Origin of the sequence: Vibrio sp. T20 (genome assembly GCF_007858795.1) — a bacterium.
GTDB classification, from domain to species: domain Bacteria; phylum Pseudomonadota; class Gammaproteobacteria; order Enterobacterales; family Vibrionaceae; genus Vibrio; species Vibrio satsumensis.
The window spans coordinates 1-57,671 of sequence record NZ_VFEB01000250.1 but is presented as its reverse complement, the minus strand read 5'-3'; the positions used below and the strand labels follow the sequence as shown (position 1 = coordinate 57,671).

At 41.2% G+C, this 57,671-nt stretch carries 52 protein-coding genes, 1 tRNA gene and 1 pseudogene; 24 read left to right on the top strand and 30 right to left on the bottom strand.

Annotated features, from left to right (window positions below; genetic code table 11):
- Nucleotides 1–120: 120 nt before the first annotated feature.
- The 8 genes from FTW16_RS22715 to FTW16_RS22685 form a co-directional block, all read right to left on the bottom strand.
- Nucleotides 121–1,137 carry a helix-turn-helix domain-containing protein gene (locus FTW16_RS22715; RefSeq protein ID WP_146492536.1) on the bottom strand — a complete coding sequence of 339 codons (1,017 nt, stop codon included), beginning with the start codon at nt 1,135–1,137 and terminating at the stop codon, nt 121–123.
- Between the two features lie 426 nt (nt 1,138–1,563).
- Nucleotides 1,564–2,163, bottom strand: a complete 600-nt coding sequence (locus FTW16_RS22710) for a helix-turn-helix domain-containing protein (protein ID WP_186728105.1) — start codon at nt 2,161–2,163, stop codon at nt 1,564–1,566.
- A 2,189-nt stretch (nt 2,164–4,352) separates the two neighbouring features.
- Nucleotides 4,353–5,834, bottom strand: coding sequence for a hypothetical protein (locus FTW16_RS22705; RefSeq protein WP_146492534.1), 1,482 nt, complete (start codon nt 5,832–5,834; stop codon nt 4,353–4,355).
- A gap of 96 nt (nt 5,835–5,930) precedes the next feature.
- Complete coding sequence (locus FTW16_RS22700; RefSeq protein ID WP_146492533.1) at nt 5,931–6,725, bottom strand: hypothetical protein; 795 nt, start codon at nt 6,723–6,725, stop codon at nt 5,931–5,933.
- Nucleotides 6,726–6,807: 82 nt separating this feature from the next.
- Entirely contained in the window at nt 6,808–7,254 is a 447-nt protein-coding gene (locus FTW16_RS22695; RefSeq protein WP_146492532.1) for a DUF2787 family protein, read from the bottom strand.
- Between the two features lie 123 nt (nt 7,255–7,377).
- Complete coding sequence (locus tag FTW16_RS25005) at nt 7,378–7,587, bottom strand: DUF2787 family protein (RefSeq protein WP_409994459.1); 210 nt, start codon at nt 7,585–7,587, stop codon at nt 7,378–7,380.
- A 3-nt stretch (nt 7,588–7,590) separates the two neighbouring features.
- Nucleotides 7,591–7,788 (bottom strand): hypothetical protein, encoded by a 198-nt coding sequence (locus FTW16_RS25000; protein WP_409994458.1) that lies wholly within the window; start codon nt 7,786–7,788, stop codon nt 7,591–7,593.
- 85 nt (nt 7,789–7,873) lie between these two features.
- Entirely contained in the window at nt 7,874–8,083 is a 210-nt protein-coding gene (locus tag FTW16_RS22685; RefSeq protein ID WP_261383514.1) for a hypothetical protein, read from the bottom strand.
- A gap of 773 nt (nt 8,084–8,856) precedes the next feature.
- Here FTW16_RS22685 and FTW16_RS22680 point away from each other — a divergent pair.
- Nucleotides 8,857–11,907, top strand: coding sequence for a dermonecrotic toxin domain-containing protein (locus tag FTW16_RS22680; protein ID WP_146492531.1), 3,051 nt, complete (start codon nt 8,857–8,859; stop codon nt 11,905–11,907).
- A 216-nt stretch (nt 11,908–12,123) separates the two neighbouring features.
- A pseudogene (locus FTW16_RS22675) lies at nt 12,124–12,627 on the top strand (tyrosine-type recombinase/integrase); the annotation flags it as partial.
- A gap of 73 nt (nt 12,628–12,700) precedes the next feature.
- Here FTW16_RS22675 and FTW16_RS22670 read toward each other — a convergent pair.
- Nucleotides 12,701–13,336: a hypothetical protein gene (locus FTW16_RS22670; RefSeq protein ID WP_146492529.1), complete on the bottom strand. Its 636-nt coding sequence runs from the start codon at nt 13,334–13,336 to the stop codon at nt 12,701–12,703.
- Between the two features lie 157 nt (nt 13,337–13,493).
- Here FTW16_RS22670 and FTW16_RS22665 point away from each other — a divergent pair, with 157 nt between their 5' ends.
- Nucleotides 13,494–14,846 carry a hypothetical protein gene (locus FTW16_RS22665; protein WP_186728104.1) on the top strand — a complete coding sequence of 451 codons (1,353 nt, stop codon included), beginning with the start codon at nt 13,494–13,496 and terminating at the stop codon, nt 14,844–14,846.
- A 1,289-nt stretch (nt 14,847–16,135) separates the two neighbouring features.
- Here FTW16_RS22665 and FTW16_RS22660 read toward each other — a convergent pair.
- The 3 genes from FTW16_RS22660 to FTW16_RS22650 all read right to left on the bottom strand — a co-directional run bounded on the left by FTW16_RS22660 (nt 16,136) and on the right by FTW16_RS22650 (nt 19,806).
- Nucleotides 16,136–16,894, bottom strand: coding sequence for a hypothetical protein (locus FTW16_RS22660; protein WP_146492527.1), 759 nt, complete (start codon nt 16,892–16,894; stop codon nt 16,136–16,138).
- A gap of 295 nt (nt 16,895–17,189) precedes the next feature.
- Nucleotides 17,190–17,912 carry a helix-turn-helix transcriptional regulator gene (locus FTW16_RS22655; RefSeq protein ID WP_146492526.1) on the bottom strand — a complete coding sequence of 241 codons (723 nt, stop codon included), beginning with the start codon at nt 17,910–17,912 and terminating at the stop codon, nt 17,190–17,192.
- 427 nt (nt 17,913–18,339) lie between these two features.
- Nucleotides 18,340–19,806, bottom strand: a complete 1,467-nt coding sequence (locus tag FTW16_RS22650; protein ID WP_146492525.1) for an ATP-dependent RecD-like DNA helicase — start codon at nt 19,804–19,806, stop codon at nt 18,340–18,342.
- 128 nt (nt 19,807–19,934) lie between these two features.
- On the opposite strand from FTW16_RS22650, the gene FTW16_RS22645 reads away from it, so the two are divergent.
- Entirely contained in the window at nt 19,935–20,144 is a 210-nt protein-coding gene (locus FTW16_RS22645; protein ID WP_108193389.1) for an AlpA family phage regulatory protein, read from the top strand.
- 8 nt (nt 20,145–20,152) lie between these two features.
- On the top strand, nt 20,153–20,350 hold the full coding sequence (locus tag FTW16_RS22640; RefSeq protein WP_146492524.1) for a helix-turn-helix transcriptional regulator: 198 nt from the start codon (nt 20,153–20,155) through the stop codon (nt 20,348–20,350).
- A 40-nt stretch (nt 20,351–20,390) separates the two neighbouring features.
- Here FTW16_RS22640 and FTW16_RS22635 read toward each other — a convergent pair whose 3' ends face one another.
- The 3 genes from FTW16_RS22635 to radC are packed head-to-tail and all read right to left on the bottom strand — an operon-like array spanning nt 20,391 to nt 21,804.
- On the bottom strand, nt 20,391–20,837 hold the full coding sequence (locus FTW16_RS22635) for a DUF2787 family protein (RefSeq protein WP_146492523.1): 447 nt from the start codon (nt 20,835–20,837) through the stop codon (nt 20,391–20,393).
- 50 nt (nt 20,838–20,887) lie between these two features.
- On the bottom strand, nt 20,888–21,334 hold the full coding sequence (locus tag FTW16_RS22630) for a DUF2787 family protein (RefSeq protein WP_146492522.1): 447 nt from the start codon (nt 21,332–21,334) through the stop codon (nt 20,888–20,890).
- On the bottom strand, nt 21,331–21,804 hold the full coding sequence (gene radC / locus FTW16_RS22625) for a RadC family protein (RefSeq protein ID WP_146492521.1): 474 nt from the start codon (nt 21,802–21,804) through the stop codon (nt 21,331–21,333). The genes FTW16_RS22630 and radC overlap by 4 nt, the downstream gene beginning before the upstream one ends.
- A gap of 161 nt (nt 21,805–21,965) precedes the next feature.
- On the opposite strand from radC, the gene FTW16_RS22620 reads away from it, so the two are divergent.
- From FTW16_RS22620 to FTW16_RS22610, 3 genes are read left to right on the top strand one after another with little or no spacing between them, the layout of a single operon-like run.
- The gene (locus FTW16_RS22620) at nt 21,966–22,160 is read left to right on the top strand and encodes a helix-turn-helix transcriptional regulator (protein ID WP_108193384.1); all 195 of its coding nucleotides are present in this window, start codon (nt 21,966–21,968) and stop codon (nt 22,158–22,160) included.
- On the top strand, nt 22,153–22,419 hold the full coding sequence (locus FTW16_RS22615; protein WP_146492520.1) for a hypothetical protein: 267 nt from the start codon (nt 22,153–22,155) through the stop codon (nt 22,417–22,419). Before FTW16_RS22620 ends, FTW16_RS22615 begins: the two co-directional genes overlap by 8 nt.
- Nucleotides 22,412–23,401, top strand: coding sequence for a phage N-6-adenine-methyltransferase (locus FTW16_RS22610; RefSeq protein ID WP_261383512.1), 990 nt, complete (start codon nt 22,412–22,414; stop codon nt 23,399–23,401). Before FTW16_RS22615 ends, FTW16_RS22610 begins: the two co-directional genes overlap by 8 nt.
- A gap of 146 nt (nt 23,402–23,547) precedes the next feature.
- Here the strand turns inward: FTW16_RS22610 and tnpB are convergent, their stop codons facing one another.
- On the bottom strand, nt 23,548–23,697 hold the full coding sequence (gene tnpB / locus FTW16_RS24995) for an IS66 family insertion sequence element accessory protein TnpB (RefSeq protein ID WP_146492519.1): 150 nt from the start codon (nt 23,695–23,697) through the stop codon (nt 23,548–23,550).
- A 558-nt stretch (nt 23,698–24,255) separates the two neighbouring features.
- Here tnpB and FTW16_RS22590 point away from each other — a divergent pair.
- The 9 genes from FTW16_RS22590 to FTW16_RS22550 all read left to right on the top strand — a co-directional run bounded on the left by FTW16_RS22590 (nt 24,256) and on the right by FTW16_RS22550 (nt 35,284).
- A complete protein-coding gene (locus FTW16_RS22590; RefSeq protein ID WP_146492517.1) occupies nt 24,256–24,435 on the top strand; it encodes a helix-turn-helix domain-containing protein in 180 nt (59 codons plus the stop codon).
- Entirely contained in the window at nt 24,436–25,341 is a 906-nt protein-coding gene (locus FTW16_RS22585; RefSeq protein WP_146492516.1) for a restriction endonuclease, read from the top strand.
- Nucleotides 25,342–25,440: 99 nt separating this feature from the next.
- Nucleotides 25,441–28,980 (top strand): type I restriction-modification system endonuclease, encoded by a 3,540-nt coding sequence (gene hsdR, locus FTW16_RS22580; RefSeq protein ID WP_146492515.1) that lies wholly within the window; start codon nt 25,441–25,443, stop codon nt 28,978–28,980.
- A gap of 468 nt (nt 28,981–29,448) precedes the next feature.
- A complete protein-coding gene (locus FTW16_RS22575; RefSeq protein WP_146492514.1) occupies nt 29,449–31,029 on the top strand; it encodes an N-6 DNA methylase in 1,581 nt (526 codons plus the stop codon).
- Nucleotides 31,026–32,459 carry a restriction endonuclease subunit S gene (locus FTW16_RS22570; RefSeq protein WP_146492513.1) on the top strand — a complete coding sequence of 478 codons (1,434 nt, stop codon included), beginning with the start codon at nt 31,026–31,028 and terminating at the stop codon, nt 32,457–32,459. The genes FTW16_RS22575 and FTW16_RS22570 overlap by 4 nt, the downstream gene beginning before the upstream one ends.
- Nucleotides 32,449–33,747 (top strand): AAA family ATPase, encoded by a 1,299-nt coding sequence (locus tag FTW16_RS22565; protein WP_146492512.1) that lies wholly within the window; start codon nt 32,449–32,451, stop codon nt 33,745–33,747. The genes FTW16_RS22570 and FTW16_RS22565 overlap by 11 nt, the downstream gene beginning before the upstream one ends.
- A gap of 1 nt (nt 33,748) precedes the next feature.
- Nucleotides 33,749–34,519, top strand: a complete 771-nt coding sequence (locus FTW16_RS22560) for a retron system putative HNH endonuclease (RefSeq protein ID WP_146492511.1) — start codon at nt 33,749–33,751, stop codon at nt 34,517–34,519.
- Nucleotides 34,520–34,528: 9 nt separating this feature from the next.
- Nucleotides 34,529–34,900 (top strand): hypothetical protein, encoded by a 372-nt coding sequence (locus tag FTW16_RS22555; RefSeq protein WP_146492510.1) that lies wholly within the window; start codon nt 34,529–34,531, stop codon nt 34,898–34,900.
- Between the two features lie 15 nt (nt 34,901–34,915).
- Nucleotides 34,916–35,284: an HNH endonuclease gene (locus tag FTW16_RS22550; protein WP_146492541.1), complete on the top strand. Its 369-nt coding sequence runs from the start codon at nt 34,916–34,918 to the stop codon at nt 35,282–35,284.
- A gap of 439 nt (nt 35,285–35,723) precedes the next feature.
- On the opposite strand, the gene FTW16_RS22545 is transcribed toward FTW16_RS22550, so the two are convergent.
- From FTW16_RS22545 to FTW16_RS22530, 4 genes are all read right to left on the bottom strand, one after another.
- Nucleotides 35,724–36,221 carry a GIY-YIG nuclease family protein gene (locus tag FTW16_RS22545; RefSeq protein ID WP_146492509.1) on the bottom strand — a complete coding sequence of 166 codons (498 nt, stop codon included), beginning with the start codon at nt 36,219–36,221 and terminating at the stop codon, nt 35,724–35,726.
- Between the two features lie 140 nt (nt 36,222–36,361).
- A complete protein-coding gene (locus FTW16_RS22540) occupies nt 36,362–37,636 on the bottom strand; it encodes a tyrosine-type recombinase/integrase (RefSeq protein ID WP_146492508.1) in 1,275 nt (424 codons plus the stop codon).
- Between the two features lie 435 nt (nt 37,637–38,071).
- Complete coding sequence (locus FTW16_RS22535; protein WP_146492507.1) at nt 38,072–39,067, bottom strand: DUF2955 domain-containing protein; 996 nt, start codon at nt 39,065–39,067, stop codon at nt 38,072–38,074.
- Nucleotides 39,057–40,163, bottom strand: coding sequence for an HlyD family secretion protein (locus tag FTW16_RS22530; protein WP_146492506.1), 1,107 nt, complete (start codon nt 40,161–40,163; stop codon nt 39,057–39,059). The genes FTW16_RS22535 and FTW16_RS22530 overlap by 11 nt, the downstream gene beginning before the upstream one ends.
- Nucleotides 40,164–40,520: 357 nt before the next feature.
- Between FTW16_RS22530 and FTW16_RS22525 the strand changes: the two genes are divergently transcribed.
- The 4 genes from FTW16_RS22525 to FTW16_RS22510 all read left to right on the top strand — a co-directional run bounded on the left by FTW16_RS22525 (nt 40,521) and on the right by FTW16_RS22510 (nt 44,275).
- Nucleotides 40,521–40,841 (top strand): hypothetical protein, encoded by a 321-nt coding sequence (locus FTW16_RS22525; RefSeq protein ID WP_261383511.1) that lies wholly within the window; start codon nt 40,521–40,523, stop codon nt 40,839–40,841.
- A 111-nt stretch (nt 40,842–40,952) separates the two neighbouring features.
- Entirely contained in the window at nt 40,953–41,957 is a 1,005-nt protein-coding gene (locus FTW16_RS22520; RefSeq protein ID WP_146492505.1) for a helix-turn-helix domain-containing protein, read from the top strand.
- A gap of 188 nt (nt 41,958–42,145) precedes the next feature.
- Nucleotides 42,146–43,591, top strand: coding sequence for a pyridoxal phosphate-dependent decarboxylase family protein (locus FTW16_RS22515; protein WP_146492504.1), 1,446 nt, complete (start codon nt 42,146–42,148; stop codon nt 43,589–43,591).
- A gap of 120 nt (nt 43,592–43,711) precedes the next feature.
- Nucleotides 43,712–44,275: a hypothetical protein gene (locus FTW16_RS22510; RefSeq protein WP_146492503.1), complete on the top strand. Its 564-nt coding sequence runs from the start codon at nt 43,712–43,714 to the stop codon at nt 44,273–44,275.
- 33 nt (nt 44,276–44,308) lie between these two features.
- Here the strand turns inward: FTW16_RS22510 and FTW16_RS22505 are convergent, their stop codons facing one another.
- The 10 genes from FTW16_RS22505 to FTW16_RS22460 form a co-directional block, all read right to left on the bottom strand.
- Nucleotides 44,309–44,629 carry a c-type cytochrome gene (locus FTW16_RS22505; protein ID WP_146492502.1) on the bottom strand — a complete coding sequence of 107 codons (321 nt, stop codon included), beginning with the start codon at nt 44,627–44,629 and terminating at the stop codon, nt 44,309–44,311.
- Nucleotides 44,630–44,902: 273 nt separating this feature from the next.
- Nucleotides 44,903–45,592, bottom strand: coding sequence for a helix-turn-helix domain-containing protein (locus FTW16_RS22500; RefSeq protein WP_146492501.1), 690 nt, complete (start codon nt 45,590–45,592; stop codon nt 44,903–44,905).
- 95 nt (nt 45,593–45,687) lie between these two features.
- Entirely contained in the window at nt 45,688–46,569 is an 882-nt protein-coding gene (locus tag FTW16_RS22495; protein ID WP_146492500.1) for a hypothetical protein, read from the bottom strand.
- The gene (locus tag FTW16_RS22490; protein WP_146492499.1) at nt 46,559–48,943 is read right to left on the bottom strand and encodes a fimbria/pilus outer membrane usher protein; all 2,385 of its coding nucleotides are present in this window, start codon (nt 48,941–48,943) and stop codon (nt 46,559–46,561) included. Before FTW16_RS22490 ends, FTW16_RS22495 begins: the two co-directional genes overlap by 11 nt.
- A 91-nt stretch (nt 48,944–49,034) precedes the next feature.
- Nucleotides 49,035–49,721, bottom strand: a complete 687-nt coding sequence (locus FTW16_RS22485; protein WP_146492498.1) for a fimbria/pilus periplasmic chaperone — start codon at nt 49,719–49,721, stop codon at nt 49,035–49,037.
- Nucleotides 49,722–49,723: 2 nt separating this feature from the next.
- A complete protein-coding gene (locus FTW16_RS22480) occupies nt 49,724–50,449 on the bottom strand; it encodes a molecular chaperone (RefSeq protein ID WP_146492497.1) in 726 nt (241 codons plus the stop codon).
- A gap of 89 nt (nt 50,450–50,538) precedes the next feature.
- A complete protein-coding gene (locus FTW16_RS22475) occupies nt 50,539–51,036 on the bottom strand; it encodes a hypothetical protein (protein WP_146492496.1) in 498 nt (165 codons plus the stop codon).
- A gap of 77 nt (nt 51,037–51,113) precedes the next feature.
- Nucleotides 51,114–51,638, bottom strand: a complete 525-nt coding sequence (locus tag FTW16_RS22470; protein ID WP_261383508.1) for a hypothetical protein — start codon at nt 51,636–51,638, stop codon at nt 51,114–51,116.
- A 770-nt stretch (nt 51,639–52,408) separates the two neighbouring features.
- Entirely contained in the window at nt 52,409–53,413 is a 1,005-nt protein-coding gene (gene ltaE, locus FTW16_RS22465) for a low-specificity L-threonine aldolase (protein WP_146492495.1), read from the bottom strand.
- 17 nt (nt 53,414–53,430) lie between these two features.
- Nucleotides 53,431–53,946, bottom strand: a complete 516-nt coding sequence (locus FTW16_RS22460) for an NUDIX hydrolase (protein ID WP_146492494.1) — start codon at nt 53,944–53,946, stop codon at nt 53,431–53,433.
- 287 nt (nt 53,947–54,233) lie between these two features.
- Between FTW16_RS22460 and FTW16_RS22455 the strand changes: the two genes are divergently transcribed.
- From FTW16_RS22455 to FTW16_RS22445, 3 genes are all read left to right on the top strand, one after another.
- A complete protein-coding gene (locus FTW16_RS22455; protein ID WP_146492493.1) occupies nt 54,234–55,889 on the top strand; it encodes an ATPase RavA domain-containing protein in 1,656 nt (551 codons plus the stop codon).
- 11 nt (nt 55,890–55,900) lie between these two features.
- Entirely contained in the window at nt 55,901–57,346 is a 1,446-nt protein-coding gene (gene viaA, locus FTW16_RS22450; protein WP_146492492.1) for an ATPase RavA stimulator ViaA, read from the top strand.
- Nucleotides 57,347–57,545: 199 nt separating this feature from the next.
- Nucleotides 57,546–57,619, top strand: a tRNA-Cys gene (locus FTW16_RS22445).
- Nucleotides 57,620–57,671: the final 52 nt, after the last annotated feature.

Here is a 57,671-nt window from a genome sequence, read left to right as displayed (position 1 = left end):
TCTATTTTTATGAGGTGTTTAAGTAGAAACTATCTTTCTGATATTTTAGTTTTAATTTCTATTAGTAGATTATAGCTCTCAACAGACCAAAACTAGGTATGGATATTAAAAATTAATAACCTATTGATTTTCTGTTGGATTTACCTTTGGTAAAGTAGATTGGTAAGTTTTTGGGCTGACACCACTGACTCTTTTAAATGCACGCGAAAAATGAGAGATGTTCGTGTAACCTAATTGGCTAGAAATATAAGTTATACTATGGCCATCTTCAATTAACTCACATGCAATAGACATTATTAATTTTTCTTTTATACGTCGGTAGGTCATATTTTCTTTGTGTAATTTCCTTTGAAAAGACCGGATGGATAAGTTGAATAACTTGGCTGCTTCTTCGAGTGACAGATCCTGTTCCTTAATATATGGCTTAATTAACTCGCAAACGTTGTCGCTGAAGTTAGTAGACCAACTTAAGGAGCTAGGTTTAGGGGGTATATCTTTAAATGAAAGGCGAATTGGTAGCTGCAATATATCATTGGGGATCAATACGGCGGTTGATTCTTGGTCGACAAAAATCTGGCATTGTTCTGGAACGATGGATTGAATTAAGTTGCTATCTTGTCCTTGTAAACGAACTTTGGTTGGCTCCCACGATGACTGTGACAAGATTCTGATTAGTTCAATAATATAAGTTATCACAAATATTTCTTCATATTGGAGGTTGATGCTTTTACTCGCGGAGGTGCCTCTTGATAACCAGCTCATCCCGTATTCCCGGGTGAAGTTAACATTGCTACCAGGAGAGTCTTGTGAAAAAATAGAATTAACATGTTTTAGAGAGTCTCCAATGGTCTTAAACTCCAAAAAATTATGTAAAATATTAGGGATTATCTTGTCTTTAAAAGCCAAACTTAGTGCTTCACTAAATTGATGAACGGTCAGCTGTGATGATGCTTTAAAGATTAAACGTTTAATAGTTTCTTGCGGGATATAATTGCTTTTAGATTCAATTAAGTTTGGAGGAAGGAAAGAATCTTCAATTAATCGGTGCGTGTCGAGACCATAGTCACTAAAAATTTGTATAAGTATTTTCGCATATTTAGTTTTTATTACAGATGTTGCATAGGTAACTTTGGTCATATAGTAACCCTTGTTAAACGTGAATTATTTATGTTCATGCTTTAATAAGGTGTCCATTTTAATATCGGTGTACATTATTGGAATAAGCAGCTTCTCCGTATATTATTAACCTTATTAGTTGGGTTTGTTTATCATTTTACGACATGTGTTACAAAAAGTTGATTATGGAATTTTTGAGTATAAATAATTAATTATGTGGGTATGCTGATTGGGAAGAGAGTAAGATAGATATATTGTATGATTGGATTAATAAGCGGTTATATCTATCTTGGCATGAGTGTTTGCTAGTTATCTCTACATGTATCAAGGCTCCATATGTGTGTGTTTACATATTCGCTATACTTTATTAATACTATAAATAGGTAATCGTAGATTTTGGTAAACGAGTAACAAACCCAAGAAGAACAATGTAATATCTAACCGCTTTTAATCACTCGAATGACCTGTTACGCGTTTGAAAGCTCGACTGAAATGTGACAAGTCGGAGTAGTCTAAAAGTGAAGCGATCTCAGTTGCTGAGTGAACCCCTTCGGATAAAAGATGATTAGCAAATTTTATGTGAAGATAATCTCTAATCTCTCTAAAATTTGTACCTTCTTGGGTTAACCGTCTTTGGAGTGTGCGTGGTGCGATGCCTATAATTTCTGATATGTAGTTTATTTCAAGCTTTATTGTACCAACATATGCTTCTAAACCTAGGATTAAAGATGTGGAAAAGGGGCTTGCGGGATCTATACTTTGACGTCTTACGCTACTTAACCTGTTGGAGGAGAGGGAGCAAAAGTTAATATTACTTTTTGCATCAATATCTAGAATTTTTATCGAAGTGTTGTTATTGCTATAAACAGTATTGCTGCCAATGTAACTTGTTACAATCTCTGAATATATACATTCAGGAAAGCTAAACGTTGTAGCTTGAGGCTTCCAGGGTTTACCTATCACGTATTCTACGAACGAAATGAAAGAAAAAACAGTTATCAGTTCAAAGCTTATATCTAAATAATCATTTAGACTTCTGCGAGCCATTGTTCTCCATAACATAATCAAGTCGGTTAGAGTTATTTTTTATATAAAAGTTCGTTAAGTGAGGGTGATTTAGTAGTCCTAGCTTTAAAGATCGTAAAGCGTGCTCAAGTGTTATGTCTGTATCCGCTACGTATTGTAAGCAATATCGACTGATTTCTTGTCCACAATTTTTAAGATATGATATGTAGTCACTTTTGTTAACTTCAAGAGATATTGATTTGAACAAGCTTAGAGTTGCGTTTTCGGGTATAAATTCTGCTTGGTACACTAGTTTTTTTCTTCATAGGAAGGTGCTTACTACCGTATTTTATCCAACTTGAACCATTGTTCAATTGAGTTGAGGCAATAGATAAGAGCGTATCGATAGTTTCAATTCGTATTAAAGGGATTACTTTGTCGGAGGTTAATAAGGTAGTTTGAGCCATATTATTTCACTTTTTATCGTTTGGTGACTGTTGCAACCGAATGTATATTAGTTTTCTTGGTATTCGCCCTGTTCGGGCCGACCAAAGCTAGGTATGAAATAGTCATACGCTAAATCGCAGTTCAGTTGTTATTTTAGTGTGATAATTTAGACGTGTTTCAATTGATTTTTTAAGTATAATTATTCAAAGAATTTGAATTTCTTAAGGATAACTTACTTAGAGTTCACTCTATGGTGTATAAACTGAGCCACTTGTGACGTCTATACTTGAGTATCAAGACAGATTAGAACTTTGGATACTAGGCTCTTACGTGTAGGAATTAGCAGAAATAAACTGTTGTCTATACTCTAACAAGCAGATGGTAAAAGAGAGTTACTATCGCTGGTATTAAAGAGCAATGAACCTTCTAATTTGATTCGTGAACGCCGCTCATAAAGAATAGTTCTTAATTTTATTTGAATAATTAAAGCTCCAGACGCTTTGTGGCTTCCAGTAAAGCTTGGATTTGTGTTTTAGCTGTTCAACTTCTGCCTTCAACCTTTTGTTCTCTGAACGATCTTTTCTTGATGAGATTGAGAGTTGTCAAAATGAGAAACTAACCAATCAAGCTCGCTTTTAGTCAACCGTTCAAGCCAGATTACGTCCTATTCTCCAAGTGTTGCCATAGGAATTCTCCTTCTTTTTTTCTTAGTATATCGAAATGCGAGAGCACATCTAGGTGCGATTTGTCGGCGTTATTTGTTATGTCACTAAGTTAAAAATACCTGTAGGTTTAGCTTTGATTGAGTTCCACTTTATCCGCACTTGGGTAAGTGATTTAACTGCGAGAGATAAACTTTTCATGTTGAATTTATTGCTTCATGAAGGGGTAGGAACTGAATACAGTTTGTCGGTTAAAGAGTCCTCGCTATGGTTTGCTTTTCCAAAAAGTATGGTATAGACAAGCCTTACCTCACTCGTTAAACAAGGCGTGTTGCAGAAACATCGAATTGATTTGAGCAACTATTACTATCGCTTTTCTATGTACACAGCATTGATGATGTACATGGTGCGGAAAAAGTTGGATCGATATCATTGACAGCTCTAGTTACTTCGGGCGTTTGGTGTTGTTCTGGCTGATATCCAAATCATCAACCGGTATCGTTGCTCCTGGAATTAACGGGTTAGTTAAATTTTTCGGCGTGGGTGTTGATGGTGTTATTAATAATTACTATGAACTTCTTTTCTCAGGGAAGGAGGGTGGGCTTGCACATAACTCTAATCTGCTATTGGAGCGTCATCAATCAAATAATGCTTATGAATAGGTGGTAATTCAATAATTATGCAAAAACAAGAGAGCATTGGCTGATATACATTCTGATTTTTTCAAACCAGCCATTGCAAACCACTTGTTGTCCAACTTATCTATACACTGTGTCCAGCACTCAGATGTTAATCTTCATTTAGAAACACTTTGCCCTTTCTCTAAGCTTACCTGTAAACTCTTGCTGAAGAAGTTGCTTGTAGCGAACAGCGAATTAGTCAGGAGCTATCTGAAGTCATTGTTCAGGTAGTGAAAAAGCTTAAGTTAGATTTTGATGCATCGTTTACGTTTTCAAGTTACTGATAAAGCATTAACAACTGGGATTAAGATACGAAAAAGGGACAAAACGAAGCTGGGTAGGATTTATAATAGATAGTGGTGCATGTAATGCGACATCATTATAAAGAAAGCAAAAAAAAGGAGCATTGCGCTCCCTTTTGTTTAATGTGATGCAGCCTGTTTTAGTTGGTACAGTCCACTAAATCGTCACCACCACTTGACCAAGTGCCGCACTGCTTGTTGTGTGTGCCATTTGGGTAATAGGTAGAAATGGTGTAAGTGTCATCTGAATCGTGACTGGAGACAATTTGCTCTCCACCGTTAAGCGTATCGCTAGTGTACTCGTTCATTACGCGAGACCAAGAGGAAGCGCCGTACCCCTCACTGTTATCAAAAGCTGTCGCTATATAGTTAAGAGCATCCAGCTCGGACCCATCAAGCTTTTCGATATCATCACTAAGTCCAATTAGATGCTCCATACCAGATGAAGCCCCATTGTTATAGCTGTGAGTGGATTGTGTATATGGTGCGTCGGTGCCAGAATGGTAGACTTTGGTTAGAAGTGACTGAGCAATATTATTATTGACCCTATCTAGTTGCTTGCAACTATCCCAATCCGAGCTAAGCATGACACTCGCTGTATTGGATACACCATAAACTACTGATCCGCGTTGGAGGTATGTCTCGCTAATACCGCAACTGTGCTCCGGACTGTCAGTCGACCAATTGTTTGTCGCGTGAAAGCTAACCATCTCTTCGTATTCGATATCATCAGTAAAGCGTGTGGCTTGAGATTGTTTGCTGTAAAGAGCCTGCTTTAAGCTAAGGTCACTAGACATGGCTTCGATGGTTTCCAGCCAGTTACCAATCTCTGCTTGTACGAACTCACGGCGATACCAATTGTCATCGTATTCGTCATTTCCCTCTCGTTTCATCCCTAAAAAGTATTCAACAAAAACATAGTTAGCATCGGGGTAAGCCTCTTGAAGCTCTAAGGTTTCAGCGTAAGACGCTTGCAGTCCCGGCACTAAATCCTGTGCAAGTTGGTGTAAGTCTGTATCCCCACTTTCTACGTAGTCACTGTAGAGTTCATCAATGGTCACGTTATAGCGTTGAGCAACTCGAATTTCTTGTTGCTCTAATCGTGTGGTGATGTCGTTACGTAAATGCTCTTGCGCAACAATGGTGTCGCATGATAAAGCAGTTCCGGTGCTTGCTAGTTCCTTTTCAACAGAGTCCCAAACGATGGAGGTGAGTGGTGTTAAGTTAAGTAAATCTTCATCGGTGCTCATTGCAAAACTAGGAGGGGACACCATGGTGTACGCTTCTGTAATCGGCGTGTCAGGGAAATCTGAATCAATAGCACCAACAGGAACATGAGTGACTGTTGGTACGTACTGTGAGCACTCAGAAAGGGTATTGCTTACCTCTAGGTTGAAATCCCCATTCTCACCAGTGATTGCATTTGGCTCTCCTTCGTCAAGTTTGCCATTAAAGTTTAAATCTAGAAAAACGGTAGCGCCTGAGATGTAACCGTCGATGACTTTACCAGACATGGTTTTAGGGGCGCTTCCACCGTCAGGGCTAGAGCCTCCACCTCCGCCGCATGCGGCAAGGGAGGTGGCGATTACTGAAGCTAAAAGTGTTCTAACATGTTGATTCATTTGCTTTTCCTTATTTATAAACAAAGTTATTATTGCAAATGCGCACCAGTGCAAACGTGACTTGAACGTGTTTTATAGGATGGTATGCATTTGTTTTTACTTAGCTGATGCCTCACTATTTGAGTGATTTAGTATGGCGTGATGAGGTCGTGATTCCTTGGCTATAGTGAAAATATGCCCGCGAGCCAAGGTGTGGTTGAATAGGTTGAAGTCTTCTGGATAGTCGAAATGAAAGGTGAGAACTTTCAGTTCCACGATTTCACTCAAAGGTAGGTCAAGGTAGTTATTAAGTTGGTTTTTATAAGTTAAATAGAACTCGCCAGACATCATGTAGAGGCCGATTGGAGAGGCTTGTTTTACGAAATCACCGGAGGTCAGGGTGAGTGTTATTTGCCTTTGCTGGACAAGGGCCACTGCAATAGGCTCAAAGTACCTTTCGATGGGCTTAGGGTGATTCAAAGTATTGGTGATTGATAGTATTTTGCACGCTCCCCCTCTTGGGGGCTTTGTTCCAGTATAAGAGCGTGGCTGAATGTCTAAAATGCTAAAAGCAGAGTCAATGGCGTGCTGAAGTGATTGAGGTAAATGTTGATTGAGTATTGATTTTGCTAATTGCAGCAAAAGCAACTCTCTTGCTCCTAATGGAGGGGAAAAAGGGGCTCTACGGCGATAACCGTAAGGCTTACTTCGAGTATCTTTTTCTACATCGAGGTACTCTACGATAACGTCCAGATTACGTTGGACGCTTCTTATGCCGCGATATATTCCTGCATTAGCTAGTTCTGTTTTCAGCTCATTTGCTGTCGCCTTTCGCCCTTGCGGGATGCGCTGATACAGTTCAAACGCTAGAGATAACTGCTCGGTTACGTTGGCTTTATCGTTTGTTGTCATGATTGTATCGATGCTGGTGGTTTGTTAGTGGGTTACAAACCATGCTAATGATGGATGCGTCATTATCTGACCGATTGAAGCTTTAGTTGCTCGTTATTTTAATCTCGTCATAAGCTTCCATTTGTAAGTAAGCGACTAAGTTACCTTCCCAGAGAGAGTAAAACTCCACAATGGATTTATCGTGGCAGCTTTGCCATCCCATAGGTGCAACGAACGTTTGTCTGTTAGCAATATCAAAATCCACATTACGCTCTAGCTCTGGGTAAACGTTGCACATGTAAGCAAAGTCAGTAAGGTATTGGATTTGATACAGGCTCTCTTCTTCTTTCAAAAGCACGATTTCTACCGGGTAATAGCTACCAGCATCAACATTGTAAGTGGTATCTCGAAAGTTAATGGTGAGGCTTTCACATTCCCTCTTGGTTGGGCTTTGTTTGCAGAGGGGCTCTATCTTTCTTTTCAACAAGCTTTTGAGTTTTTGAAATACGGGGGAGTATGGTGCTGTGATGGTCAGTGTTTGTTGTTTCATGGTCTTTTCCTTTCAATAGCTATCTATTCGGTTGGATGATATGTATCTGAGATTGGTTTCAATCGAATGTGGTTGGGATGGTTGAAGTAAGGAAAAAGCACTACTTGAATCGACTGACGATAGTTAGTGTCTGGTATCGAACTGTGATGCCTTTAGGTGATTGGTGAATACAAAGAGCCTGCTAATGAATAGCGACTGCACTTCAGTCATGTTGAGCTCGCTTCGTTGGATGCCTGGTTGATAGAACCATTGGTGTTTGGAGTTAAAATATAGAGATACTTCAACGCTCTCAGCTTCTGGTGTTGGGTAATCAAAAGAAGCGATGAATCGCACCTCTCAGGGTTCATTAGGATTAGCTCGTTCAAGCTGTACCTCTATGGGTTGTATCCCGCTTCGGTTGTTGTAGAAGTTTGCGACTTTAAGGTTAAGCGCAACTCGTCTAGTTTCTGTGGGAATGTCATATTGCTCAATCAATAGCTCGATAAGCTGGTGGAATAGGTCTAGTTTGAAATGTCGCTTGATAACACTATTCATAGCCAACCTCTCTCAACAAAAGATCCACAGTCACTGCCCACCACAATGTGTCAAGCACCCGCTTCACCACTTTTCGTGGATACACTTAAGCGCTGTCAATCGTGCCCAAGAACTGCTCATTAAATTCGATCTGTTGAGTAACATCACCCCAAAGACTTCTCTCGTATGTTCCAAGCTTGAAGCGTGTAAAGGCTTTCGTGTCATTCGGACGAGTAAAAGAATCTCCACTCACTAAGTGGCTCTCTAGTATCTGGTGCTCTGTGATGGAAGCGCTGAAGGTATATAGCGTTTCCATATCTTCTCCTTGTATCAATAAAAGGAATACTCAGGGGTGATATGGATATGAAAAACTATTCAATCGAATGTGAATGACACCACCTGAAATAAGTTGAGATAAAAAATGCGCCATAACGTCTTTGTTTGAGTGAAATCAACAAAAGCAATCATCATGAATTCAAACCATTCGAAAACTGGACATCCCAATCACTTGATGAGGTTAAAAGAAGTAATAGAAAGGTTTCAGTGGGTAAATCGAACATCTGCATCGGTGGAGCATGAACTGGATGAGTGGATTGATAATCGAATGTAGTAATTGAGGAGGAGGCCAGTAGCGAAGGCTACTGGCGTTGTACCGCTTTTAGCAACTTAGAGGTAATCTAGAGAGAGGTATAGTGCTTTAATAGTTGTTTATATCTTTGTGAGTATGCTGTTTTGCCAGCCTCTAAGTTGACGAAGCATACTATGTTTTTTTGCTTTCCATTTACCTAATACAAACACCTTCATGCTGTCGTACTAATAGTTAAGTCGTATTCCCTTAAACTCTCATTTCAGTCTTAAATGAAACCACAAATAGGTAATCAATCAAATATGCACTTGTGTTTACTGCAATTATTAATATATGATGCGAAAATGTTTGGGTTTGAATGTATTCCGGTTAATTATGCCTATTGGTTTAAGATTAACTGGTAAAGGAGGGGGATATACGTACGTTATGTAATCAATAATCAATAATCAATAATCAATAATCAATAATCAATAATCAATAATCAATAATCAATAATCAATTTTATGCTAAAGAAAACATTTTTTGCTGTCACAATTATTAGTACAATGGTGAACCCTATATATGTGCATTCACATATATACGGTGATGTATTAACACCTAGCTATGGTGTTGGAAATACTCTTGTCGTTGAAAATAAACAGCCTGAGAATCCTTATACTGACGCATGGAGGTCGAGCTTTCTAGCCGATCTAGCTCATATACTGGCATCAATTCCAGATCCTAACTCTATCTCAGAAGCAGCGATTAGAGAGGGGTTAATAAGAAAGTCCTTACCATTAGTCGATCCTAACAAAACTTACTTTAATACATTTAGAGGTGGAGCATCAAACTCGAGTTCATATAATGGTTGGGAGCATCCTCGCTCTCTGTTAACCTCATCAGTTACGATGACTCAGGCAGCATTATTAAATACATTTAGTCAATGGTGGGATGCTTTACCTGGTGAATTAGATGCCGATACTGGTTTGTATACTCAAGGAATAGAAGCCGAAAAGTACGATGAGTATAACGATGTAAATATTCTATCAAGTGATTTTAGCGATATAGTTTGGCATTCGAATATTCAACGAGATTATGATAATGCCCTTGACTCTTTTTGGGAACAGAATTCGAGTAGGTACACCCAAATAATAAAAGATGCCTATAGTTATTCTGCCTTCGATATGCACAATAAGGGGCAATTAACTGATACACAGTTTAAGTTAGCGATGAATGTTGTAAAAGACAATAAGCAGACCCATGTGTATTGGCTTGATATTTATGGGTATTATTCTAATGATGTGTTAGTTATCAAATCCTCTCGTGAGGATGGGGATATATTATTATATATCCCCGGTTCTAAAGATCCGTTTAAACCTTTTTATAATATAGATGAACTTAGAGGCTATATATCAAACCTGATTTCGGAAAATACAGAAAGAAGTAATTTAGCTCGTCATTTTAAGTTGTACGATAGACAAGATGGGAATACATATTCTGGTGTTGAATCGGCCCTTAAAGGAATTGGAGATAAATCTTGGAGTGATTCTTATATCATGTATAAGGATAAACGTGTTTATGGTGATGTTTTCGAAAGCGTTGTTAGTGCGACTAAGGCTCGCTTGTCTAGTGATGGAGAGATGAAAATCCACTCAAACAGCGAAGCTCAAAAGGATTATGCTCTAAAAGTACTCAATGAGTTGATGAAACTTATGCCTCTTCTGGATCTCATTGCCCCGGAAGTTTCTTTACCTGTTGGAATTGTAATAGCAACAAGCTCAATGGGAATCTCAGTTGATAAATCTATAAATGGCGATTCAACAGAGGAACGATATGATGGGCTTATTGGGGCCTCCGTTGGCGGTGCATTCTTAGCTGCTACAACCTTAATCCCCCTAGGTATAAGTTATGCATCGACGTTAAGAAATGCCGCAGCCGAAATACATCCAACTGGTTATATTTCAACAGATCTCGATAAAGCAAGACTCCCAAATGAGTTTGAGCATATTCAGCATGGTGATACTAAAGTGACTTATCACCCTGTTACAGGTGATGAAGTATCTATTGTTCGTCTTACAGATGAGGATAGAGTCGTCGCAGTAAAAGGGACGACTGGCTCTAAATATAAAGAAATAGAGTGGGACACAGGCCGTGAAATATCCAATAAGAATATTGTCAAAACGGTTAACCCGGAAAATGACGAAGTTCAATGGCTTGGTTCTGGAGGCTTATATGGTGGTGCACCTACAACCTCATCAGAGATTCGAACTGCTTCATATACTCTGGATAGCAGAAAAATAACATTGACGTCAAATGGTAGCGAATATTTTTGGGGAGGGAACTCAGCTAGTTTACAAGCGTTTTCTCAAGCAGTACGACAAGAACATGATGGACTGATACCTCTGAGTGATTATAATGATGGGCTCCCTAATTACTCAGCATCGACGCATCCTCCTCGTAATAATCTTGTGGTTGATAGATTAGAAAATTCCGGGGCTCAATATGATGCTGCAGTAAACATGTACACGGTGAAAAGGTTAGAGCTAACCCATTCAAGAAATGAGATAGTGCAAGCTGAAAGAGTTCTCCGATCTAATGGAGTTAGCGAACAAGATATTAATGGGTTGAAAATTGGATTATCAAAGGAAGAATTGGGGCTTGAAACCACTCCAACTTTAGATAGAACAATTCAAAAGATGGTAACAAATCATGCCATAATAAATCGTTGGGAACATTTGTTTTCAGAAGAGATATCAAAAGACTTTCCGGTTATGTACGGGTTATTTATTAATGATACTAAGGGTATACAACAATTGTCTTATGATGTGGTAACTGAGCAGTCGACTCTAACAGGACCCCTCAATGAAGACTGGATACAAGTGATCTATACAAATCAGGAAAATAAACAGTTTGTCAGTGAGTATCTAAGAGAGCGTGGAGTTTATAATATTCAGGTTCGATCTTTTGATGATATTTATCTAACTGAGGTCAACTATCAAAAAATCAGATCTATGCAAAGTAAAATAGGGAGAATGAAAGAAAGTTGTATACGATGCGCATTAAGAACAGCGCAGTATTTATCAACGAAAGATGAACGTTTCCTTGAATTTAGTGTACCAAGTCGTTTTAAAATTTTTTATGATAATTTGAAAAAAATCCCTCGTGGTCTTTCTATGCAAGAGTATGAGATTAAGCTTCGAGAACTAATTGGAACACAATTTGTCAAAAGTCCATATCAAATTGAACAAAGCCTTCTACCTAACTCTATAGACCGTGGTACCTGGAATCTTACGAGAGATGAAATAGATCAAGTATTACTCAATTTAGGTGAAGACAGTTACGCACTTTTAGCTGGTGAATTAGAATTTCAGCAACAGTCTAGTGGACACGTCTTCATTGCATATAACGATAGAGGTACAATCACTTATCTTGATTCAACTAACCCAGCTTGGTTCGACTCAGGTCGTGAAAACCCAGACGTATACTTTAATCATGTTATAAAAAAAGGAAACTTATGGGCTTGGAAATCAGACAAATTTACAGCGTTCTTTGTTTCTAAATCTTTTAGTAACTAAGTTCTAACCTTAAAATAAGCAAGCATAACCCAGTAACAGAGTTGTTACTGGGTTAATGGATACGATAGTTTATATAAATGGGTATTGGTACTCTTAATTAAATGAACATGACTCATAGATTGTCGACTCTGGAAAGTACATGGGGTGCTATTTACTGGAAGTTCCCTTCTATTCTCCTTTGGATAAATTAGTTAGAATAGCAGTTGTATACCATGACCCAGCTCTGCTCTGACCAGTAATGCGCGCTGGGATGAATTAGATTTAGAAAATGGGTTGCGGATTATCCCTGCTGAACGCATGAAGAAGAGAAAGGAACAGCGTGTACCTTTAACTCCCCAAATGTTCGATATATTTGAAGCTATTAAGCCTATTAGTGGACATCGTGAGTTTATTTTTCCTTCCGACAAAGATCCGAAAAAGCCATGTCATAACCAAACAGCTAATACTGCGTTAAAACATATGGGTTTTGCTGGACGCCTTGTTTCTCACGGTCTACGCTCCATAGCGAGCACCATGCTTAACGAGCAAGGGTTTGATTATGACGTTATTGAGGCGTGCCTTTCTCATGTTGACAAAAACCAAACACGTAGCTCATACAACCGAACAGACTACCTAGAGCGTAGGCGTAAAGTAATGGGCTGGTGGAGCGAACACATTGAACAAAGTAGCCAAGGAAGTTATATCGTCACGGGAACTGCCAATGTGTCTTTAGTCAGGTAACCAAATATATTTTCAGTTGTTCACGCTTGATGCGTTAAGTCTAACGCATCTTTTTACTCATGTTTTTCATTACTTATCGTGCTTTCGCAAAAGCCTTTGCAACCGTCATTTTCTGCTCATCCGTTAAAGATTCATTATTAGGTTTTACTTGCATAGACAGTGCATTATAATTCATCTTAGTAGTACTTTTATGTTCTGATTTAAGCGTTTCCAGCTCTTTGTTTTTCAGACATAGCTCTTCTTCTAAATCTTTGATTTTAGATTCAAACATACTTAAATTTCGTCGTTCATCGTCTCGACTAGTTGCCGTTCTTATAACTTTATCTTGCTTAAAAAAATCGGTGTAATGCGTAAGTAACTCTTCAAGCAGTTGAGCTTGTGTGTGGTTTTCCAATCTTGGAAATTTCTTTAAATTTAAAAATTGTTGCTTTATTTCAGGTGGTAGGCTAATCGTGAGGTTGCCATTTTTTGATTTCTTGCGGCTGCCTTTCTTATCCCAATTGTTTCTCATTCTATCGATTTTAACTTTTCTCTCGTACTTATCCCCCCAAAAGTCATTCACCCGTTTTTTGAAATTTTCACAATAATCTTTCATGTCCAAAGCTAGTCGAGAAAGCTCGATATCAATATCTGGGTATCTCTTAGCAAGGTATGGCTTTAACCATTCAGCTTGTTCTTTTGTCGGTTTTAACCACTTTAATGAAGACACTTTACCACCTAAATTTCAATTTATAGTTAACGGAAAGTTTCGTACTTATCTATCTAATTTACCTGACTTGGATTATATGACAAGTTAAATATGACATGTGCAATCTGACATGGTAAGCTAATTTTAAATACAGGGTGTTCTTGGGGGTGGATATAGCTTGAGTTACGCGATATTAATGACGAGAGTGCCTTTCGTTGGGCTTAGTCCTGAAGCAAAGTTTGCTATTATAAAGTTGTTACATAAAGCAGGTGTTAGCGATGGTGACGTGATAGCTATATCAGTTAGAGAGCTGTCGGGTGACATAAAGGTTTCGGTGAGTGCTATCCTCGAAGGTATTCGATACCTTGAAAGGAATAACTTTGTAACTAGAGAGGGCGATTGGACAAATAGTGGTGAAAGCAATAAGAAGAAAAGAGACATCAAGTGTTTTTTTCTGGGCGGTTTTTACGAGCATTTAGATAGTAGGAATAGTGATCTTCCAAAGTTATCTGAGGTCGTTTACCAAAGAGCCAGAGGCCTACTTGATTCAGCAGCATTCAATCAGTTTTCAAATCGCGCAGCAATTAAATTGTTTCTACTAACACTCGTTGTGTTGTCTGATGATTATTGTATTGTTAGAGATAAATCCATTAAGGACTTTCGTGCGCTGTTAGGGCGATTCACTAAGGATAGTCATCGTTCTCAACTTTCTCAGCTAAAGAGGGCTAATTGGATTGTCGAATATGACTCAGGTTTTTCGGGAAAGGTTTTAATCGGAAGATGTAAAAGTGAATACTTATTGAATGCACACCACCCAGCTTTAGCTACTGCAAAGCATGAGAAAATCACTCAGACAATAATAAAGTTAGATAGTACTCATCAACAAACTCTAGTTAGACAACTGAATAAGCTGGCACAAGGCATTCATACCCATGAGGGTGAATCGTCAAATGAAAGGGTTATTCAGGCTAAGTCGAATAGTGATAGTTCTGAGTTAGACTTTTCACTATCTTCTTCATTCAGTGATAAAACAGATCAAGAGCAAGCTTCGTTATGCCTTGTTGGTGAGCTATTTTCTGATGAGGTTACTCAATTTCACATCCAAAGGCTATCGTTGAAAGCCGCATTCAACCTCATACGCTCTAACCTCATTGATGATACTATTTGGCACCAGAAGCTTGAGGCGTCACTTACGGTAGGTTCTCTGTTCTCTCAAAAATACAAAAATGAAATTGAAGAGCTTATAGAGTCAAAAAAGGATTTGGGACTTGAACGCTTCCTCCTTTCCCAAGTTATTAATTTGTTGGAGGGTGAAGGTTACGGGAGACGCTCTAAGTCTCAACGTTATCTGAGCCAGCTAAAAGCTATCCACTTCCTTTTGTCGCTGATGATTAAAGAAAGCAGTGAAGCTCTCGAGGTGGTATTGAAAGGCAAAGGTCTTGGTTTTCGTAGTGATAGTCGGTTGGAGGTGTATCGCTCAGGCAATGAGACAACCTTGTATCTATTTAATATGGAATATACTCCTCGCTAGTTCGATGAATATTTGAGTTGTTTTCCATATTGATGCAAAAGGCTGTATCACTTTCTGAAAATAAAAAATACACATTTGTCCCTATTGTATAGAGAGCTTCTGTTTCGACAAGGGGTTTTACCTAACGGGCATGACTGAAGCGATTCGGTTGTGTCTGTTAGATTAAGAGAGCAGGGAAGACTGGGTAGGATTTATAATGGATAGTGGAGCATGTAATGCGACATCATTATAAATCTTTTTCTTTCCCAACTTTTCCTCAGATTTCATTTCAATAGAAATTTAATTCAGAAAAAAACACATCATCTACTCATCTATTGAAGGAAGACATCCATTTAAATTTTAAGAGGAAAGACAACATGATTTTTCCAACTGAGTTCAACGATAATGAACCAACACACAACAGTGCAACAGAATGCAAAGGATTACCAATTGACACAGCGTCAGTGCCACATTTTTCTCGTTCGCTCTCATTGATTCATAACCTCTACTCCAAATGGTTTGTCAATGATGTGCCGTTTTCAACAGTTAGCTTTTACTTAATGGTAAGCCTCAGTTTGCTAAACAAGCATTAGAATGCCTATTTATAAAGGTACAAGATGTGTATGCACAACATTGCCATCAGAAAGACAAAGCAATAGCGATGATATGCAGTAGTGATGATGAGCATAAGGGGTACTTTTTGGTTAAAAGTGATGTCTTTGAGTATCATAAAACCCTGAGAGCGGTGATATGTTTACTCGTGGAACGTTGGTCGAGTTACTGGATGAATGTATGACTCAAGTAACAAGGTGATTCCAAGGCTACATTGGGGGGATGTTTGGTGACTTGGCTCGAGATGAATATGACATTGAATATAATGAAACACTGTCAGAAAAGTTCCATGATGATAGAGCAATGCTATTTCAAAACCTAAGCTACCTTGCACCTGTTAGAGATGTTGAGTTTCCTGAGACTTACTTATTTCATGTGCGTTATGGGTATAATCCAGTATCAAGTGGTAAATGACCGAACCCGGCTCATAAGTGCGTTGTCAGCGACCAAGAACAAATATACGGCGCCGTTATTTCGAGTTCGTTACAGATTTACGCTAATAGTTCGCAGGAAGGCGTTTGATTAACGACGCTCACTGGTCGGTAAAGAGATGGGCCCAAAATTAAGAATTACAGTACCCTTCGTATTGCAAGGCCTAGTCTGGATATCCAGACTAGGCTCTATTTATGCAATTTAAGGGTTTTTCTTAATAATATATCTTTCAAAGCGCGAGGAAACGAATTTCTCCATACTTGCTGTTATAGCTCTGACCACCATAGATGCTCTTGTGGATCAAAGACATCAGGCCAACCTACAACCGAGGTGATGTTTTGGTCTGAGTCAATCTCAACTTCAAATATCATGTGTGGCTCTATTCCCGTAACCGAGGATTGAAGTATGAAATCACAAATGAATGCATTCGGTTTGCCGCTTTGTGAATCTGCGATGATTGGCTGTTGACTCATCTGAGCGATAGCACCTGCCTTAGGTATGTGGGTATCAAATTGATTCTTGGTAAATTCCGCATTCGTTTCGAATACGGTCTCGCAAATCTGGTTCTTGGCTAAGTCGCGAAGCTTGGAAATGCGTTGTGAGTCAATGCTGGTGGTTTTCTTTGGTTGGGATTGCAGGCCATTAATCATGTTTTCTGTTCCAATAATATCACCCTCAGGATTAAGCTTTACAATGGTCAATACATTGATGCCTTTTGTATCAAAGTTGGCGTCGAGTTTGTATGGGCAGGCGATAGCAGCGCCGTTGTAGCCGCGCTCTGCTGTGACTCCTTCTTCATTGATGCCATCGACTTGAATCTTTCCTGGTTTACCTGATTCGAACAACCTTAGCTGTAACTGGTTGTTGATATCATCTTCAGCCTCATCCAGAACATCCTCACAGATGCCGACAAATTGATTCTTAAGCATTGCTTCTTCGGACGTATTTCCCGTAACAAGAGCCCATCCACCGATAACGACAGAAAGAGCCAGCCAGCCTAATATTAACTTTTTGATTAAACTCATGTGATTTCCTTACTTACTAGTTTGATTTTTTGCCGCCAAATAAAATGAAGGCTACGATGACAAGCCAAAATGGGAGGCTTTTTGAACCGAGTAAAACAGACAGTCCGATGCCGATTGCGATGAGTGCTTTCATGGTGTTGCCTTTGAAGTCGGACAATTCAGTGAGCCACTGTTTAGTTGGCTGGAAGGCGTGATAATGCTAGTCAGTAACGGTTCGGTTAATGCCATTTAGATATCCTTTTCTTGTTTTTAGTTTGAAACCCTACAGCGTTGTAGGGCGGTTGTTATGTTCAATTCAGCTCTGTGGCTCAGTTGGTACCTGTTTGATGTAAGCCTTTATTGAAAATTCCTTAGGTCTTTTGAAATCGAACGTTGATAGGTGAGCGCTCGTGATGTTTGATACATCGGCATGTTTGACTTGATGATTTTTGGGCTCGTAATAGATAACAGACAGTCCTTGCTCAATTATCACCAAGCCAAGAGGTCCGATGGTGTGCTGGCCATCAGGAAGTTCAATCTTGAGTTGATTAGTGTCAACCATCGCCTTGCATATCAATTCAAAGACTGAGTTGAAGATTGGGGTGTAGCTGATGCTTGGAATCAAAGACTCGTTTACGTAGACCAGATCTTGTAATGAAACGGTATTATGCTTTTGGGATTTCTGCTGTAGGACGTCACTGAAGAGAGAGTGAATGATTGCCCGATATTCGACTGGAAAAGTGTTAGTTAACCACTGCTCCGCAAATGCAAGAAGGATGGTTTCTCTAGCGCCGAAACTATTTAGTATTGAAGCTTCACGGCGATACCCATAAGGGCGGTCGCGAGTGTCTTTGGCTACGTTGAGGTGTTGTACAAGAATGTCGAGATTTCTTTGGATAGTTCTAATGTCTCGTTCTACGCCGATAGAGGAAAGCTGTTGTTGTAACTCCTGTGCGGTTATTGAGTGAGTTTGTGGTATGCGGTTGTATAGCTCAAAAAGAAGCGATACGTGGTCTCTTAAGTTGGGTTTAGTCGCCATAACTAACTGCTGTAGGTTAAGGCAAAGCAATGCTATTCAGGTGGAGTGATTGAACTAACTTGCCGTGCTCTCAGAAAATAATTTCTGATGCTACGGATTGAGCGGGCATTACTTGCCGGATGGGTTTTATGGCTTGCTTTATTTGCTATCAGTCACAGTTGGCGTAATTGAAAGGTAAGGTTCAAAGTGCAAGATACTGAGCTGGTTGGTAGTAAATGATTTCAGCCTATTCACCTTGGTAATGTATGTTTGTCTTTTTTTTGGATTGACTTAATTGGCGATTTAAAGACCTAACCTACACACTAGAGGACAACGGCGAACAAATATGTTCGATTCATCCTTATGTTATGAGTAAGAGCATTGAGTTCTGATTATTGGACAGGCAAACAAAAATAGCCCTAAGCGAGCAATGCTTAGGGCTTGTTCTTTACTGCTTGATGTAGAGGGTTTGTTTGGCGCGAGTCACTGCGGTATACATCCACCTTAAGGTCTGTTCGCTTTGGACATTGGCTCGGTTGTTATCGACAAACACATGGGGCCACTCACTTCCTTGTGCTTTGTGACAAGTTATCGCATAACCGTATTTGAGTTTAAGGCAGTTGTAATATTCATCTGTGGCCTTTGCTTCTAGAAATTCAAGCTCCTTAGGTTCAGGGGTTGCTTTGTATCGCTGTTTGAAATCGAGAAGCAGAGCCTTACGCTCTTTCGTTGTGAGCGTGCCGCTAGGGCTTTCCAGTAAGTTTTTTAGCACTTTCTTTTTAACGTCAAACGGCTCGTTATTGTCTTTCAGGAATCTAACGGTGACTTCAATGAATTCCAAAGTGACAACTCCGGGTTCAAAGTCATCACACTCGCGCGGTGGAATGTCGATGATGTGCTTTTCAATCTCCGAATCAATCTGGGTAACCCAGCCTATTTCGCCATTGGAGATGAAGTGGTCATCGCTATCGAGATTCTCTACGCACATAACTTGCTCGCCAATGTGTAGCGCTCGGTGTGATTTAAACATCCTCTCTCGTATCTTACGGTTGTAGTCTCTGACTTGTCGGTTGGTGTAGGTAATGATGACACTGTCTTTACAGCCTTCAAGTTTATGGTCACAAGAGACGAAATACTGTTCGAGGAAGGCTTCTTTTTTAAGTTTATGGACATCTTTTTCATTGGCCGACAATTGAACTGGGGGGAGTTTGTCTCTTTCCAGTGCTTTGCGTATCTCCATCGCATTGTTCACAATGCCGCTGTCGGCTTTCTGCCTGACAATATCGGTGAGTTCGATTTCTGTGCAGCTTAAGTCGTAGAAACTTTCTAGACCGTCTAAGTTTAGGGCGGGGGAGCCGACGCATCGCACCGGAGGTAACTGAGCGTTATCCCCGATGAAAATGATTTTACGTTGTGGCCAGTCGTCTAAATTGATGTATTTCAGTAAATCCTGGAGAAGATACCCCGAACCAAACTTCCCAATTTCAGATTGACTGAATTGGTCTGACAGCATGGAAGCTTCGTCAATTATATAGACCGCATTATGAGCATCTGGGTTGTCTGAAAGGCATGACTTAAGCGTTGCGATATCAATAGGGTCTGAATCTGACTTTAACTCTTTATCGATATCGAAGTATTTGTAGACCACTCGATGAACGGTCATGGCTTCTATTTGGGTTTTGTTCGAAATGACTTTGGCAGCTTTGCCTGTCGGGGCCATTAAAGTAAATTTGCGCTCATTCGCTGTAAGGTATTGCGTTAAACCTTGCGTAATGAAGGTTTTCCCTGTCCCAGCAAAGCCTTTGAGTAAAAATGTCGAATGGCAATCATCGTTTAAAAATAAGTCGAGTTCTAAAACGAGCTCTTCTTGGCTTGGTGTCAGCGTTGTGTTTTCAAAATAAGGTAAAAGACTCATGGTTCGTTTCCTGAAAGGTTCGTATCAGAAAATGAGATGGGTGTGTAAAAAAATCTCTTGGGCACTGCTGGTACATTTACCGCTATGGCTTGACGCCTAAAGCTCGTTGAATTTAATAAGGAAGCAATATGCGTTTTATTCGAATGAAGCAAGTGATGGAGATGACGAGCCTGAGTCGCTCTTCTATTAATCGATATATCAAGGAAGAACGTTTCCCAAGGTGTGTTCCGTTGGGCTGTCGAGCTGCGGTTTGGCTTGAAAACGAAGTCCAAGATTGGATGCGCGATGTACTAGGGAGGCGTGATGAAAATGCTCTCTATGGTTACGATATTGATTGAGGTGGTTCATGGGAGAAAACAAAGATGAGTGGCTCAATGTTCGTGAGGTGACGGGGCTTGTGGGTTTAGGGCGAACCAGTATCTACGTCCTTATGGAGCAAGGTAAATTTCCAGGTTCAATTCGAGTCGGAGCCAAATCGGTAGTATGGCGTTTGTATGAGATTGAACTCTGGATGAACCAAAAAATTTGTGAACGAACACGTTAAAAAACTAAGGCTTGGAAAACCCAAGCCTTAGTTTTGCCGATTAGAAGCATTCAACCTTTATCTCATCAAAGCTCCCCATTTCTAGATAAGCAAGGAAGTTTCCTTCCCAGAGCTTATACATCGCACGGACATCGCGACTATCAAGGCATTGCCAACCTGAGTAACGCGCAAAGAACGCATTGTTACCGATATCAAAATCTAAGTCGCGAGCAAGCTCGGGGTAGTGACCGCCGGAGAAACTGAAATCTGTCATGTAAAGAAGTTGGCAATGATTACCTTCTTCTTTGGTAAAGCAAATTTCAACAGGACGAAATCCGCCGGAATCAACGCAGTAACTGCTGTCCCTAAAGTTGATAGTGACCGTTCTCGCCTGAGATATATCCTTGTTTGAGACTGCTGTGTTGAGCGCCGCGAGAAACTTATCTGAGACTCTTAGGGTAGTACTAGCAAAGGTCAGCTGGGTTTGTGTGGTTGTTTTTACAGGCATAAGGACTCCTTACCGCCGTTTGGAAGCGGTAATTTGTTAGGAAGGGATGGTTAAGGTAAAAGCGTTTTAAGAACGGTGAGAGTGAGTTGGTTGAAGCCTTTGTTATTCAGTAGTTTCACAAAGGCTTTGTCCCAAGACTGAAAGAGCTCAATGACTTGTGGTTGGTCGAGGTCGCAGCGTTCAATGTCTGGTTGATAAAACCAGCCATGACGAAAATTGAAGTAGAGCTGAACCTCCATTTGTGTGCTCTGTTTATCTGGGTAGGCAAAGCTGGCCATGACCGCGATGTGCCAAGGGCTCTCACTGGTCTCTCTAGCGAGATGAACCTCGATAGGGTGAGGCCCATTACCGGTTTGATAGTATTGAGTATCGCGAAAGTTGAGGGCAACACGCTTTGCTTCTTTGGGAATTGCACACAATTCAAGTGAAGCGCAAAGTCTTACTTTAAGCTCGTTCGATAATGGCAATATGTCGTTATGCAGTATAGGTAAGCTCATATTAGTCCCCTTTCTGCAAATGAAACGGGGGTTTCTCCAATCACAAAATGGTCAAGCACTCGAATATCGATTAAAGCTAATGCGTCACTCAGCCGTGAAGTGATGTGTCTATCTGCTTGTGAGGGCTCGGCCTCTCCTGAGGGATGGTTATGAGCAAAAATCACTGCCGCGGCGTTTCTCTCTAACGCAAGCTTAACGACTTCTCTTGGATAAACCGTAGCTGCATCAATCGTTCCATAGAACAACTCATTGTATTCGATCAATCGATGTTGGTTGTCTAGCAAAAGCACGGCGAAAACTTCACGTTCGTGTTGCCCCAGTTTGTAAGTTAAAAACTCTTTAGTGGCGTTAGGGCTTGTAAATACATCTCCTCTTAAGTGTCGGTTAGCTATTATCTGCGCCGCCTGTTCTAACACTTGGTGCTCCGGCAACGATTTGGTTTTTGGGTAGTTGGTGGATTGGTCATTCATTTCAATTCTCCTATCGAATCAATGCACTCGTTCACCTAGGTAATATGTGTTTGAGATTATTTTGAATCGAATAGAACTGAACCTCCTGGAATGGTTTCAGCCATCCTGAGAAAAAATACATGACTCACTTCTTTTATGAATGAAAACAAGAGGTGAATACCATGAACACAAAAAGATTGATTCGATTGAACGAAGTTATCAACGTAACTTCATTATCACGCTCGGCGATTTATAGAATGATGGAGGCTGATGAGTTTCCTAAAAGCGTCAGTATTGGAAAGCGAGCTGTGGCATGGGAAGAAAGTGCGGTCTGCCAATGGATTGATACTGTTTTAGCTGGAGGCGCTCATGATTAATCAAGAACGAGTGGATTTCATCCTAGGGGAAACGGCGTTGCACCATCACAATGAGTTTGAAAAAGTGCAGGTGAACCAGGAGTGGGGGCCGTTAATCCAAGACTCGCTTACAGCATTAAAACGCCATTATGAGCAATTGGTCGCATCGCCAGATGCTGTAGTCGTTGGTTATCGGTTTACCATCCGCTTCAATGACCCGAGCTACGAGTTTACCAAAGCGCATTTAGCAAAGATTTGGTTCTCACAAGTAAATGCATAGGTTAGGTGGGGTTGCCGATAATCAGACAGCATCGGGAGCCTTTTTTCGAGAGGTCATAAAAAATGATGATATTCGCTGTTTTTGGGGCAGCTCTAGTCACGCAGATGGCTCTGGTGTTGCAAAGGTATATGTTGTCGCTAAAGGCAGTCAAATTCATGGGCAAGACGATATTGAAACATTTCACAAGGATGTCGCGATTGATTTATGGCGTTCATGCTCTTTGACTGAAGATGACTTTTCAGGACTACATGAAGATTGCTCATTTTTTCCTTCGTTTGCTACAAAATCCTCGGTGACCTTGATTGCACCACAAGATGAAAACTACGAAATGTTGAAAGGGCTGCTGTTTTATAAACTGAGTGCTTTAACCGCGATACCGGTTGTTTTCAAAGTTGATGATTTAATCTCTTTCTCAGTGTTAACAAAATTGACTGAAAGGCCAGAAGATAAGGTAGATAAAAAGGGTAAAGCAGACAAGGTAAATAATAACCTTAAAGCCACGCATTCAAGTACGAGGAGTAGCAAAACCAACAAAGACAAATGGCAGACGCCACCAGAGGTTTTTGCGCAGCTGGATAAACGGTATGGATTTACTTTAGACGCTGCAGCAGAGCCTGAAACGGCACTTTGTTTGAGTTATTTTACAGAAGAAGATGACGCATTGGTGCAAGATTGGAGTGGTCATGTTGTGTTCTGTCACCCACCATACTCTAAGCTGAAAGCATTTGCCAAGAAGGCCTATGAAGAGTCACTTAAGGGTACCAAAGTGGTTATGTTAGTACCATCAAGGACGGGCAGTGATGAATTCCATGATTACTTCTCAAAAGGAGCGGTTCGCTTTATTGGGGGGCGCTTGAAGTTTCTTCAAAATGGGCAAGAACAAGGTTCAGCTAATTTCCCTAGTATGGTGTGCATTTTAGGGCCAGGCATTGAAAGTAAGTGGGAGTATGTTGACAAAGATGATTTGTTACAAGAACGGTAAAGTAGTGATTGCCCCAAGACGGGCAATTGACATCTCCATATTCAACTGGTGATTCAAGGTTAGGTTTTTCTTTAGTTAAGGCTGTGGTAGTTCAGGACTCGATGGGGTGTCATTTTTTCGATGTCGAGTCCATCGAATAACCAACGCTAATGCTCTTCAGTTAATGCGAGTGTTTGCCCAAGCATTTTTCTTGGCCAAGTGAATTTGCCTTTTTCGAGTCGCTTTTGCCAGAGACAAAAACCATTACGCTGCCAGTAGAGAACTTTGAGCTTATCCCGGGTTCGATTTCTGTTCAACGATAAAGCTCAAGCCGTTAATGCCCTTTCTAAAATCGACGGGCGCCTTGGGGAGATAGGTAACAGGGATATCAGGGAACATTTTCATACAACAGCAAGCTCCTTCAATAGAAGGCCGAGCCACTGAGGTGCTACATCACGAGGCACATGAAGAGATCACGCCCCCCGCTTCAAGGCGTAATTCCGTAGGTAACGTAGAGGGAGGCAGTTGCTCGGTTTTGGTGTTTGGCTTGGTTATTTTTTCAACAACAACGAATTCAGAAAGTGAATCTTCTCGTTTTTTAGGTATGTTGACTAAGTGGTGTAGTTTGCGACGTTTATTGAAAGGATTAAATGAGTCGCTTTAAAGACGCTTACGAAGAAACAAGGTATAGCTTTGGAACAAGAGGCAACCTGGTTGAGTTATTCGTGAATAAGGTAAATAAGAATAGGTGATTTGGGTATAGATTAAGCGCTCAATCTCATAGTGAAGCATCAAACATTGTCCATTCCCCAATTTTCTCATATTCTCTCACTATCAATTCTGGTGAATTAAACCAATACGAGATAACACTCTGAATGGTAGACCAAATTTCAATTTTGAAAGAGGTGGCTGCTTATCTAAAGTTATCCGAAAAAACAGCATATAGATTAGCAAGCGAAGGAAAGCTTCCTGGTTTCAAAGTCAGCGGTTCTTGGCGCTTTAAGCGTGAAGATCTCGAAGCACGGATTGAACAACAAAAAAACGCAGGTGCTTAAATGCTTCCAAGTTATCAAGAGTTAATGAAGCCAGTGTTAGAGGCTGCCAAAAATGAAGAAGTTAAGCTTAGCAACGTCATAGACTTGCTAGCTGAGCAATTCAATCTGTCTGAAGACGAGAGAACAGAGCTTCTTCCTAGTGGGCGACAAGCTGCATTTACCAACCGAGTTGGATGGGCCAAAACTTATTTAGCCAAAGCTGGGCTTTTGGATTCCGTAAGGCGTGGTCACTTCGTGATAACAGACTTGGGGAAAGAAGCCCTAAATAGTGGCGAAGAGATTGATAACCAATACCTAAAGCGTTTTGATGACTTCAATGAGTTCACCAAGCAAAAGAACGGTGATTCAGATAAAACTGAAGACACGAATGTGCCTGATAATGATGCGACGCCAGATGAAGTGCTAAGGGCTGCTTACAAACAAATCAACGACGCTCTAGCCTCCGATATCTTATCCCGAACCCGTAAAATATCCCCAGCTTTCTTTGAGCAATTACTTATCGATCTGCTACTAGCCATGGGCTATGGGGGCAGCGATGAGGGAATGGCCCATACGCTTGGGAAGAGCGGTGATAACGGAGTTGATGGCGTGATTAATCAAGACCCACTTGGCGTTGATCAGGTTTACATTCAAGCCAAGCGTTATGCCGATGGAAACAACGTTGGCGCTGGTGAAATCAGAGACTTTTTTGGAGCACTTAATCTGAAGAAAGCACAGAAAGGCATCTTCATCACTACATCAGAGTTTACCTCATCAGCAACTCAGACAGCGAAAGACTTAGGCATGCGCATCGTACTTATCAATGGTAAAGAGTTGGCTAAGCTGATGCTGCGTTACAACATTGGTAGCCGAGATGAGCAAGTGCTGTATATAAAACGAATTGACGAAGAATTTTTTGAAGGTTAAATAACGACTGACTTGATGTTAGTTTCAAATTAGTATGTATCATTCAAAGATTTGTTTGTAGTTAATTGATATTTATCAACAAATGTACGTGGAGTAGTGATGGCTAAATCTGAAATTGGTGAGAATGGAATTCAAAGTAATTTTTGTTTTTTAGAGTCACATGATCCTATCTTTCTGCAACTTGCACAAAGCGCAGAACGTGCTTTCTCTAGCGACCCTAATACAACATTGGTTAAGTTGCGCCAGTTTGCCGAAGCAATCGCACAAGACTTAGCGATGCGCTGTAGCATTGAATTTGACGATAAAACGAATCAAGCCGATCTCCTATTTCGAATTAACCGTGAACTACGCCTAGAGTCTCAGATCATCAGCCTGTTCCATGGGCTGCGTAAAGCGGGCAACAAAGCGGTACATCAATTCAAAACCGAACATAAACCGGCATTAGCTGGCCTTCGTGTCGCCCGTGATATTGCTATCTGGTATCACCGAGCTTTTGGCAAGCAAGGAGTAGCTTTTAAAGCCGGTGAGTTTGTTATCCCTCAAGATCCGAGTAAGCAATTAACTGAGCTACAGACTCAAATACAACAGCTTAAAAACCAATTGCTCGAAAATAATGAACAACTTGAATCTAATCAGCAGCTAACTTCTCTGCTTGAACAAGAAAAAGAGGAGTTCGCGGTACTTGCTGAGCAGATGGATGTAGAAGCGAGAGAACTGGCCGTTCAGGCAAAATCGCATGAAGAGGCCCTTGCGAAACAAAAAGCTGAATTTGAGAACAAGCTTACAAAGCTTCAAAAGCAGTTAGCCGATCAAACAGAGGAAACACTCAAAGCAATTAAAGCGCAGCGTAAAGATGTTAATAAGCGCACCTATACTGCCAGTAGCCGCTTTACTCTTAATGAAGAGTTAACTCGCATCCTCATCGATCAACAGCTTATCGATGCAGGCTGGGAAGCTGATTCAGAAGTTTTAGATTATCGAAAAGGAGTAAGGCCCGAAAAAGGTAAAAACCTCGCAATTGCTGAATGGCCAACTAAGTATCAAGGAAAAATCGGCCGCGCTGATTATGTGCTGTTTTGTGGTTTAACACCTATTGCCGTGGTTGAAGCTAAGCAAGAAAACACCAATGTTGCAGGCAAAGTCTCTCAAGCAGAGCGTTACTCCAAAGGTTATAAGCTCAACTCACCTCAAAAAGGTGCATGGGAATTGGAGAACCGAACTATAGCTTGGGCTGATGAAGAAGAGGGGCATTACCACATTCCATTTGTCTACTCTTGCAATGGACGACCGTTTAATAAACAGCTAGCTGAGCTTTCAGGCACTTGGTTCCGTGATACCCGTAAAGCAAGTAACGCCAAGAGGCCGTTACAGCAATTTCACTCCCCTGATGGTCTTATCGATAAATTAAAGCGCAGTAGAGATGAAGCAGAAAAGTTGCTTCAGCAAGAGGGTTTTGATTACTTAGGCTTGCGTGATTATCAGCAAAAAGCGATTGTGGCGGTAGAATCTGCCCTCGAGGAAGATAAAACTCAATGCCTATTGGCGATGGCAACAGGTACCGGTAAAACCCGAACCATTATCGGCTTAATGTACCGCTTTCTTAAGGCCGAACGCTTTAAACGTATTTTGTTTTTAGTCGATAGAACCGCGTTAGGCAATCAAGCCTGCGACTCCTTCGATGAGGCAAAGCTAGAACAGAACAAAACGTTATCCTCTATCTACAATATTGCCGAATTAGGTGATATGAGCAGCGAAGCAGAAACCCGCATTCAAGTTGCCACCGTACAAGCGATGGTGAAGCGTATATTTATGTCTGATACGCCACCCGCACTTGATGAGTTTGACTGCATTATTGTCGATGAGGCGCATAGGGGTTATGCACTCGATCAGCAGATGACAGAAGGAGAGCTTGCTCACCGTGATGCGAGCCAGTACCTCTCAAGCTATCGCCGTGTACTTGATTACTTTGATGCGGTTCGTATAGGCCTTACGGCTACTCCCGCCAAACACACCAGTGAGATTTTCGGTAAGCCGGTCTATACCTATACTTACCGTGAAGCGGTAGCGGAAGATTGGCTCATCGATCATGAACCGCCTATTCGCTATGAAACTCTACTGAGCAAAAATGGCATTAAGTTTGAGAAAGGCGCAACCGTCTCCGCGATTAATACTCAAACAGGAGAGGTTGAATCTGCCGACTTAGCCGATGAGCTTAAATTTGATGTTGAATCTTTTAATCGCCGCGTTATAACCAAAGGGTTTAATGACGTTATCTGCGGCCAGCTTGTTAATGAACTTGACCCGTTTGGCGATGAAAAAACGCTAATATTCTGCACCACAGATCTGCATGCGGATATGGTTAAAACAGCGCTAGATAGTACTTTTAACAAGATGTATGGTGACGATTATAATCAGGCTGCCGTTGCAAAAATTACCGGAAAAAGCGATAAGGTCGATCAGCTGATTCGCCAATATAAAAATGAGCGCTACCCCAATATTGCCGTGACAGTCGATCTACTTACCACTGGTATCGATGTTCCTAAAATCTGCCACCTAGTGTTTTTACGTCGTGTAAAGTCGCGCATTCTGTACGAGCAGATGATGGGCCGTGCGACACGTCGCTGTGACGAAATAGGTAAGACGGTCTTCAAAATCTATGATCCGGTTGATCTCTACAGTGCACTTGAAGCTGTTAATACTATGAAACCGATTGTCAAAGATCCGAATATCACCTTAGAGCAGCTGGTGGATGAGATCAGCGATGATGCCTACTTAGAGCAAGCTTTAGATACTCCCGGTGAGCAAGCTGGTACAAGCCACGCTAATGATGTGTTGAATCAGTTGACGCAAAAAGTTATGCGAGTCATGCGCAAAGCCGTTAAAAAAGCGGAGAACAAACCAGCGTTAAGAACCAAGTTAGATCAACTTGAGGGAATATGGGGCGTTGCACCTGACAAACTCCATCAGCATCTTCATCAAATTGGGCCAAAACAAGCAGCGCAATTTTGCAAGCAACATCAAGGCCTAATTAATCAGCTGGCGGAAGTACGTTTTCTCGCAGGAAGCGACAAAATGCCGGTGATTTATGAAGGTAAAGATGAGTTCCTCGGTCGTGAGCAAACCTATGGTGTACACGAAAAACCAGCGGATTACTTAGATAGCTTCAATCAGTTTATTAGACAAAATATCAACCAATCGGCGGCATTGTCGGTTGTCGTTAATCGCCCTAAGGATCTCACTCGCGAGCAACTCAAAGAAGTGAAGCTATTGCTCGATGAAGCCGGTTACAACGAAGCCCATCTGAAAAGCGCATGGCGCAAGAATACCAACCAAGATATCGCCGCCAGTATTATCGGTTATATCAGACAAGCCGCCATCAATGAGGCATTAGTACCATTTGAGCAACGTGTAACTAATGCCATGCAGCGTATTTACAGTGAGCATAATTGGAACCCTAATCAGCGCAAGTGGTTAGAACGTCTGGCTAAACAGTTGGTCCATGAGTCGGTGATCGATAAGTCTTTCGTTAACCAACGCTTTGCCGATCAGGGTGGAGCGAAACGCTTTAACAGTGTGCTTGATGACCAGCTCGATACAATACTTGATGAGCTGAATGAGTACCTTTGGCAAGCGGGTTAGTGAGTAATTATAGGGCTTTCTATCGCAGTTCTACTGCTATGCAGAGTGGTTGATGGTTTTCTAAGCAAAAACACCGTAATACGTTTAGAAAACCAAATTACAACACATCGGCCAATGCGTATAATCGAACATCTGCCTGAGCTAGAACGACGTTGAGACTCGAGTTGTTCAGCGGCATCTTTAGTTACCTATACGGCAAACATTAATTTGGTTGTGCACGATTTCGGCATCAGCCGCATTACGATAATCCATCAAGCAAGCAAGTAGCCAAGCCAGAAACTAGATCTATGGTTACATACGGCTTTCTCACGAAAGTAAAAATAGACCGAATATTGACGACATTAACTTGTCACGGTTTGCATTATTTGCAGTAAATGAACGTTTACCCGCTTCGTCGTGAATGAATACGGATAAGAGTCAAAACGACGAGCAGTTATCGAAACATAGTTAAGAAATTGAGAATATAAAATGAGCACTTCAAGCAAATCAAATAATAGCGACATCGTCCAAAAGCTGTGGAACCTCTGTGACGTACTTCGTGACGATGGCATTAACTATTCTGATTACGTTACCGAGTTGGTCTTGTTGCTGTTCATCAAAATGGTGCATGAGAATACAGAAGCAGGGCTGCTGAACAAACATACTTTGCCTGAAGGCTGCCGCTGGAGCGACTTAAGCGACAAAGACGGCTTAAACTTGCTTGATGATTACAAACGCATGTTGCTTACCTTATCGACAGGTAAAGACGGCGAGGGTAATACCCTACATGCAGATCCACTTATTTTAGCTATTTATGCTGATGCCCAAACGCGCTTGCGTGAACCTCGCCACTTAAAGCAGCTGATAAAATCACTCGATTCTATTGACTGGTTCAGTGCGCAAAAAGATGGCTTAGGTGACTTGTACGAAGGCTTGCTAGAGAAGAACGCCAACGAAACCAAATCAGGTGCAGGCCAGTACTTCACTCCGCGTGCGCTGATCGACTCTATGGTGAGAGTGATCAACCCACAGGCTGGCGAAGTGATCCAAGATCCCGCCGCAGGTACCGCAGGCTTCCTGATTGCTGCTGATAGCTACATTAAAGCTCAAACAGATGACCATTTTGATCTTGATGCTAAGCAAGTGACCTTCCAGAAGAACCATGCTTTCGTTGGTGTTGAGCTGGTGCCATCCACCCGCCGTTTAGCACTAATGAACTGCTTGCTACATGGCATGGAAGGGGACGACGAAGGCGTTGTGCACCTAGGTAACTCTCTTGGTCAAGTAGGTGCGACATTACCAAAAGCCGATATTATCCTAGCTAACCCCCCATTTGGCACGAGCAAAGGCGGCGATGCGTCGATTACTCGTGATGATTTAACGTACCCAACTAGCAACAAGCAGCTGGCATTTTTACAGCATATTTACCGCAACTTAAAAGCCGGTGGTCGTGCGGCCGTGGTACTGCCTGATAACGTCTTGTTTGAAGCGGGCGTGGGTACTAGTATCCGTAGCGATTTGATGAACAAATGTAACCTGCACACCATTTTGCGTTTACCAACGGGGATCTTTTACGCCGCTGGCGTGAAGACCAACGTATTGTTCTTCACCAAAGGCTCAGCCAAAGATAAGAATCAGGAAGAAAACTGCACCACCAATACTTGGGTTTATGATCTACGTATCAACATGCCTAATTTTGGCAAGCGCACCCCGTTTGGTGAGCAACACCTTAAGCCATTTGAAGCAGTATATAACCTGCCACTTACAGATCGTAAGGAAGGGGAGTGGTCATTCAACGCAGAAGAAGTTGAAGCAGAAAGCACAGACGTTAATAAGGATGTAGACCCGCGCCTAGTATACAGCCGTTGGCGCTGTTTCTCTCGTGAGTATATTCGCGACAGCAAAGGTGATTCACTGGATATCTCATGGCTCAAAGATGCCAACAGCGTCGATGCTGCGGATTTAGGCACACCTGAAGAGTTGGCAGGCGAGGCCATGACGGAGCTTAAAGGCGCATTAGCTGATCTTGAAGCCTTGGTGGCCTCATTAGTTGGTGGGGTGAAAGGATGAGTGGATATATTGAAAAATATGTTGATGGCTCGTATACACACACACTCAAAATACCAGAGAGCTGGGTATTTGTAGAATTATATGAGGCGATCAATATTATTGGAGGTAGTCAGCCTCCAAAGAGTGAATTTCACTCTGAGTTTAAAGAGGGGCTCATACGATTAATACAAATCAGAGACTATAAATCTGATGCGCATAAAGTATATATTCCATTAGAAAAGGCCAAGCGTTTTGTATCCCCAGATGACGTAATGATAGGGCGATATGGCCCACCAATATTCCAGATTCTTAGGGGGCTTGAAGGTGCATATAATGTCGCATTGATGAAGGCCGTGCCAATTCAAGGTGTGCTAGATAATAAGTACTTATTTCATTTTTTGAATAATAGAGATATTTACAATTACGTTGATTCGGCATCCGACCGAACGGCTGGTCAGTCTGGTGTAAATAAAAGTCATCTTGAAAAATACCCTGTTGGCATCCCCCCACTAGCCGAGCAAAAAGTGATTGCCGACAAGTTGGATGAGCTGCTGGCACAGGTAGAAAGCACCAAAGCTCGCCTTGATGCTATTCCTGCCATCTTAAAATCATTCCGCCAATCCGTCCTCGCCGCCGCAGTCAGTGGTAAGTTGACAGAAGAGTGGCGAGGGGCGAATGATGTTGCTCTATCTTCATGGCAAACCGTGAAAGTCGGTGATTTTGTGCAAGCTATTGAGGCAGGGAAAAGCCTAAAGTGTATAGAGACGCCACCGAACCAGAATGAATATGGCATCATTAAAATTAGTGCTGTTACTTGGGGGGTTTATGATGAAAGTGAAAGTAAGACATTACCTAGTAATGATTTATTCATTGAAAACCGACGAGTAAAAGTCGGAGACTTGCTAATTTCTAGGGCCAATACGATGGAATTACTTGGTAATCCTGTAATCGTCCATAGTGTGACTAAAAACTTAATGTTAAGCGATAAAGTCTTACGTTTAGTTATGGAAGAGGCTAACAAACCGTGGGTTAGTATATTTTTGCGGTCGAAAGCTGGTAGAAAAGAAATTGAATCACGTTCAACTGGCAATCAAATGTCAATGAGGAATATTGGTCAAAAGGCATTGCTAGATATCGGGTTACCTAAAGCAACAGAATCAGAACAAGCCGAAATCGTCCGTCGTGTCGAAGAACTGTTCGCCTTTGCTGATAAAGTTGAAGCGCAGGTCAATGCTGCCCAAACACGGGTGAATAACCTCACCCAATCGATTCTCGCAAAAGCCTTTAGAGGCGAGCTGACTGCGGAGTGGCGCGCAGCGAACCCTGATTTGATTAATGGTGACAACAGCGCAAAGGCGTTGCTTGAGCGTATTAAAGCTGAACGTGTTAAACTATCCATTAAAAGTAAACCGAGAAAAACCAAAACGAAGGTGGAAGCCAATGAAGGTTAAGAAACTAACTCTAAAGAATTTTCGCAGATTCAGTGATTTTGATATCACCTTCGATGAACAACTTACCGTGTTAGTGGCTCGCAATGGTGCGGGTAAATCTAGTGTGCTAGATGGCGTGGCTATCTCATTGGGCGCATTTTTAACACGGTTGCCTAAAGTAAAGGGCATTACATTTAAGAACTCAGATTTAAAGGTATTGTCTAACGGTACTCAACCACCTTATGTGCGAATTACGTGTACAAGCTTTGATGGTCAAACCTGGGATCGTGGTGAAAAACGAGATAAAGCTAAGAAAACGGAAAAGCAAATTCCGAAAGCACTAGGCCTTCAGCAGCTCAACGATTTTGCGGACCAGTTTATTGATGCGCAAAACGAAGAGCGAGAATTTGAACTGCCGATTTTCATACATTACGGAACCGGACGGGGTGTTTTTGACGTGCCGCAGCGAACCAAAGGTTTTGGCAATGATTTTACGCGTTTTGGTGCCCTTAGTGGCGCGTTAGAAAGCAGAACAAACTTCAGACGTTTTGTTGAATATTTTTATACACTTGAAGACAAAGAAGCTCAATTACACAAGAAACATCGTTCATTTGATATTGATTTACCCGAGCTTAAAGCGATTCGCATGGCAATTCACCGGCTAATGCCCGAGTTTTCAAATCCCAGAGCCATATCGCCAGCCGGTATTATGATCGACTGGAAGAACAGTGAAAGCAGTGACACGAAACAACTCCGCATAGAACAGTTGAGTGATGGGTACCGTACAACATTAGCCATGGTAATGGATATCGCTGCCCGTATGGCAGAGGCAAATCCTGATATGCCTGACCCTCTGCAAACCGAAGGGGTGGTGATGATTGATGAGGTCGATCTTCACCTGCATCCCGGTTGGCAGCAAACTATATTGAGTGACTTGGTGAGAACCTTTCCGCAGGTGCAATTTATTGTGTCAACTCATAGCCCTCAAATCGTTAGTACAGTAAAGCCAACTCAAATACGAGTTATTGATTGGCAAGACGAAGAGCCATCATTAATGCCGATTTATTTCTCTGAAGGGGCGGAGTTCCAACAAGTCTTAATGGATGTTTTAGGCGTTAAATCACCGCGAGCCGAACACCTAGAAATCGTTAAGTCATTACGGAAATATCAGCAATATGTTGAAAATAACCAGTGGGATTGTGAAGACGCAATAAATCTACGAAAAGAATTAGATGGTTGGGCTGGCGAGCATGAATCAGAGCTTAGTAATCTCGATATGGACATTAGTATCAGGGAGTTAGATCGCTAAGATGAAAAAGGTAATAAAAGGTGATGAACCGCCGCTATTGATTGCTTTTCGAACGAGAAAACCTAATTTCTCATGGCAAAAATGCAAGTCAAACACTGCCCGAAGAGATGAAATTCAAAATTACCTGCGACGTGATCAAGGGGGAATTTGCGCCTATTGTGAAATTGATCTGTTAAAGCGAGACGTTGAGGACGAAGAGTCAGATTTTCAAGTTGAACATTTTCATCCTAAATCAGATAAAAGCACTGCACATAACTGGGCATTAGATTGGGACAACATGCTTGCTTGCTGTTTAGGCGGTAAAAGTAAAAAGGTAGTTGATGCGGATAATCGACATACCAATCCCAATTTACGTTGCGGCGCATTAAAAGATAATAATGATTGGGATGATGTCATCTTAAATCCTCTTCATCTTCAGCATAGTACGCTTATTTATAACTTTCACCGTACCACGGGTGAGATCTCCGTGAATGAAGAGAGCTGTCGTTTAGCTGGTGTTGAGATTGAGAAAGCCCAAGCCACTATCGATAATTTGAACTTAAAAAGTGAACGGTTAAACCGATTGCGAAAAGAGCGATTGGCACATGCCAATAAACGTTTGCAGGCATTAGTTGCAACAGGAATGACAGTGACTGACGCGCGACAAAAGCTTGCTCTCGCGACGATGAAAAAAGATGGCAATGATTGCTGGCCGAAGTTCTTTTCTGCACTGAGGTGTTATTTGGGAAAGGCGGCAGAAGAACAATTAATCGCGATAGAGTATGCGGGTTAACACAGTATCATGAGCAAACAGATCACATCAGATCAATTACAGCTGGTTTATGATTGTGGCTACATGTTCGCGTTGCAAGAGATTACACTGGACCAAGTATTAGAACAGCTAGTTGGCTCATTGGATATGAATCAGACATCAGTCACTAATTACATGCGCAACTTCGTAGCTTTTAGTGAAGGTAAAGTATACAAGCGTGCAATGAGCGCCTTGTCCTACGAAATCTTTTTATCTCGCTTCTATAAAGACCTTTCCACCTCTGAATTTGAACAGGTAATAAAGTCCGTTGAACTGCACCTTGAATACCAACTAACTGAATCAAATGTTAAGCATCATGATGTTAGAACACTGGTTGACTCATATAGAGCCAACCTGGCTTAACAAGCCGTAAGTCCAATTTACCCTGATGAGGTCTCTAGCCAACCTTCAGAGTTCATCGAAGGAGCGGTTAAACAAGTTACCATCAATGCCTATGAGCGCAACCCTAAAGCCAGAGCGGCTTGTATAGAAAAGTATGGTGCCACCTGCCAAGTCTGTGACCTTAACTTTGAAAATAAGTACGGTAAGATAGGCAAAGGCTTTATTCATGTTCATCATAAAGTTGAACTAGCGACGATTGGTGAAAATTACCAAGTCGATCCTGTTAATGACTTAATCCCAGTTTGTCCTAATTGTCATGCGATGCTTCATACAGAAAAGCCAGTGATGGACATTGAAAAGTTAAAACAAATTTTAGCCACAACTAACGTCATTTGGAAAAATTAAGGTAAGCAGGTTAGTAACCGTATTGTATGTAGATACGGGACTGGTTTTATCCTATTTGTTACGCTTTTATGCCATGTGAGTGATGGTTACTTAAAAGTAATCTCAGCGCACTAATGCGTTAAGTCTGCTATTCACTAGATCAGTTTTTACTGAAGTAATACCATAATACCATGCGCTCGATATCATCGGCTAGGTTACTGCCAGGTTTGATGTTCTCTTGAGGAAGTTCGAAATAACAGGTGAACAGCTCTTTTAAAAACGTCGTGATTTGTTCATATTCAGCAATGGTAACGGCTAGGGCCGATTGAGTTTTTGTTTCAGTATGCCGTTGAGGCACTGACTCGTGGGTATCGAAGCAACAAATTTGAAGTGGAAGCCTTTGGGCTTGAAGAGCGGTTTAAACGCAATGAGCTTTTAAGGTTTCTGTCAAACGGATACGCTAGAGGGATAAGTATGACTTTAGGGTAGCTTTGAGATCGGTTTTTACCTGGATTTGTTTCAGGTCATTCATAACACCCAACTCATAAATCTCTGAGAGATACCGGTTTACTTTTTTGGTGTTGATTTCGTTGGCATAACGATCCCACTTAATTTCTGATAAACCGCTAATTTTATTAGTTAAGTTATCAAGGCCGACATCATTAATCACAATAGACTCAATAATAAGTGCTTCACCTTCGGTTAAATCCTCTGCTAATGTGATGACCATTTCCTCTATATCGTCATCACTAGCATTGCGAATAATATTTACAATCTGCTGTTGTTTTTTATCTCGGCTCCAGCGTGATGTGCGAAATGCAAGATTAATATGATCAAAAGCACGATCGTTTTGACCTTTTCCAACGTAAAACACGAAGTCGTTTTGACGCCAATCAACTAGTGCGTAGACGTAGTAATGAGGGCTTATTTCATTTGACTTAAATAACTTTGAAAACATGTAGCATTGTGCCGAGAATAAGAATAGTTGTAGCTTACTGTAACAGGTGTTATCGAGAAGCACTATACTGTAAAGTTTTTGAGATGATTATCACAAAAACAACATGTGCAACAAGTTGTATATTCGTAAAATCCGAACAACTATAATTCAAATAATTTCAATGAGATAGACTGAACCTCCGACCTCCTCACCTGCTGTAACTGGTTGTTAGTCGCTTTTATTATAAACTCACTCCACCAGCTCATAATTTCTTTCCTTTGTTCAAAAAAGTCGGAGCGGTTATAGCTCGCTCTTGTCGTATTTTTGTCCATATGCGATAGGCAAGCTTCAATATGCAGTGTGTCAAAGCCTTGCTCGTGTAGGGCGGTTGATGCAATAGCTCTTAAACCATGTGCAACGAGTTCATCTTTAAACCCTAAGCTGCGTTTTAAAGCTGCATTGGCTGTGTAGATGCTTATATGACTCTGTGGGTTTCGTTCACCAGGGAAGACGAATTCTTTACCGCCACTTTGAATTCTGATTCGTTCAAGAACGGTAATAGCCTGCTCGGTTAGAGGAACTCTGTGTTCACGTCTACGCTTCATTTCTTCAGCAGGTATGGTCCAGCATCGGTTTTTTAAATCTATGTCTTTCCAGCGTGTTCTTGCCGCTTCTTTTGGACGTGCGATTGTGTGCAACTGCCAAAGTAGCAGTAGTTTGGTTTTATCTTGGATGTTTTCATTTTGTTCCAATCGAGACAAAAAGTCGCCTAATAGTTCAGGACGAATGGTAGGCATGTTTTCAACTTGGTGTTTCTCAAATGAGTGGAGCATCTTTGTTAGAGGATTAGCGGCGATGACATCGCTTGCTACAGCGTACTCCATTATTTGATTTAGACTTTGGCAAATTCTTTTAATGGTTGATAGTTTACCGTCGGTTTCCAATGGTCTCAGTGTTTCAATAGCATCACGTCGACTGATCTCACTTATGGGAAGTGCGCCTAAATGGTCGAATACGTATTTTTCCAATGTTCTCCAGGTTCGTTCTGCATGAAAGGGACTAACAGATTTACGTTTTCTTTCAAACCACATCGTTGCAACTGCAAGAAAGTTATCGTTGTGCTTACGCAGCTCTTCAATTCTCTTATCTTCTTTAAGGCGCTTAGGGTCTAAACCTTCCGCAATTTGTTTCCGATATTCTGCTGCTTCTAATTTGGCGGCTGCCAGTCGTAAAGAAGGATAGGTTCCCATCGAAATTTTGGTTACTTTACGCGTTACAGGGTGACGGTACTTAAACTGCCAGGCTTTCGTTCCAGTTCCTGCACTGGAGCGTTTAGGTCGAATACGGAGCTGTAAGCCCTCTTCAACAGTGTAGGTATATTCCTTGTCTTTGATAACTAGCGCTTTGATTGATGTATCTGTAATCCGTTTAGCCATAATCATAATTACATAGATGAGAGAATAGAGACCATTGTATAGCAAACTAGTCTGGTGGGGTACCAGGTGGGGTACCAAAATGTTGAATTGGAGTGGAATTTACTGGAATGTTTTGGGATGGTGATTATTTATAAGTTTCTGATTTTGTTGTGATTGTGGTATTTCCTGATTGTTCTTGGAATTTTAATGCAGGTGCCCCGGAAACCATTGAATAGACATAGAGACAAACCTTGATAAATATATTTGCTGCACATTGTAAGGGTTCGCTAGGGCGTGTAAAGCGCTATGTTGTACCTGAAGCCATGTCTTTACAGTGTTATCTAGGAGCTATGGATGTCGCCTGACTAGATATGGCAGGAGTTTCCCTGCCATTTAACAACACTTAGTAACAATGGATGAGAGTGTAGGAACGACAGAAAGTTCTGGTTTGACGGATTATTTCCTAGATCGAGACTCTAAGAAATAGGTCATAAATAGCATGTATAGCAAGACTAAAAATAGCTGGAAAATGCGAACGTAGAATTTGTCATCCAATGCGCCGCTGCTTATTGATGTTCCCATAAGTACATTGAACCCGGTAAAGGCCGTAATATATATAGGCGCCTTTTGTGGTTCGGTATAAATCTTTATTCCGAAAAGCGTAATGACACTGAGTACAACCATCATATATACATACATATTAGGTGCTAAAGATATGATGAGAAAAGCGACGAATGTAATTAGACCTGCGAGGATGTTACTTGCTGTGAAAAATAACGCGGTCTTACCGGACGTTTCACTGCTAGCCATTAACGATAATAACATTACAAATGCAACGGTAAGCAGTATCTGAGAAAGTTGAAAATAGAAGTAAAAGCATACGAGCGGAAACGAAATCACCCATGCGCGCACAGCGGCTGTCCACCGCATTTCTTTGGTCAGTAGGGATGCGGGAAACCCTTCAAAGTCCGTCTTCTCTTCTTCTGGAAAATAAACGTGCGAAAGGGCGTACAAAGCGACGGCCAAAGTGCCTGAAAACGCAAAACCGATTCCTACATTAAGCGCGGATGCTTGATCGATTATCGTTATAGATGGAAGTAATATCAGTTCGATCATTAGGAATGTTGCGAACATGACCCATTTAGGGTCGGTAAACAAATAGTATGCCCAAAGCATCCCGAGTGTGAGTGTAGAAAGAAAGGCAATTTTATACTCAGGTAGCCCTGTTGATACTGCGAATCCAATAGCAGCGGTGGATAGAAGCGCGTAGGCCAACTGTTTGACATGGAGAATATGAAATTGAGGCTTATCAGCGATAAATTTTGCGGTCAGAAGTGGCGTGCAAAAAGCTAATGGCCAGTTAAACCATAGTGCAAGGAATGTTGCTAGGCCGACTGCCGTGACGTAGCGAAAAATCCTACGCTCTTGTGCTTGCTCTATTTTATCGAACATAAGAGAACAAGCTCACTATATTAATCCAGGTTTTTCCAAGCAGGTTAAATAGAGTGTTTTCGCCAGTATAAACGATGACATCTGCTTGGCCTCCAATTCGCATTGAGTGGATCGCCGATGGCTCGTTTATTTTAATCGTAACTGGAATACGTTGTGTGTCTCTTAACCATCCATTTTGGTTTTGTACATTCGCAAGGTCACCAAGTTGTTCGTTTTTACCCCATGTGACCCCCAAGTCGATTGAAGAAACTGTGCCTTTGAATGTCGTGCCTGGAGCAAGATCTAATGCAATTTCAACGTCATCGCCTGGTTTTATGTTACCGAGACTATTTTCTCTAAAATAAGCTTCAAGCCATAAATTGTCGCTTTCGACGAAGGTGATCAATGGAGAGCCTGAAGAAGCGTAAGAACCTTCTGATAAGCTCAAGTTGGTTACCGCACCATCTGAAGGCGCTGATAGGGTTGTGCGCGATAAGTCCAATTGGGCTTTTTGTAATTCAAGTAGTGCTGATTGTATTTGGGCATTTTCCTCTCCCTCAGGACCCACTTGAGCTTTGGCTTTTTCTAGATTAGCGCGAGCGTTCATGACTTCAGCATTAGCTTTATCAATCGTGGCACGTGTTGTATCGGCATCAGACTTTGATACGACCCCTTTGTCTGCCATAGCCAATACTCGTTGACCCTGACGCTGAGCATTTTGTTGTGCAACTAATGATGTTGTGAGTTGTGCTTGAGCGGAAATAATACTGGCCATTTGCGCCCCAACTTGCTGCCCGGCGATCTTCAATTTTGCTTCTGCTTGTTTAACGGCTATTTCATAGTCGGTAGAGACAATTTTGAGTAACACGTCGTTTTTTTCAACGTTAGTGTTTGCAGTAATATTAATTCTCTCTATTTGTCCTGATACTTGCGGTTTTAAGGAAATGACGTTTCCTTCAACCCTAACGTTGTCGGTAGTTGGAATAATTCTGTCTGAAACTACAGCGATGCCGATGGAAAGGATGGTGAATGCCAATAAACTGTTTGTTGTTATTTTAACCTTATTAATTGGTTTCTTTTTTTGCGTTTCGGTGTCGACTTTTTTTATTTCTGACATGCGAGGCTCTCAACTTAAGATTCTGATATGTAGGGATTTAGGTGTTCTACTCCCGTCAATGAACCATTAGATTATTAATGAGGGAGAGAACTGTTTTTAAGACGAACATAAGGTCAAATATCTTGATTTAATGGCCATATCGTGACATTGAAATTTTTATTGACGTGATGAAATTGAAATCTATTCTCAGGAAGAGTCCAATCGGCATCAATTAAAGTAGTTATTTTTGATGTGTCACCAAATGGCAAGCATGGCGTTAGATGAATGATTAACATCACTTTTTGAATATTAATTGCAGTTAGTTTAATAGCTCGATAACTGCAATTTATATAACACTAACGTTAAATGGAACTGGATATGAAACTGATAAAGACTCTCGCGTTATCTATGATTGTGTTGACTGCCAACGCGTATGCAATCACAGATGCCAGTAAGATTGGCGCAAACTCAGGTGCTATGAATTACTGCTACGATAACTTTTCTGACCTTAGCCAAAATTCTAAATACAAAATTCTAAAAATGAAAACCTATGAAAAATATCGAGATCTACCTAGTGATGAGCGTGCACGAGCGTTATTAATGAAAACGGCAGCAGAAGAAGGCGAGTATTTAGGGGATCCTCTGGATAAGAATCGATGCAATAGCCTAAGAAAGATGCTTTATATTCAGTACAACTAAATAGTATGAATTTAGCCCCTTATTCAATTTACTAATAAGGGGCTTTCTAATTCTTAGGCAGGATTTTCAACATATCAACGTGAAGTGAATAAGGTCGGAAGGTGAAAGCATATGAATAGAGGAGTACCACTTGTTCGCACAGATTGTATTCATGATCTAGCTGAACTCTTTAGTGAAAAAGATATTAATGTCCATTCTTTGATTACTGGCGTAAAAGCACCGGTTGACATACAAACATGTGCATTCCCGTTTATACCTGAGACTGTTTTACTCAACATAATCAGAATGTTTGGTGAAAGTGTTTCGCTGGATACATTTGTGACTCGTGTTTGGTTAATGTGTAAGAACACCTATATACCTGGCGTGATTGCTCATTTGGTTAAAGCAAGGGAGGGCACTGTAAAAGAAGCACTAGAAGAATTCTGTGAAATCATTCGATATTACTCAAGCGGAGTTAGAATATCTTTAAAGCTCCATAATGATTGTTACTGGTTAGTTCGTGAAAAAGAGGGCGCTACACAAGACTGGTTTAAGTACGCCGAGATATTCTCGATCATTTTTCTGGATGAGTTGGTAACAGCTTTGACAAAACAAAACAGCAAAGAAAAGTATGTGACAATTGTTAGCCCACATACGGAGTGCTTTTTTGAATGTTCAAAGTTAGCACATGTTCAGTTTTTCACACTCCGTTCAGTCACAGGTATTCGCCTAAATAACGAACTTTTGAATCAGAAAGTTAACTCACTAAAAAAGTCAGAACGAAGAGTACTCACAGATCGAGAAGGTATCCCTAGTGATTTCTTGTGCTCATTCAAATATGCCATGCAACCATACTTGTCGATGGGAAAGTTACCCATATCAACGGCTGCGAACATATTGGGAATGAGTCCTAGGACTATCCAGAGGCGCTTACTCGGCGCAAGTTTAACTTATCGCGAAGTGTTAGATGATCTTATTTTAAATGAGGCTCAGGTTCGACTGAAGCACTCGGATGACTCAATAACGTCAATAGCAACCAATATCGGCTATGGTGAGTCTGCTAACTTCACTCGTTTCTTTAAACGCAAAACCGGTTTTACTCCCTCACAGTTCCGCAGTAGACATCAGTGCTTATAGGTTGGTGTTTATGGGGAAGCATTATATTTGATTCAATACTCGATATCTTGTTTTTAGAAGTGACACTTTGCTTTCTTTTTCTTGCCATAAGAACTTTAGCAAATCGTATTCGCGTGGCGTGATATGACAATTCCTCAAAGCCCAGATCCAATAACATTATTGGGTAGACAACAAATAGAGGAATCATCATGTCACACCGTTTTAATGAATATCGCTTACCACTTGAAAGCTCTCTGAAACATGCAGTTTCTTACCTAGAATCTTTAGCAGATAGACCGGTAGATAAAGGTACAACCTCACAAGCTTTACGTGAATCTATCGGCGGAGATTTACCATTGCGACCAACAGACCCATCACAAGTGATTGATGAAATGGTAAAGAATGTCGATGCTGGTTTAATGGCATCGGGTGGTGCACGTTTTTTTGGGTACGCGATTGGCAGTTCGTTTCCTGCTTCACTAGCAGCAGATTGGCTAGTGAGTGCTTGGGACCAAAATGTGCCTTATTACGTTTCTAGCCCTGCTATGTCTGTTGTTGAAGAAACAGCGGCAGAGTGGATGGTTGAGCTATTAGGTTTAAATCAAGGTACGGCGGTAGGTTTCACTTCTGGTGCGCAAGAAGCTATATACACCGGTTTGATAACCGCCCGCAATACACTGCTTGAACGTGCTGGTTGGGATGTAGTCACCAAAGGCTTGTTTGGAGCTCCTCGTATTAACGTTGTTGTCAGTGACCAAATCCACTCAACGATAAAGCGCGCACTGTCAATGATTGGTATCGGTCTAGAAACAATCGTCAAAGTGCCAACAGACGATAACTTACGCATAATTCCAGACAACCTCAAAGCGACTATTTCTGCGCTAGAAGGTCCAACTCTCGTTTGCGCACAGGCTGGCTGTATTGATTCAGGTGCATTCGACCCATTTAATGAACTGGCTGATGCCGTAGAAATGCATGGTAATGCATGGCTACACGTAGATGGTGCAATTGGTTTATGGGCAGCAGCTAGTGATAAACAAAAATACCTGTTGAAAGGGATTGAGAGAGCAGATTCTATTGATACGGATGGCCATAAATGGTTCAACATGCCGTATGACAGTGGAATGATCATCGTAAAAGACGCCGCAGCGCTATCTAAGGCTATGGGTGGAAGTAATATGGGTGATTACCTTAACGATGCAATGGAAAAACCAGATCGAAACGCAATTAACTTTGGTATTTCTGCATCAAGAAGAGCACGTGGCGTTCCTGTGTATGCAGCGTTTAAATCATTAGGTAAAGAAGGGATTGTTGAGCACATTGATCGTTGTACTGAACTAGCACAGCGTATGGCGAAAAAACTTTCTGCAGTAGAAGGAATCACGATTCTGAACGATGTTGTATCCAATCGTTTCTCAGCTCAATTTGGTCAAGGTGATGATATCTACCGCAATGAACTCACGGATCGAGTTGTTCACCGTTTGCAGGAAGAAGGAACGCTATATCCATCAACTTCGGGCTACAAAGGCTTAAAGACGATGCTGTTCTCGGTTTTGAGTTGCCATACTTCGATGGAAGATATTGACCTTTCTGCTGAAAAGATCATTGAAGCATACCAGACGGAGAAAAAATTGATGGATAATGCAGCATCTTAATTCATCCTTCAGAGAGTAAGTCCCAATTGAATATTGGGGCTTTTTATTAATTTTCATCTAATACATGAGTTATGGAATCCTCTACTTATAGGGTTTTGAAAAATAATTATGGAGTTAATTATGAAATTTAAAGCTACGGTTTACCTATTGTTTTCATTAATATTAGTGGGTTGTTCTGGTTCATTTATCGTTGATGAGCACGTTATCTCTACAGATGGTGAACATCGATTATTTGAAATTGATAGAGGTTTCGAGTTCGTTGGCTATTTTGATTATACTAAGGTTAATAGTAATAATAACAGCGTGTTAAGTACAAATCATACAAAGGTTAAAGTGTTTTTAAGTAACAGTGGTGAGACTATACTTACACAGATTTCGAATTGTAGTAACTGTGATTTTGATTTAAACCGTAAAGGCAATAAAATATTAAGCTACGCGAATACAAATCGAAATACGTTGATGGTTAACAGAAAAAACATTAGTGATTTATACAAGCTACATCCTAGTTATATTTCCAAATTAAATAAGTTGCTACCGTTGGGAGATCAAGTCAATAACATTAATAACTATTGTTTTGACTATTATGAGCTTCCTCAAAGAAGAAGCAATATTAAAGTCGGAAAGCTTGAGTCTTGTGATATTCCTGTCTCGACAATATCAATAAAACACATCAAAGTAATATGATGTGTTTCATTTAAGCAATGCTAAACGCATCAGCTATTCACTATCTTGAGATGAATAAAATGCGGTTATGTCTTTCAAATCTTGATCATTGAGCTTACTCAGTTGTGCTTGCATCATATCTGCGTAGTCGCCTTGTCTGTCTCCGTTTTGATACGCTTTCATTGCATTAAAGAGATAGAGGGGATCTTGACCTGAAAGGTTTGGGTAGGTGCTATTAGTTGATGGGCTGGTGGGGTTATGGCAAAACACACAGCTTGGAGATTTCATTTTACCTAGAGCAGAGTTTCCAAAATCAGCAGCATAAAGGCTAGGCGAAAGGGTAAGCAAGATCAAAGCGAAGGGATGGTAAGTCACGGTTTTACTCCATTAAAAGCATGACAATAAAGCTTCCCCTTAGGGGAAGCTCAAGGATTATTTGTTCTAGATGAACACTTAATATGGTTTATGGTGCTATTGGTGATTTCTTAGGCAAGTCGTGAGTCAATCGGATCACCTAAACTTTTTGAAAACAGTTTTTCGCCGACTAGAAGAGTGCAGGGAGATTTAGGTTTTCTGAGATCGGCTGTTGTTGAATTTTAGTATAGAAAATTACTAAGGGGAGCGGGGATCAAGCTTTGAATTGAATATTCATGTTTTGAATTTCATGTCTGGTTGTATAATGTTCTCTAAACTATTGATAAAATTTGCTTTTCTTATTGCTTCTTTTCGGTTATTGACGTTTATTTTTTTATATATGTTGTATACGTGTGTTTTTACCGTACTTTCTGAAATAAATAGTTCGTTTGATATTTCTAAATTTGAATCTCCTCTTATCACTCGCTTGAATATTTGAACTTCTCTTTTCGTAAGGCTAGATAGTATTACCTTCGACTTGAAAGTGTAATCGTGTCTATTAGTTAAAATATGTGACATTAACTTTCTCGGCAACCACAAATCGTCGTCACACACTGTTTTTAAACAACGGGTAAGGTGATCAATAGGAGCGTCCTGATAGATGATTCCTTTTATATTAAACAAGTTGAATAGTTGCATTACAGTAATACTCTGTCCGGTAATGTCTGCAGGAACATCATAGACTACCCATTTATTAGATTCTATTCTTGATAAGATGATGCTGATATCTTCGATCTTTGCCAAGAGTAAGTAGCTAATAAGGACGACATCGAAAGTTTTATGGTTACTCGAGCGCCCAATGCTTGTCATACATGCTCTGCTAAAAGAAAAGTCACTGTATTTTTCTATTTCACGCTGAATAAACTGGTTGTTAATACCATTGTCACCAATTAGGAGCATGTGCTTTAAATTATCTTTACGCATAACTTATTCCGAGCCTGGCAAATCATGTTTTGATTCTATGACGTTGTGTTTTATAAAATTGAGCTCTACGGCTTAATTTTTACATAATTGCATAATTACGGTTGCTGTGAAAGTCGAGGTTCAATAGAAATTTGTAATGTATCGTTATATTGTCCTCCTGGTTTGTTCTCTGTTTCACCTATAACAAAGCTTAAAGGAATCGGTTGACCAATCGTAGCCGAAAGACGTTGAATTCTTACATCCAGTTGCTCAAGGTTTACTCTGTCGTTATCGAGGGATAATTGATATGGAATGTCCCATTTGGTCTCATTAGATTCATGACGTAGCATTCCTTGGTGGGATGATTCCAATACGATGGTATAAGCTGTATTGCTTTGAACCCATAGGTTAGGTGCAGAACGAATAACTTTGTTTGAATATAATGTTCCAAGATCAAGGTCATAATGTTGTTGGGTTAATCCATAAAAATGAATTTTTGCAGCAGGCGGAACGTTAACAGAGACCGGGATGGAGCTAGGGCTAATTTCTATTTGTTTACTATTTGATATATAAGAAGGTGAGACTTCCAATAACCCCCGATAGGTTCCTGATGCTAACCATTGCTTGCTCGGGAATCGCATTTGTATCGTTGCCGAAGGATGGCTATCGGTTAATGATAAGTGCCATTGATTAGCCACCGGTATGCCAATCTGCCCTGACCACTCAAAGTTGAGTTTGTCTTGGCTAGACCCTTTTAACGAGCGACTGGTATCGTTAAGCTGCAAAATTAAGGTTAACTCGCAGGGCTCGCCAATTATGTTCGCATCTATTCGGTAAGTGTTTATTGTTGCGAATGTGCCTGCGCTGAAAACATCATATTGTGATTTAGATGAGACGGGTTGAATAGTTAACGCACTGGCTTCACACGCCAATGCCGAAGGTACATGGTTTATGGCGATGAGGAACAAGGATCCCCAAAGAACTTGTTTATTCCACATAAACATCTCCTAGTCTTATCAAGTTGTCACTGCGTTCACTGAGGGTAATGATGACTGACTCTTGTTCTTTAGTGTCGAGTACCAATTGATATTTACCTGGCTTTAATCCAGAGATAGCAAATATGCCGTTACGGTTGGTAAAGAAGTCAATTGGCAACTGCTTTGCTTCACCAAGGTAATGTGCTACACCAGCGACAAGTGAAATAGGGTTGTTACTTTGACGATCGAATAGCTTGCCAATAACGGTTAATACTGCATCAGATCCAATTTGGAGTTGGAAGCCCCGTTTATAACCAGGCTTAATCCAAAAAGCACCGTCACCTAAGTCATACCCTGGCGGCAAGTTATCGACCTCGTAACTGACTACTTGGCTGTTGTAAGCAACAAGGTCAGGAACCATGGCACTTGCATCTCCTTTAAGATAAACGCGTGCGTATTCACCATCTTTTGTTGGGTCGACAGCCACGTCATTTTTTGCGAGGCTTTCGTGCTTGCTAACAATAGCAAAGGCTTCGCGCACCGGTCTGCCGATCGTCACAGATGAACCTGCAAAAGCAAGGGCACTACTTATAGTCACGTCAGTACTGTGGTTTCGTGTTTCACCACTAATATCTTCAAGCCGTGAAGCGTGGGTCGCATTCAACTCATAGCGGTTTGCCGTGTAGTTAATTCCGGTATCCATATCGGCATCCGTTTCTTCGTTATTAATGACACTCGCAAACGCTGATATCCCCCCTGTGTTACCAATATTATTTTGATAGCTGTAATCTAAGGCGGCTTCATTGAGTTCTGTGGTGTATCGACCGACGACACGAGTTTGTCGACTAAGAGGCCAGCTAACGGTGACTGTAGTGCTGATATCATCGTCTTCGGTTGCGTTATGCCGATAGTTAACGCGTGCACTCCAGGTGGCGGGAGTATCAAACAGTCCGTCCGATAAACTCGGGCTAATCAGCCAATAATCGTTCTCTTTGTCTACTCCTGAGCGATAATTGAGGGTCATGGCGGCACGTAAAGACTGACTAAGGTAAATAGAGCTGAATGCAGATACATAATGGGTGGTTAAATTGATATCGATATCGGAAGCATTAAACCCTGAGACCCCAGTAAAATTGTTGGCCAGATATTCATAACTGAAACTCAGTTGTGGAGACAGAGTATTCGTATTGGAGAACTCCGCATCGAATGCAAATTTGTATGCGTCGCCAGTTCCAAATGTAGGGTGTTCGCTACGCGAAGCATTGAGCTCAGTGACGCCCCATGTAGAAGCGAGTAACGCGGTGGCACCATATTGGTAAAGATCTTTACGGCTTTGAAAGTTTGTACCCAACGTTAACCAAGGGTTAATACCCACATCGACATAACCATGGAAAATACGCTCATCGGTAAGGTATTCTAGTTGTCCATTTTGTAATTCAGAAGGCGCTCCATACATGATGCTATATTCAAACTCACCGCTATTTAGCAAATCGTTACCGGTTGCAATAGAAAACTCGATGCGTTCTTCATTACCTGAGCGGTCGGTGATGACGAGTACAATATCATTGCTACCTTGCGCCAGGGGTATATCACTAAGGTTATAGCTACCAGCGCCTAGGGTTAATCTTTGGACTGCAATCCCATCTATATAGACATCGACATTTGATGCCCTTTGAAGGGTAAATGATTGATTGGCTCGTGGTCGCGCATTTCTGGTTGGAATGAGTGTGAAATCTCGAGTTAAGCCAATACCAAGTATGTCGGTACTGTCCTGAAAAGATTGACCACTGTTGTACATATCGCCGAGCACAAGTCGTGTGCCTTGTTCTGCAAAGTCAATATTAAGGCGAGATCCTTCTCTCACGTATCGCGAATCTTGTGATGAGCTGTTTTCTAAGTAGGATTCATACTCAAAGTTTAGAAAACCAATGTTAAGTGCTGAGTCGAATTGACTGCGATAGAGATCCTGCCTTGACGAATTCTGATCGACATATTGGGTCTCATTGGCCGAAAGGGCAAAGTTAACGTATCCACTTAACAAATTTGGCTCAACATAGTTATAAAAATCATCTGCGCCGTTCATAGACAGTTGTTGGGTTAAGCTAAATTCAGGCGGTACCGTCACGATGCATTCTAATGAAGAGAAATCGAAACTCAGACCTAATCCTACACTCTCAAAATGGTGCTGAGACAGCATCTCATCGTCTGTCGTGCCATTGAGTCTCCCAATACCTTCTTGAGTTACGACGGATGAAAGGAGTGAAAGCGTACTTTCCTTCGGTAACAAAATTTCGTTGTTTGCGGTAATGATAATGTCTGCTTCTCCCAGTATGGTGTCACTTATCCTTAGCAAAGAGGTAAGTTGAATATCTCGCCCTGTTGGGTTCAAGACCATTTTCTTGCCCCAAGCTGCGGGGCTTAAGGCGGCACAATAAAAAAGTACTAATCCCAAGATATATAAAACTTGCCACATCTTGTGATGGTTTTCAGTTTTCATGCCCATGGTAAGTGCCCATTGGTAAGTAATTTAAAGAAGAAGGGAAAGTAATAGTGGAGCGTGGTGGAATAAACTGCTCACCTAAAGCCTCATGTACTTTTTGGCTTTGAGATTCGAGCCCTGCAAAATGAAGTAACGACGTATAGGTAAATCGCGATCCTGAATTAGTGAGTGTTAGCTTGCCTTGTTCATCTATGCGCAATTTCACGTCAGGCTCTAACGACGATGAGTGAATGTGCAGCAACGCATTGTAGTGAACTTGTAAGTTGATACCGGTTGTCAAACCGATGGGTTTATCTATTCTCGCGTTGTTCTGTCCAATATTCACGGTACTGAAACGGATGAAATAACTCTGAGAGGTTTCGAGAGTTCTGTTTCCCAACCATTGTATACGGAACACTTGACGTTCTCCGGGGGCTAACATCGCGGCAGGTGGAAACACAAACACCTCTTCACTCGCTAGCTCCGATGTCTCGAATGTACCATCAGATAAGAATTTTAATCGACGAACGTTAGCTTCAAGTGGGAGAGCTTGTGTTGAGTTGTTAGTCACAACCAGTTGAGATGATGCCCGGTGATCTGTGTTGAGCTCAATGACGGTTGGAAACAGTGTTATGCCCAACGTTTGTGCACACAGAAAGCAATAGATGAGCGTTCCCCAAATATAACGTCTCATTGCTATTGATCCTGCTCTATTTCAATCGTTAGGTTATTCACGTTGTAATTTTTAAGAGGCTGCATTTCAAAATAACGAGTGGAGTAGGGAAGGACTAAAGTTCCCGGAATACGCTTAGCGATTTCTACACCTTTTAAATAGATTGAGTTTTTACCATCAGATATTTTCCATGTTGTATTGGTTAATCGACCATAACTATTGCCACTGTTAATTACTTCAAGAACCCATTTGTTCCTTTTGTCATTTTGTTCGATACTTTTTACTTCAAGCTGAGAAACCGTGTTCTGAGGTCGGACGTTGATAAGCGTATTAAACTGAAGTAAAAGACTTACTTGCCCTTGGTTGCTGCTTGCTCTTTGAACTTTCACTTGCTTCACAGCAATTCGATACGCTTTAGATTCTGTGATGGAAGGATCGCCTAAATAGCGCACCATAATGGATTGTGATCGTCCAGGTTCAATAATCGCGGTCACAGGAATAACTAATAGCTCGTCATCAGCAGGAGTGGTGGTCTCTTTGCCATATTTGTCCATTGTCATATATACCGGAGACAACTCAACCGTGAGTGGTTCTTGAGAAGAGTTCTCAACCCTCATGGTCATTTGAGCTCTTTTTCCAAGCGGCGTCATTTCCATAGACATCGGTTCTACTTTGAACGCATGAGCGGACAAACAAGTGAATGACAATAGGAAAAGAACGATCCATTTATGCATGATCCATTGATACATAGCGAAGAGCTCCAAATTAAACTTACGTCGTTGAGATTGAGGCTGAGATTAAGTCGGAGGCCAATTAATAGCCCCCGACTTATTAGCCTCTAATTTGAGGTGATATTTACGGTTAATGTATCTGAGTAGCCACCTGCCCATGGGGAGGTTTCTGTCGTCACAATATCAATAGATGCGGCAACACCTGTCGCTAATGCGCCAGAACCGCCATAAGAATTACTGACTGAAACGTCATTTAGACCTGGGCCTCCTGGTGCATTAAGCGTGAAAGGAGCTAAGCCTGAAGGATTAAATGTTGCATCGTATGTAAGAGCGTAGTCTTCACTATCATCTGACTCTAGACCACCTTCAGCACTTGTCAGTGTCACCGTTGCACCATCGACGTCATTACACTTCATGTTAAGACCACTAACAGAAAGGTTTTGAATTTGAGATACGTTACCAAAGTCCATCAGTTGTGTTGAAAGACCAGTAACCTCACATACAGGTGAAACAAATCCCACTAACTGGACATCACCAGGAGCGGCTTGGGCTTGAGCACCAAAAATAGCTGTGACTGTTGCTGCGTAGAGTGTTAGCTTTTTCATTAGAAATTCCTTTATCTTAAATGATTGGCTCGAATACTGCTGAGCGTATGTTTTTCTGCAGATACATTGCAGAGTTTTCACTTCGTCACGCTATGAATCGAAGGGTAAACTTCGATCTCAATAACGTCTTGATAATAACCTGCGTAACGCAAGCTATTTTCGAGTGCTACCCTAAGATTCCCATGTTGAGAGAACGGAATAACACCAGAACTGTCTATCATTACTGGTGAAGTAAGTTGGCTGCTGTGCCTACTTTCATGAAGACGAATTTCATCTATTTGTAATGACAAATTGTAATTTTCAATAATATCAACCCCTTGATGTTGATATTTTAATCCTCCATATTTTGAGTTAATCGTTATACCCAGAGGACGGTTACAATAGATATTAAAAGGCAACGATTGCACATCACGGTGTTCCGTAAAATTCATGATATTGCCAGAAAAGAAGTTTATTTCGCATCGGTCTTTGATCTGGCCGCTAATTCCTAACGTTAATTTGTTAGCACTGGCATATAATGAAAGTGACAGACTGAAAATTAACGCTGAGATGATTAAGTTATGAAGAATTCGAAATGCTCTAACCATAATCTCACCTCTCAACGATTGAATGTAACTTGTTGCTTAACTTTGAAAACTATATGTGCTTTGAAAAATGATGAAGTAGTAAAAAAAGTTTATTATTTAAGGAAAGTATGAGTTTTGGTATGATTTTAACCTGATAGGTAGCGGCTAAATTACGAGGTATTAATATTATATTCAATTAGATAGAGGGATTTCACCCCAAATTTGGTTTGACGAGGGGATTTTATTTAATTGATAATAATAGAAGTATGGTCTACGTCGAGTGTGTTGAGTTTTGCGATGGGCTACTGTCATCACAATTATGGCAGTGTTATTAACGGAAATACTAACTTGAAAATTTGATTTATAAGTTGATTGTAGCGGTTATAAATTGTAATGGTGGAGAGTGACTATCTACTATTTCTTTATTTAAATTAGTTGTTTAAATAAATGATATAGGACAGATTTATTCTATTTTTAATTACCTTGTGCGTGGTAATTAAAAACTTTAAATGTTATCACTAAGTTATTTACCTTTAGCGACCATTCAATGTTCTATGTCACCAATGCAAGTCAAACGTAAGCGATAATAGAATGCTGAAATGTGGTGGATGATTCTTAGAAGGTATTCACATAGGCCAAAACGAGATTGCGTTCTGTTCCAGTCAATCTAGTGTGTTTTTTAGAAAACCAGCAGGTGTTGAAGGTTATTTTGGCTGTGGGAATGTTTAACGAATTTGTTAGAAAAATTAAAGCTTCCCAAGGGAAGCTTTAGTCTTAATTGCGATAGAGGCTCTTCTCGTTAAGAGTTAAAGCGCATTTTCTAGCTTTGTTAGGAAAGTACTGATGTCTTCTGAACTGATATCTCTATGAGTAACAAAGCGAACAGGATTCCCTGGTGACATCGTAATGCCTTGTTCGCTCAGCTCGCGAGCGATTCGGTTTATATCCACGGACTCATCTAACTTCGCAAATACAATGTTGGTTTGAATTAAATCAGGGTTAACCGAAAAACCTTCTAGCTTGCTTAAACCAATCGCTAGGTTTTTTGCGTTCGCATGGTCTGCTTTAAGCTGAGTCACGTTCTCTGTTAGAGCCATCTTACCAGCTGCGGCAAGAATACCTGCTTGGCGCATACCACCGCCGACCATTTTGCGTAGTCGACGTGCTTTAGCGATGTACTCTTTGCTGCCAAGAAGTAGTGAACCGATTGGAGCGCCTAAACCTTTCGATAAGCAAATCGTCATAGAATCGAAGTGTTGTGCGATCTCTTTAATGTGAACATCTAACGCGACTGCCGCATTGTAGACGCGCGCTCCATCTAGGTGCATTTGCAAGCCATGTTGGTTTACGAACTCACGAGCTTCCTCTAAATAAGACATTGGAAGTACTTTACCATTAATCGTATTTTCTAAACTAAGCAGCTTAGTACGTGCAAAGTGGCTGTCGTCTGGCTTAATCGCAGCAGCAAGTTTTTTAAAGTCTAGTGTGCCGTCTGCGTTGTTCTCAATGGGCTGAGGTTGAATAGAACCAAGTACCGCAGCGCCGCCAGCTTCGTACTTGTAGTTGTGCGCTTGTTGGCCACAAAGGTATTCGTCACCACGCTCACAGTGCGCCATTAAACCAAGTAGGTTAGCTTGCGTGCCAGAAGACGTGAACATAGCGGCTTCAAAGCCTGTTTCGTCTGCTGCCCACTGCTCAAGCTCGTTTACTGTTGGGTCGTCACCATATACATCATCGCCGACTTCTGCGTTTGCCATTACATCGCGCATTGCTTGTGAGGGTTTAGTTACGGTATCAGAACGAAAGTCCATGTTTCTCTCCTAGAGTATTATAGGTAGCCGCAGAGTTGGGCTTTACTTAAACAAGCGATAGTTTTTGTATCGGTGATTTGATCGTGTCGTATTTTGTTGTGTAGTTCTTCTAAGCTCAGCTCGATCACTTCTATGACTTCATCTTCATCACATTCAAAGCGGGTAGTGAGGCTTAGGTCTTTTGCGACGAATAGATGCTGTATCTCATCGCAGAAGCCAGCTAAAGGCGTAACTTGCCCTAAACTTTGAAAAGAAGTTGCACTGTAACCTGTTTCTTCTTCCAGTTCGCGCTGCGCGCATTCAAGAGGTGTCTCATCAATTTCCATAGTGCCTGCAGGTAACTCTAGAAGCCACTTTTTGAGAGAAGGGCGAAATTGGTTAATGAGGATAATCTTTCCAGACGAAGTGATAGGAAGAATAACGGCCGCGCCAGGGTGGTTGATTGTTGTATGTTTTACCACGACGTTCGTAGGGAGCGTCACGTTCTCTTCTATAAGAGAAATACTTTTCCATTGATGGATAACTTTACTCATGCAGTCTGGCCACATTCCTTGCCAATTTATCGATAACTGAAGACGTGCACCACCATAACGTCTATGGTGTCGAAAATAAAAGAAAAATTGGGTTTAGTTATAGATTTCGTTTTGCGCCGTTCGTGATGTTACCCTCATATTTGGAATCTATGATTACATGAAAATTACGACCCTAACCATCTGATATAAATGCAACTCAATAATAAAATACACTTGTAACAAAGTGCTAACAAATGTATAAAAACATATCTACACTCTCAACAGTTAAAAGATTTCCGGAGTAACGCATGAACCCTTCTATTTCCTCACATGCTGACAAAGCGCTACTCTCTGAAAGAATCAATAAATTAGCGCATGCTCTATCCGATGGTGTCTATGAAAGAGAAGACACGATTAAGCTCTGTTTACTGGCGGCTCTCGCCGGCGAAAGTGTATTCCTATTAGGCCCTCCGGGCATCGCAAAAAGTCTTATTGCTAAACGCTTGATCCAAGCTTTTGACAATAGCAGCTATTTCGAATATTTGATGACACGTTTCTCTACGCCAGAGGAAGTGTTCGGTCCGCTAAGTATCCAAGAATTAAAAGATAACGGTCGTTATGTAAGACTGACTGAAGGGTACCTACCAACAGCACAAGTTGTGTTCCTTGATGAGATCTGGAAAGCAGGCCCTGCAATCCTAAACACACTGCTTACTGTAGTGAACGAAAAAACCTTCAAAAACGGCAGCGACATTGAGCGTGTACCGATGCGCTTGTTGGTATCTGCATCTAATGAACTTCCAGACGAAGACAGCGGCCTGGAAGCGCTTTATGACCGTATGTTGGTTCGCGTGTTTGTAAACCGTATTCAAAACAAACAAAACTTTAAATCGATGCTGACGACTGGCACATCTCAAGAAGCTGTGATTCCAAAAGGCTTGGCGATCACTGACATTGAATACCATCAATGGCAGAAAGATCTCGACAAGTTAGAGCTGACCGATAACTCGTTTAACAAGCTGTATGAACTGAAAACCATGCTTGAGGAAACAGTTAAGAAGCAAGGTTCTGCATCTGAGTCTGATTTGTATGTATCCGATAGACGTTGGAAGAAAGCCGTTAAGCTATTGAAAGCGAGCGCCTTCTTTAGCGGGCGAGATAGCGTGAACCCGCTAGATATCATGCTTCTGCAAGATTGTTTATGGCATAGCCCAGAATCACGAGATGTGGTTCGTAGCGTGGTTAAAGACTTTGCATTGAACCGTGCGTTCGATCAGCAAGAGTCAAAAGCGCAAATCGAAATGTCTCGTGAAGAGTTAGAAGAGATTCAAGACGATGTTGAATCGACGCTATCTGTTTCGCTTTCTATGGAATCAACCAGCGGCTTGTTACGAAAAGACGTTTACCAGAATGATATCAAGAACGCGAAAATGTACAGCGTGGGCAGTGCATACAATCTAGTTAAACTGGTTATGCTACAAAGCAACATGTCGGTGTCTGAATCAGAGAAAGGCGATAGCCGTTGGGTATACGTAGCCAAAGACGATTTTGATCGTGTTCTTAAAGAAGGTCACGGCGATATTTACGGTTACGTAAACGAAAATAAAAACCTATGCCGTTTAAAACTCGACTTAGATGCCTCGAACCAATTAGTGATTAAAGACATTGCCAATCGCTCTGTCTTGGTGAGCGTTGTTACCACAGATGGTTTGGATCAAGAACTGTATAACAAGTGGTTAAGTGGGGCTGAAAGAGCGCTAGAACAGTTAACCGAAGCGGAATTCAAGTTAAAACGCGTTCGCACTGAATTCCATGATGCGTTACCTCATAACTATATTGACCCTGATTTACCGAAAGCGATGGAAGCAAGTTTGCAAGCGGTAACGCAAGATCTTGAAACAACCAAAGTGAAGAGCAGTAAGATTGCTCAGCGTATTAAGTTTATGAGCCAGTACTTCGAGTAAGGGGAGAGCATATGTTAGGAGCAGACGGCTTAAACCTCGCTTTGATGGTGGCTGATTCAGGAATCATTGATACAGCGATGAATGATCTCATCGCTCGTTCTCAAGTCATGATGGCTGCAGAGAACAAAGGTGTGAAGACATCAGTGAAAAACCACTTAGTGAAATGGCGTGGTAAAGTAAAAAAACGCGTCACTAAAGTGTGTGAAACTGATCGATTCCAAGAGGAGATCGCCCTTTACCAAAAAGTGATTTACTGGGATGAACCTCAGTTCTTTGATGAGATAGACAGTGTTATCAAAAAGCTTGAGTGGCACTCAGCGTTTTATCTACAAGCTAGACGCCTTATGGAGAACAATAAGGGCGTTTATAACGCGATGTTTCCACACTACTTTTGCGACCAGTGGTACCAATCACTATCAGATGCGATCAAGCAAGCTCAAGTAACCGAACTTGAAACGAGCAAAGAAAAAGTCTTAGCCGATCTTTACCAGCGCATGGAAACCATGAAAAACATGGACAAAGTGACGGAGTCGGGTGATGAAGGCAGTGTAGGGCGCTTGTGGGATATGGCATCTGCCAAGTTAAGCAAAACAGACCTTACCATCATGAAGCGTCATGCTGAGTTCTTGAATAAGCACAAGGGCTTGCAAGAGATCGCTGAAAAGCTGGGCCGTATGGCTGGTGAAGAAGATGATCCTTCGCTTCACAAAGCCCCTGTAGAAGAATTGCAGATGGTTGAAGAGAAGAGCGATGAGGCCGTCGATGATATTGTTGGGATTCATGAAAGTGATGACCTGAACAAAATGCTGCCAAACGAAACCATGTTCCTAGCCTATCCTGAACTTGAGGTTATCTTTTACAAGCACTTGGCCGACAAGCGTTTACTGAGCTATCGCTCGCAAGGTAAATCACGCACGTTACGTAAAGTGAAGGCGCAAAAACCAGATAGCAAGAACATCGATATTGAAAAGGGCCCGTTTATCGTCTGTGTGGACGCTTCGGGCTCTATGAGTGGTTTCCCTGAGCAGTCTGCTAAAGCTATGGCTTATGCCTTAATGCAAATTGCTCTTGCGGAAGAGAGAGACTGTTACGTGATTCTGTTCTCTTCTGAGCAGATTACTTATGAGTTAACAAGGCAAGATGGCTTACGTGAAGCGAGCGACTTCTTAAGTTACTCATTCCACGGCGGTACGGATCTAGAACCTGTTCTTATGAAGTCGATTGATTTGATGACGGGTGATAAATACAAGAATGCCGATTTAATCGTACTTTCGGACTTTATTGCACCTAAACAATCTGACGAAATGATTGCTCAGGTTGAAAAGTTGAAAGAACACAAAAACCGTTTCCATGCGGTTAGTCTTTCTAAGTATGGTAACCCTCAACTTATGACGATGTTCGACCACTGCTGGGCGTATCATCCGAGCCTTGTCGGTCGTTTCATGAAGAAGTGGTAGCGCTAAAACATCTTATTTAAATCGATTTTGCTGTGTGTTTTTTGATTGAAGAGATCGAACATGCAGCAATTTGATTTAAATGTCAGCAAACGGAATTTAAATTCACTTTTTTGTTTGACTATCTCTCCCCAATCCGTAAAGTAGGCACCCGAACACAGCGGTGAGGCTTACCTAAGTCCCTAAAGTGTTGAATTAAAAAGGCGCCTTGGCAGAGTGGCTATGCAGCGGATTGCAAATCCGTGGACCTCGGTTCGACTCCGGGAGGCGCCTCCATTCTTTCTCTTAGTTTGATAAGTTAAGAGACACTAAGAATGAAAATGCGATA

Coding starts and splice junctions, on each gene's coding strand:
- FTW16_RS22575 (WP_146492514.1), top strand. CDS start 29,449: ATGAGCACTTCAAGCAAATCAAATAATAGCGACATCGTCCAAAAGCTG.
- FTW16_RS22700 (WP_146492533.1), bottom strand. CDS start 6,725: ATGACAACAAACGATAAAGCCAACGTAACCGAGCAGTTATCTCTAGCG.
- FTW16_RS22695 (WP_146492532.1), bottom strand. CDS start 7,254: ATGAAACAACAAACACTGACCATCACAGCACCATACTCCCCCGTATTT.
- ltaE (WP_146492495.1), bottom strand. CDS start 53,413: ATGGACTTTCGTTCTGATACCGTAACTAAACCCTCACAAGCAATGCGC.
- FTW16_RS22475 (WP_146492496.1), bottom strand. CDS start 51,036: ATGAAAAAGCTAACACTCTACGCAGCAACAGTCACAGCTATTTTTGGT.
- FTW16_RS22570 (WP_146492513.1), top strand. CDS start 31,026: ATGAGTGGATATATTGAAAAATATGTTGATGGCTCGTATACACACACA.
- FTW16_RS22645 (WP_108193389.1), top strand. CDS start 19,935: ATGCGTTTTATTCGAATGAAGCAAGTGATGGAGATGACGAGCCTGAGT.
- FTW16_RS22525 (WP_261383511.1), top strand. CDS start 40,521: ATGAAACTGATAAAGACTCTCGCGTTATCTATGATTGTGTTGACTGCC.
- FTW16_RS22565 (WP_146492512.1), top strand. CDS start 32,449: ATGAAGGTTAAGAAACTAACTCTAAAGAATTTTCGCAGATTCAGTGAT.
- FTW16_RS22615 (WP_146492520.1), top strand. CDS start 22,153: ATGATTAATCAAGAACGAGTGGATTTCATCCTAGGGGAAACGGCGTTG.
- FTW16_RS22635 (WP_146492523.1), bottom strand. CDS start 20,837: ATGCCTGTAAAAACAACCACACAAACCCAGCTGACCTTTGCTAGTACT.
- FTW16_RS22685 (WP_261383514.1), bottom strand. CDS start 8,083: ATGGAAACGCTATATACCTTCAGCGCTTCCATCACAGAGCACCAGATA.
- FTW16_RS22485 (WP_146492498.1), bottom strand. CDS start 49,721: ATGAGACGTTATATTTGGGGAACGCTCATCTATTGCTTTCTGTGTGCA.
- FTW16_RS22585 (WP_146492516.1), top strand. CDS start 24,436: ATGCTTCCAAGTTATCAAGAGTTAATGAAGCCAGTGTTAGAGGCTGCC.
- FTW16_RS22650 (WP_146492525.1), bottom strand. CDS start 19,806: ATGAGTCTTTTACCTTATTTTGAAAACACAACGCTGACACCAAGCCAA.
- FTW16_RS22495 (WP_146492500.1), bottom strand. CDS start 46,569: ATGTGGAATAAACAAGTTCTTTGGGGATCCTTGTTCCTCATCGCCATA.
- viaA (WP_146492492.1), top strand. CDS start 55,901: ATGTTAGGAGCAGACGGCTTAAACCTCGCTTTGATGGTGGCTGATTCA.
- FTW16_RS22545 (WP_146492509.1), bottom strand. CDS start 36,221: ATGTTTTCAAAGTTATTTAAGTCAAATGAAATAAGCCCTCATTACTAC.
- FTW16_RS22530 (WP_146492506.1), bottom strand. CDS start 40,163: ATGTCAGAAATAAAAAAAGTCGACACCGAAACGCAAAAAAAGAAACCA.
- FTW16_RS22555 (WP_146492510.1), top strand. CDS start 34,529: ATGAGCAAACAGATCACATCAGATCAATTACAGCTGGTTTATGATTGT.
- FTW16_RS22510 (WP_146492503.1), top strand. CDS start 43,712: ATGAAATTTAAAGCTACGGTTTACCTATTGTTTTCATTAATATTAGTG.
- FTW16_RS22710 (WP_186728105.1), bottom strand. CDS start 2,163: ATGGCTCGCAGAAGTCTAAATGATTATTTAGATATAAGCTTTGAACTG.
- FTW16_RS22540 (WP_146492508.1), bottom strand. CDS start 37,636: ATGGCTAAACGGATTACAGATACATCAATCAAAGCGCTAGTTATCAAA.
- FTW16_RS22560 (WP_146492511.1), top strand. CDS start 33,749: ATGAAAAAGGTAATAAAAGGTGATGAACCGCCGCTATTGATTGCTTTT.
- FTW16_RS22520 (WP_146492505.1), top strand. CDS start 40,953: ATGAATAGAGGAGTACCACTTGTTCGCACAGATTGTATTCATGATCTA.
- FTW16_RS22490 (WP_146492499.1), bottom strand. CDS start 48,943: ATGGTCTTGAACCCAACAGGGCGAGATATTCAACTTACCTCTTTGCTA.
- FTW16_RS22630 (WP_146492522.1), bottom strand. CDS start 21,334: ATGAGCTTACCTATACTGCATAACGACATATTGCCATTATCGAACGAG.
- FTW16_RS22705 (WP_146492534.1), bottom strand. CDS start 5,834: ATGAATCAACATGTTAGAACACTTTTAGCTTCAGTAATCGCCACCTCC.
- FTW16_RS22610 (WP_261383512.1), top strand. CDS start 22,412: ATGCATAGGTTAGGTGGGGTTGCCGATAATCAGACAGCATCGGGAGCC.
- FTW16_RS22680 (WP_146492531.1), top strand. CDS start 8,857: ATGCTAAAGAAAACATTTTTTGCTGTCACAATTATTAGTACAATGGTG.
- hsdR (WP_146492515.1), top strand. CDS start 25,441: ATGGCTAAATCTGAAATTGGTGAGAATGGAATTCAAAGTAATTTTTGT.
- FTW16_RS22660 (WP_146492527.1), bottom strand. CDS start 16,894: ATGAGTTTAATCAAAAAGTTAATATTAGGCTGGCTGGCTCTTTCTGTC.
- FTW16_RS25000 (WP_409994458.1), bottom strand. CDS start 7,788: ATGAATAGTGTTATCAAGCGACATTTCAAACTAGACCTATTCCACCAG.
- FTW16_RS22500 (WP_146492501.1), bottom strand. CDS start 45,592: ATGCGTAAAGATAATTTAAAGCACATGCTCCTAATTGGTGACAATGGT.
- FTW16_RS22515 (WP_146492504.1), top strand. CDS start 42,146: ATGTCACACCGTTTTAATGAATATCGCTTACCACTTGAAAGCTCTCTG.
- FTW16_RS22715 (WP_146492536.1), bottom strand. CDS start 1,137: ATGACCAAAGTTACCTATGCAACATCTGTAATAAAAACTAAATATGCG.
- FTW16_RS22535 (WP_146492507.1), bottom strand. CDS start 39,067: ATGTTCGATAAAATAGAGCAAGCACAAGAGCGTAGGATTTTTCGCTAC.
- FTW16_RS22455 (WP_146492493.1), top strand. CDS start 54,234: ATGAACCCTTCTATTTCCTCACATGCTGACAAAGCGCTACTCTCTGAA.
- FTW16_RS22480 (WP_146492497.1), bottom strand. CDS start 50,449: ATGTATCAATGGATCATGCATAAATGGATCGTTCTTTTCCTATTGTCA.
- FTW16_RS22640 (WP_146492524.1), top strand. CDS start 20,153: ATGGGAGAAAACAAAGATGAGTGGCTCAATGTTCGTGAGGTGACGGGG.
- FTW16_RS22460 (WP_146492494.1), bottom strand. CDS start 53,946: ATGAGTAAAGTTATCCATCAATGGAAAAGTATTTCTCTTATAGAAGAG.
- FTW16_RS22590 (WP_146492517.1), top strand. CDS start 24,256: ATGGTAGACCAAATTTCAATTTTGAAAGAGGTGGCTGCTTATCTAAAG.
- radC (WP_146492521.1), bottom strand. CDS start 21,804: ATGAATGACCAATCCACCAACTACCCAAAAACCAAATCGTTGCCGGAG.
- FTW16_RS22655 (WP_146492526.1), bottom strand. CDS start 17,912: ATGGCGACTAAACCCAACTTAAGAGACCACGTATCGCTTCTTTTTGAG.
- FTW16_RS22620 (WP_108193384.1), top strand. CDS start 21,966: ATGAACACAAAAAGATTGATTCGATTGAACGAAGTTATCAACGTAACT.